Here is a 43846-nt window from a genome sequence, read left to right as displayed (position 1 = left end):
GCCTGGGCCTGGCCGAGGCCTGGGGCCTGCCGCTGAGTGCGCTGGGCTTTGCCTTTGTGGCAGGCAGTGCGGTATTGCTGATTGGCCGCAGGCGCGGTGGCAATGCCGAGTCTTATGTGCTGGCCGGCATTGCCTTGTTATTCCTGTTTCAGGCCTTGCTGTCCTTGCTGCAATACCTGGCCTCACCGGACGCACTGGCACAGATCGTGTTCTGGCTGTTTGGCAGTCTGTACAAAAGCGGCTGGCATGCAGTGGGCCTGATGTGGCTTACCCTGCTGCTGGGCTGTGGCTTGCTGGCGCGCGACGCCTGGCGCTTTACCGCGCTGGGCCTGTCGGATGAGCGTGCCGCCAGCCTGGGCATTGCCGTGGCCCGTCTGCGCTGGCGGGCGCTAGCTTTGGTGTCCCTGCTTACCGGCGTGGCCGTGGCCTTTGTCGGCACCATCGGTTTTGTCGGGCTGATTGCCCCGCACATGGCGCGCATGCTGCTGGGCGAGGACCACCGGCTGTTGATTCCCGGTGCTGCGCTGTCTGGTGCCTTGTTGCTGTCGCTGGCCTCAGTACTGGGCAAATGGCTGTCGCCAGGCGGGCTCATTCCCATCGGCATTGTGACGGCGCTGATCGGCCTGCCCTTCTTCCTGCTGCTGATCTTGCGCAGCAAAGGCGGGCAATAAGATGCTGCAACTCGAACGTCTATCGGTAAGGCTGGCCGGCAGAACCGTGCTGCACGGGCTGGACCTTGCCAGCGGGCCGCAAGGCAGCATTACCTGCCTGCTGGGGCCCAATGGCTGTGGCAAATCCACTCTGCTGCGCACTTTGGCCGGGCAACTGGCCTATAGCGGCAGCATCCGGCATGCCCATCAACCCGACTGGCAGCACCGTCACGGTACAGTGCCGGCCAGCGTGGCCTGGCTGCCGCAGGACTGTGGCAGCAACAGCCGCCTGAGCGCAGTGGAAGTGGTGTTGCTGGGCAAGGTGCAAACCCTGGGCTGGCGAGTGCCGGAAAGCTTGCAGCAACAAGCACGTCAGCAACTGGCACAGCTGGGTTTGTCTGGAGTGGAACAACAGCCGCTGGGCCAGTTGAGCGGCGGACAACGCCAGATGGTGTTTCTGGCACAGGCCCTGATGCGCGAACCTGCCATCCTGCTGCTGGACGAACCCATCAGCGCGCTGGACTTGCAACACCAGCAACAGGTGCTGGCGCTGATCGAGCAGCAAACCCGCCAGCGCAACATGCTGACCATCATGGTGCTGCACGACCTGAATGCCGCACTGCGTTACAGCCAGCATTGCTGGCTGCTGCAACAGGGACGCGTGCTGGCTGCTGGCTGCAGTGCCGAGGTGCTGCACCCAGCCCTGTTAAGCCAGCTGTATGCCACGCCCATTTCCAGCATCACGGCCGATGATGGCTTTGCGCTGTTTTACCACGGCCGGCAGGCACTGCCGGCCTGAAAACCGTGGCATTTCCGCTCAGGCAGCAAAAGCACGGCACTGCTTGATGCAGGCAGCGCAGGACTCCATGCAGGCGCGGCACGGCGCGTGCATGCTGTGCTGTTTGCAGGCTTTTTCACATACGGTACAGGCCTCCAGCGCCACCTTGGCCATAGCCGGCAACAAGGCCGAATCCTGCGCGGCCAGGCTTTGCAAGGCAGTACAGGTCGCCAGCATCTGGTTGACAGCCTTGGAACAATCAGCCATCGAATCATCACCATTGCCCAGCAAGACCAGGCAATGAGCGAGGCAGCGCTGGCCATCCAGCACGCACTGGCTGGCCGCCTCCCCTAATGCCGCCGCTTTACTGACTGGCGGCTTGCCTGCAGGCATGGTTTCGGCACGCGCAGCTGCACTCATGGCAGCCAGGGTCAGAGCAGCTACCGCGCCCATGGCTTCACGACGTTCCATACATTCTCCTTTACGGGTCAGGGACATGAAGCCGTCATGCTACGCCAATTCAGCCGTGACGCACACAGAGTAAGTGGCGCAGCCCCTTTGGCAGATCAATCACATGACTGTTGTCGAGCGGTCACCCGGTTGTCACATTTCAATAAACACTCCCTGTCCTCATAGCGTCTGACCCCGCGAGATTCACTTTCACAGCGCGCCCGCTTGCTGGCCATTTGGGTGCAGCCATGCCTTGCATCGGTGCATTGCCCCCCCGGCTGCATGCCACCTGCCCGCCGCCATGAAGTTGCAATTCGCACCAAAGCCTTATCTGGCGCGCTTCTTCAAACCTGGCACGATCATTGCAAGATGCAAGCCATACCACTGGTCAGACCAGTCTGACCGGACAGACCACCAGAGAGCACAACATGAACGTCCCACAACAAATTGCCCAGGCCTTGCAAAGAAAGCTGCAGGATGGCCACTACCGCGCCGGGGAAAACCTGCCGGGCCAGCGTGAACTGGCCGAAGCCATGGGGGTGAGCCGCGCCTCGCTGCGCGAGGCCATTTCCATGCTGGAAGCGCTGGGACTGGTGAAGTCGCAGCCGGGCAAGGGCGTGCTGGTGACCACCGGTCAGGTGCGCCAGCACAAGGACATCCCGGCCGGGCCGTTTGCGGCCAGCCCGCAAGCTACTTTCGAGTTCCGCATGGTGCTGGAACCGGCGGCAGCTGCACTCGCCGCACGCCATATCACACCGGTGGGCAAGGCCTTGCTGTGGCAGATCCAGTCCACGCTGGAGGACGCGTTGAAAAACCAGGATCTGGTGGCCGCCGCAGAAGCCGACCTGGAGTTTCATCTGCAAGTGGCCCGCCTGTCCGGCAATGCCCTGTTTCACCAGGTAGCCCGTTCGCTGTCGGCCCCCATCGGCCACAGCCTGCGGCTGCCCTTTGCCGACCACCTGCATATCTGGGAAACGGCCCACGAGCATCAGGTGGTCACCGACGCCATTACCCAGGGCAAGCCGGAAGAAGCCCGTCTGGGAATGCTCAACCATTTGCGCAATGCCGCCGCCAGAGTGGGACTGCAGATGGACTCGCTCTAAGCCAAGCCAACATCCTGTTCATTCCCTGGAGAAACCGTCATGCATCGTCGCACCTTCACCCTCGGCCTGCTGGCCGCCAGCCTGCTGGGTAGCCTGTGGGCCTTGCCGGCCAAAGCCGAACGTCTGGCAAGTATCAAACAGGCAGGCATCATCAAGATTGCCATTCCGGCGGACTTTCCGCCGTTTGGTTCCACCGGCCCGGACATGAAGCCGCAAGGCTACGACATCGACACGGCAGAACTGATTGGCCGCGAGCTGAAAGTGAAAGTGGAGCTGGTGCCGGTCAGCAGTGCCAACCGCATTGCCTACCTCACCACGGGCAAGGCGGATTTGTTGATTTCCAGCCTGGGCAAGAACCCGGAGCGGGAAAAGGTCATCAATTTCTCCGTCGCCTATGCGCCTTTTTTCAATGGCGTGTTCGGCACTAAGGATCTGACGCTGGACAAGCCCGAAGGGCTGGCTGGCAAGACAGTGGGCGTGACCCGCGGCTCTATCGAGGACCTGGAACTGAGCAAGGTGATTCCGGCCAGCGCCAACCTCAAGCGCTTTGAAGACAACAACGCCACCATTGCCGCCTATCTGGCCGGCCAGGTGCAAGTAGTGGCCACCGGCAATGTGGTGGCGGCCACCATCAATGCGCAAAGCAAGCGCCCGCGCCGGCTGGAGCAGAAATTCCTGATCAAGAACTCACCGTGTTTTGTGGGGGTGAACAAGGACGATCCGCAACTGCTGGAACAGGTGAACCAGATCATCAACAAGGCCAAGAAGGATGGCGAGCTGAACCGCATCTCGCTCAAATGGCTGAAAACACCGCTGGCCAGCGCACTGCTGTAAATCCAGCCTCTGGCAGCAGGCCGCGCCGCAGCGTGTGGCAGGCAGGCTGCCCCTTCCTGCCCACCCGGGAGAATGGTGATGAGTTATCAGTTTGACTTTCTGGCCGTGGCCAGAGAGGCGCCGGAACTGGCCGCAGGCCTGGCCCGCACCGTGGAGCTGACCGCAGTGGCCTGTATTGCCGGCTTGCTGATCGGCATTGTTGGCGCGGTATGCCGTGCCTGGCAGTTACGCCCGTTCAACACCCTGTTTGCCGTGTATGTGGAAATGTTCCGCAACACGCCGTTTCTGGTGCAGCTGTTTTTCCTGTTCTTCGGCCTGCCCACCCTCGGCATCGAAATTGCACCGGACAGTGCGGCCATGCTGGCCATGGTGATCAACCTGGGGGCTTATGCGGTGGAAATCATCCGCTCCGGCATCGAGGCCACGCCCAAGGGGCAGATCGAAGCCGCCCAGGCGCTGGCCCTCAAGCGCTGGCAGATTTTCCTGCACGTGGTGCTGCGCCCGGCGCTGTTGCGGGTGTGGCCGGCCATGACCAGCCAGGTGGTGATCGTGATGCTGGGCTCGGCAGTCTGCGCGCAGATTTCCACCGAAGAGTTGAGCTATGCCGCCAGCCTGGTCCAGTCGCGCAATTTCCGCGCCTTTGAAACCTATTTTGTCACTGCCGGGCTGTATCTGGCGCTGGCGCTGCTGCTGCGCCAGACCCTGCTGCGCGGTGGCGGACGACTGTTGAAACGGGGAAGACCATGAACGATTTCACCCTGGGCGACATCCTGCTGGCCCTGCTCCATGGCCTGCAGTGGACGGCCATACTGTCGCTGACGGCTTTCGTGCTGGGCAGCATGGGCGGGCTGATCATTCTGGCATTACGCCTGGCGCATCGTCCGGCACTGGTGTGGCTGGCCAAAACCTTTATCGAGGTATTCCAGGGCACGCCCTTGTTGATGCAGCTGTTCATCGTGTTTTTCGGCCTGTCGCTGGGCGGGGTGGAAATTCCGCCCTGGCTGGCTGCGGCACTGGGGCTCACCCTGTACACCAGCGCGTATCTGGCCGAAATCTGGCGCGGCTGCGTCAACGCCATTCCCAAAGCCCAATGGGAAGGGTCGGCCGCGCTGGCGCTCAACCGCTATCAGCAAATGCGCCATGTCATCCTGCCGCAAGCCCTGCGCATGGCCATTGCCCCCACCGTGGGCTTTCTGGTGCAGGTGGTGAAGGGAACTTCCGTCGCCTCCATCATCGGCTTTATCGAACTCACCAAAACCGGCGGCATGCTGGCCAATGCCACCTTTGAACCCTTCCTGATTTACGGACTGGTGGCCGCAGGCTACTTCCTGCTGTGCTACCCGCTTTCGCTGTATTCGCGTCACCTGGAAAGGACACTCCATGTCGCTCGTTAACATTACCGGCCTGCACAAGCATTACGGCCCCAACCATGTACTGAAAGGCGTGGACCTGACGGTAAGGCAAGGCGATGTGGTCACCCTCATCGGCCGCAGCGGCTCGGGCAAGAGCACCTTGCTGCGCACCATCAACGGCCTGGAAAGCTTTGATGAGGGCAGCATCACCCTGGCCGGCCAGACCATTGGCAGCCGTGATGCCAGAGCCTTGCAGCAATTGCGTCTGCAAGTGGGCATGGTGTTCCAGCAGTTCAATCTGTTTCCGCATCTCACCGTGGGCGAAAACATCATGATGTCGCCGCGCGTGGTCAAGGGCGAGTCGCCCCATGTCCTGCGCGAAGAGGCCCATGCCCTGCTGACCAAGGTGGGCCTGGCCGACAAGTTTGACGCCTGGCCGGACCAGCTCTCCGGCGGCCAGCAACAGCGCGTGGCCATTGCCCGGGCACTGGCGATGAAACCGCAAATCCTGCTGTGCGACGAAATCACCTCGGCACTGGACCCGGAACTGGTCAACGAAGTGCTGGCCGTGGTGCGGCAACTGGCGCAGGAAGGCATGACGCTGATCATGGTCACCCATGAAATGCGCTTTGCCCGCGATGTCAGCAACCACGTGGTGTTCATGCATCAGGGCAAGATTCACGAAGCAGGCCACCCGGCCGATTTGTTCTCCCGGCCGCAAACCCCGGAGCTGCAAAACTTCGTCAGCGCCGTGATGTGACACCAGCCCCCTCAAGCCAAGGAAACGCCATGAACCACCCTGTTTTGACTGCCCCCGTCGCCGTGCTGCCGGACTGGGCCAGTCAGGCCATCAATCTGGCTGACCCGCGCATCGGCGCGCGCGGCCTGTATTCCAGCGATGAATTCTTTGCGCCGCTGGCGCGCATGCTCAACCCGGAAGCCGCCATTTTCGTACCCGGCAAATACGACGAAAACGGCAAATGGATGGATGGCTGGGAAACCCGCCGCAAGCGCCATCACGGACACGACTGGAGCATCATCCGCCTGGGCAGGCCGGGGCGGATTGCCGGTTTTGATATCGACACCAGCCACTTCACCGGCAACTACGCCCCGGCCATCTCGATAGAAGCCACCCACTGTGCCGACGACAGCCTGCCAGCACTGGAGCAGGCCGTGTGGCAGGAAATCCTCCCGTCCGTCGCACTGGGCGGCAACCAGCACCACCTGCTGCAAATCAGCAGCGACACGGCATGGAGCCACTTGCGCCTGCGCATTTACCCGGATGGCGGCATTGCCCGCCTGCGGGTGTATGGCCAGCCGGATACCGCATCCGCGCTGCAAGCGGTGGCAGAGCCGATTGACCTGGTGGCCATGGAAAACGGCGGCCGACCGATTGCCTGGAACGATGCCCACTTCGGCCATCCGTCCAACCTGCTGTTACCGGGACGCGGCAGCAATATGGGCGAAGGCTGGGAAACCCGGCGGCGGCGCGAACCGGGCCACGACTGGTGCATTCTGGCACTGGGCGTACCTGGCGTGATCGAACGCATTGTGGTGGACACCGCCCACTTCAAGGGCAATTTTGCCGATCGCTGCTCCTTGCAGGCTGCTAACGCTCTTAGCAGCATGCCGGCCGCGCTGATTGCCGAAAGCCAGTTCTGGCCGGTGCTGCTGCCGGAAACCCCGCTCACCATGGATGCCATCCACCATTTTGCCGATACCGTGGCCCAGCTGGGGCCGGTCAGCCATGTGCGGCTCAACATCCACCCCGATGGCGGCATTTCGCGCTTGCGCCTGTTCGGTCAGGTGGCCAGATGAAGTCCGGCCCCCTGCTCCGTGCCGAAGCCCTGACGGCAAAGGCCTTCCGGCCCTTTGGTGAGGTGATGGAAGCCGGCCCTGAAGCACGGCAGTTTGCCATCAATGGCGGCAATACCATGCGTTTTCACGACCTGGCGCAGCTGGATGCCGGGCCGGATGGCCGCCTGATGGTCAGCATCTTTCGTGGCCAGCCACGTAGCCTGCCGTTCGAGCTGCGCATGATGGAGCGCCACCCGCATGGCAGCCAGGCTTTCATGCCGTTGTCCGGGCTGCCGTATCTGGTGGTGGTGGCCCCTCCCGGCGCCGCCCCCACTGCCGACACGCTGAGGGTCTTTCTTGCCGGTCCGCAACAAGGAGTCAATTATGCGGCGGGGGTGTGGCATCACCCCTTGCTGGCGCTGCACCAGCCCTGCGACTTTCTGGTACTGGACCGGGACGGCAGCACCCCCAACTGCGATGAAGTGCAACTGCCATACCCGGTACTGATCAACGCCTGACAGCCCGTCAGGCTGGTTTTTCTTGATGATGCAGCCCAGGCGGGCTGCATCTGACACGCCTCCCAACGCAACAGTGCTGTAAACGCCCTCCCCGCCCGACTTGCCATGCGGCGCCAAAGAGGGAACGGGTTCGCCCGCGAGCAGGCGCAGCACCAGCGCAACAAATCCGTCATTTGACGCAATTTCATATTTCGATAAAAATGGAAATATGGAAATACTGAACGCCGCCGAAATCCTTGCCGCCCTCGGGCACGAGTCCCGTCTTGCCATCTTCCGCCTGCTGGTGCAAGCCGGCCCGGATGGCATCAACGCCTCTGCCATCGGCGAGCAACTGGGCATCCCCAATGCCACGCTGTCCTTTCATCTGTCGCACCTGAGCCGTGTTGGCCTGATCAAGGGCGAGCGCGAGAGCCGCTTCATCCACTATTCCGCCGCATATGAAACCATGGATGAGCTGATTGCCTTCCTGGCCCACAACTGCTGCCAGGGCAAGGCATGCCTGCCAAAGACCAGCGCGTGCGACAGCGTCGCCAAGCGACGCAACAAGAAAACCGAACCCCAGGAATAATAACCATGAGCCAAGCAAAAACCGTCCTTGTGCTGTGCACCGGCAACTCCTGCCGCTCCCAGATGGGCGAAGCCATCCTTAACCACGAGCTGGCTGGCCTGGTACGCGGTATTTCCGCCGGAACCAGCCCGCAAGCCAGGGTTGCCGATGGAGCCATCGAAGCCCTGCGGCTGGCGGGCCTGCCGACGGATGGCCTGTTCCCGAAAACCGTCGAAGACGTAATGGACCAGGACATCGACCTGGTGGTGAGCGTGTGCGACAACGCCAGGGAAACCTGCCCGGTCTTCCCGCGCCCGGTCAAGCGCATACACGTGGGTTTTCATGACCCGCACGGCGAGCCGCTGGAAAGTTTCCTGGCGGTGCGTGATGACATCCGTGCCCGTCTGGTGCCTGCGGTACGCGCAGCACTGGGTTTGTAAGGAGCCGCCATGTCTGTCGTGCAATGTGAAGTCAATGCCAAATCCGCCGCCGGCGCGCCCATGAGCGTGTTCGAGCGTTACCTCACGCTGTGGGTGTTCCTGTGCATCATCGCCGGCATTGCCGCCGGTCAGCTGGCACCGCACGTGTTTCAGGCTGTCGGGCGGATGCAGATCGCGCAGGTGAACCTGCCGGTCGGCCTGCTGATCTGGGTGATGATCATCCCGATGCTGGTCAAGGTCGATTTCGGCGCCTTGCATGAAGTGAAGCAGCACCTTCGCGGCATAGGCGTCACGCTGTTCGTGAACTGGCTGGTCAAGCCGTTTTCCATGGCTTTTCTCGGCTGGCTGTTCGTGCGCCATCTGTTCGCCCCCATGCTGCCGGCCGCGCAGCTGGATAGCTATATCGCCGGGCTGATTCTGCTGGCAGCCGCGCCCTGTACCGCCATGGTGTTTGTCTGGAGCCGCCTGTCCAGTGGCGACCCGCTGTTCACGCTATCGCAGGTAGCGCTGAACGACAGCATCATGGTGTTTGCCTTCGCCCCCATCGTGGCCTTCCTGCTGGGCATTTCGTCCATCACCGTACCCTGGGATACGCTGCTGACCTCGGTGCTGCTCTACATCGTCATTCCGGTTCTGCTGGCGCAGGCGCTGCGCAAGGTCTTGCTGGCCAGGGGACAGGCCGCCTTCGATGCCGCCATGGCCAGAATCGGCCCGTGGTCCATCACGGCGCTGCTGGCCACCCTGGTGCTGCTGTTTGCCTTCCAGGGTGCCGCCATCATCAAGCAACCGCTGGTGATTGCCTTGCTCGCCGTGCCCATCCTGATCCAGGTGTTCTTCAATTCGGCACTGGCCTACTGGCTGAACAAGGTGGTGGGCGAGAAGCACAACGTTGCCTGCCCGTCGGCACTGATTGGCGCATCCAACTTCTTCGAACTGGCCGTAGCGGCAGCCATCAGCCTGTTCGGGTTTGAATCCGGCGCAGCGCTGGCAACAGTCGTCGGCGTACTCATTGAAGTGCCGGTGATGCTGCTGGTGGTAAAAGTGGTCAATGCATCACGGGGCTGGTACGAGGCCTAGCACCTGCACGGACAAAATCATGAAAAGCAGGTATTTGACCCGGCCATGTGTCGCCTGCCGGTGTGTGCGGTGCTGTTGCGGACCGGGCCAGACACTGTAGGACTTACCGCCCATCTGCCTGGCGCGTAGTGTCTGACAACAGCCCGGACAACACAGAGCGCAGCCAGCGATTGCCGGGGTCGTGGTGAAAACGTTCGTGCCAATGCTGCTTCACCGCATAATCCGGCAAGGCAAACGGCACCGGAAACGCCCGAAACCGCCCGCGCCCTTCCAGCACTTGCGCCAAGCGCTCAGGTATGGTCACCAGCATGTCAGTCTGCTCGATGACAAAGGCAATGCCCAGATAATTGGGCACACGCAGGGCAATGCGGTGACGAATGCCCAGCCGGGCGATTTCCTGCGCCAGAATGAGGTGGCCGGTGCCGGATGAGGTCACTACCGCATGCTCCTCGGCCTCGAACTGGGCCAGCGTCAGCCCATCGCGAATACGGGGGTGATCGGCACTGGCCAGCCAGAACCTGGTGCCGCTGTGGCCCAGCCTGCGTGCCGTGCTACCGCCGGGCAAACCCACCCCGCACACCCGGCCAAGCTGCTGGCACTACGCTGCACTGCGTCCGCTGCTGTTGCAGGCTGGCGAACTGACCCCGATCGAAAAAGCCGAACGCCGCGTGCTGGTGCTGGCCAACCCGGGTCACGGTCTGGAAAAAATGCAGGCCAGCGCCGCCATCTATCTGGGCATGCAGCTATTGCTACCCGGCGAGATTGCCCCCTCGCACCGCCACACTCCCAACGCCGTGCGCATGATCGTGGAAGGAGAAGGCGCTTATACCACGGTGGGCGGCGAGAAGTGTCCGATGCAACGCGGCGATTTGATCCTCACCCCCACCGGGTTGTGGCACGAACACGGTCATGACGGCAACGAACCCGTGGTATGGCTGGACGTGCTGGACTTGCCACTGGTGCACTATCTGGAAGCCTCTTACGTGGAAGAAGGCCAGCCGCAAACCGTTACCGCCAACGACAGTGAGCGCGGTTATCGCAGCGGCGGGGTGGTACCCAGCCGGATGCTTGCCCGCAATGACCGGCGCTATGGGTGATGGCAGCAAGTTGCGTACGCGCGTAGCGCTCCACCTGCCGCTGTCGTTTTTCTTCCCACTCGGAGGTCAGACGGGCTTCGGCCGCACGATGGCACTCGACAGCCGTGCGCTAGTCTTTGGCGCGTAGCGAAAACGTGACTTCTTTGTTGCCGGGTTAGCCAAGCATTTGCAACAGCGCTTGCGCAACTCCTTCGGAGCTAGCCGGATTCTGCCCTGTGACAAGGTTACCGTCTTCCACAATAAACGGTGCCCAGTCAGGACCCTTCTGGTAGATGGCTTGCAGCTGTTTGAATTCATCCTCAATAAGGAAAGGCACAACAGCAGTCAGCTCAACCGCATCTTCTTCGCTATTGGTAAAACCCGTTACCTTGCGGCCAGCTACCAGCGGCTTGCCATCGCGGGCTTTGACGTGTCGCAATACGCCAGGGGCATGGCAAACAAAACCAATCGGCTTGCCAGCACGGTCAAACGATTCGATCAGTGCAATGGACTGTGCTGATTCCGCCAGGTCCCATAAGGGGCCATGGCCGCCGGGGTAAAACACCGCATCGAAATCCTCCTGCTTGACCTCAGCCAGACGCACGGTGCTGGCCAGTTCCTGCCGGGCCTCTGCGTCGGCCTTGAAACGGTGAGTCAGTTCGGTCTGGAATTCTGGCAGGTCACTCTTGGGGTCCAGCGGTGGCTGGCCACCTTGCGGTGATGCCAGCACCAGTTCCGCGCCCGCATCCCTGAATACATAGTAAGGCGCTGCAAACTCTTCCAGCCAGAAGCCGGTTTTCTTGCCGGTGTTGCCCAGTTGGTCGTGCGAGGTCAGTACCATTAATACTTTCATGATCGAATATCCTTTACGGTGTGGCCCGTGTTGAGCCAGATTTCAGTATCAGACTGTTTGCAAAAATGCTTTTACTGCTACGAGGCCATCCTGATGCGGGGCGCGCAGCCGCAGATTCGAAGCACCATCCTCGCTTTGCACCACCACAGCCTTGGCGTGGCTAAAACGTTTGAAACCATGAATGCCGTGATAGGCCCCCATGCCAGAGGCACCTACCCCACCAAAGGGCAGGCTGTCGATGGCCGCATGGGTCATCACGTCATTGATCACCACGGCACCTGAGGTGGTGTGTTGGCTAAAGGCCTGCTGCTTGTTCTGGTCATTGCCAAAGTAATACGCAGCAAGCGGCCGCGGATGTGCATTGATGTACTGCAAAGCGGCATCAAAGCCGGGAATGCTCATCACCGGCAGCAAGGGGCCAAAAATCTCTTCTTGCATGATGGCCATGTCGTCAGTGGCATCCAGCACCAGATGCGGAGCCATCTTGCGGATATGCGGATCGACATCCACCTCTCCTGGCGCGGCCAGGCTAATGACCGTTGCACCTTTCGCCCGTGCGTCGTCCAGCAAACCTTGCAGACGTGAAAAATGCTGTGGGCTGATGATGGACGTGTAGTCCGGATTGTCCTGAAAACTGCGGTAGCTGCTTGCGACAAAGCGCTGCGCAGCGTTCACCAGTCCGGGCAAATTCGCTGGCGTAATCAGCAAGTAATCTGGCGACAAGCAGATTTGGCCGGCATTGAAAGCCTTGATGGTGAGCGTGCGGGCAATGGCAGTCTCCAGATCCGCATCCTCATCTATCACTACCGGGGATTTGCCACCCAGCTCCAGTGTGACTGGCACCAGATTCTCAGCCGCAGCCCGCATCACGTGCTTGCCGACAGCCGTGCTGCCGGTGAACACCAGGTGATCGAACGGCAAGGCACTGAATGCCCGGCCAATGTCCGCATCGCCCTGCACCACCACCAGTTCGTGCGGAGCAAAGTATTGACCTACCAGTTCGGCCAGCAGGTCCGAGGTACGCGGTGTCAGCTCCGATGGTTTGAGCATGGCGGTATTACCGGCAGCAAATACGCCAGCCAGCGGTCCGAATGCCAGGTTGATGGGGAAATTCCAGGGACTGATCACACCCACCACACCCAGGGCTTGTTGCTCGATCCGGGCCTGCATGCCAGGGCCGCCAGTTTCCACCACTTGCGGACGCATCCACTCACCAACATGCTCGGCAGCATGTTGCAAGCCCTTGATGGTGGTGACCATGTCGACCAGGAGTGTCTGATACTGGCTGCGATGGGCAAAGTCGGCGCTGATGGCATCCGCCAGTGCCTGATGGTTTTCCTGGATCAACCGTACGCTACGCTGCAGACGGTCACGTCTCAGTTCCAGGCTGGCCGGGCCCGCGGCCAGTTGTGCATTTTTCATTCCTTGCAGGATGCTGAGCAAGTCTTGCTGTATTTGAGTGTCCATGTGTGGTTTCTCTTTGTTGGAGCAGATGAAGCAGCCAGGTCAAAGCACGTGTAATGCAACGTCGATGTTGCCTCGCACTGCATTCGAGTATGGGCAGGTGGCGTGTGCAGCGGCGACCAGCGCCTCAGCCTGCTCCCGCTCAATGGCAGGCAGCTCGATACTCAGGCTGATGGCCAGGCCATAGCCACCTTCGATACGCGGGCCGATTCCCACCTGGGCAGTAACGCGGGCATTGTCCGGCACCTTGGGATGCGCTCCCTTGCTCAGTGCAGATACTGTTTTCATGGCGCTCAGAAAGCAGGCGGCATAGCCGGCTGCAAACAATTGTTCCGGATTATTGCCAACATCCTTGCCGCCCAGCTCACGCGGCAGACCCAACCAGACATTCAGCGAGCCGTCCGCAGTGCGGGCATAGCCATCGCGGCCGCCGGTTGCAGTGGCTTCGGTTTGATACAGAACATTACTCAACATGGTTATCCCCTTGATTGGTGTGCATTTCTGCGATGGAGAAATCATAGGGGAGACTGGTATCTGGCCGCCAACAAGGGTATTTTTGCAGGGGTATAATTTTTTTTATGGGTTAATCATGTCGCTTGTCCGGCTCAGAACCTTTATCGAGGTGTACCGCCAGCACTCGATCAGTGGTGCCGCCAGAAGCCTTAACCTGACCCAGCCGGCGGTGTCGCAACATATAGCCGGTCTGGAAGTTGCCATCGGACGGCCCTTGTTCGAAAGGCAAAGCCAGGGCGTGCTACCGACTGCTGCGGCAGATGAGCTGGCTGCAGATATCGGCGACAAACTGGATGCGGCGGAGGCAGCGCTGTCCACGGCGCGCGCACGTTCGGCCGATATTGCCGGCAATCTGCATATCATCGGCCATGCCGACTTTCTGGCGGAAAAATTGGTTCCTGCCCTGGTCCCCTTACTTAAAGAGGATATCCGCGTGCGGCTGCATGCAGGTGATGGTCCGCTGGTCACGCAGATGTTGCTGGAGGAACACTACGACCTGGGCTTCTCTGCTCATCCGGTAAGCGATGCGCGCCTGAAAGGAGAACTGGTCCTGAGTGACCGGATTATGCTGGTTGCCGCCCCTGAAGTCGCCCGACGCCTGAGAGCTGCCCAGGATCTGGGAACGGCGCTGCAAGCCGAACCCTTGCTGGCCTACAATCTGGAGCGCTCCCTGATTGACCACTGGCTGGAAAAAAACCGCATTCATGCGCCAGGGCTTATCCCGGCACTGACCGGGCAGGATCTACGCGGCTTGCGCAGCCTGCTCAGCCAGGGGTTTGGCTGGACACTGCTGCCGCACTATTTGTGCAAATCACATTTGCAAAGTGGCGAGCTGGAGGAAATACCCCCTCCGCTTGGCCACACCGAAATCCGCTACTACCTGATCTGGCTGCCAAGTAAATTACGCAAGCCACGCGTGGCACATGCGCGACAAACACTGCTATGGCAACTGGCTGAAAAAACAGGAAAGACAGAATAGGCGGATGCCGGGGATGGCCTGGTGTCGCAGCATCCGCTACCGCATGTCCCAACACTTGCACTCAAGGGGAGTCCAGTCCGGCATTGCTGCCAGCTTCCGGAAACATGGACAAGACAATTCCCGGTACCGAATTGAGCGACCTGCCACACGACACATTCCATGCACTGTTCGTCAAGCAGAGTACTGTTCAAGTACATCCATAGCGACATTCTGTGCATGAATATCGGAAAACCTGCTCAACAAGTGGTCTATGCAAGCCTTGATGCGGGGGGAGATCAACGCACGATGGGGATATTGCATTACAAGCTGACAAGGCCCCGGGTCGTGCTTGCCCAGTAACAGGACCTTCAGCTGTCCACGTTCAAGATAAGGCCATGCCTGCTGTACCGCTACTTGCGTAATGCCCATATGCCGAACAGCTGCTTCAGTCATCAGCTCAGGCGATGACATGGTCAAGCTGCTGTGAGCAATATCCAGCGTGTGAATTTCGTCATCCCGCTCCCGGAACATCCAGGGGCAAACCTTGCCCGCAGAAAAGCGCCTTGTAATCAAGCGGTGACTGGCAAGTTCTGCCAATGTTTGCGGTACACCGGCCTGAGCAAGATAAGCCGGTGATGCCACCAGAACCATCTGCAGATGACAGATAGGTCTGGCAATCAAGCTTGCATCCTCAGTATGGCTGCCACGTATCACGATATCGTAGCCCCCCCTCAGCCACATCCACGACCCGGTCGTCAAAATCAATGTCGATTGCCAGTTGCGGATGGCTGGCAAGCAAGTCAGACAAGGCTGGCAACAGATGCTCGCGGCCAAAGTCGGCACTACTTGAAATACGAACCTTTCCGCTGATTGCATTCTTTCCCTGCCCAAGGGCATCCGCTGCACAATCCAGTGAATCCAAGGCCAGGCGTGCCTGCTGCAAAAAGGCAGCCCCCTCTTTGGTCAGGCTCAACTTGCGTGTGGTACGGTTAAGCAGACGTACGCCCAATGCCTGCTCAAGCCCCGCCACATTCTTGCTGACTGTGGCATTGGTGACACCCAATTGTCGGGCAGCAGCCGTAAAGCTACCGGCGTCCACGGTATTGACAAAAGACAGTACCGAACGCGTACGCTGCGATAAATCCATAGCGGTTTCATCGGTCAGATCTGTGTTCTGTAATGCTGAATGAGCCAGAAAATGACAGACATGCAGTGCAGATAGTGGTGTTATCCATTGATTGATGGAGTCCAGCCACCACCCAATGCTTTGAATGCTGCAACTGCTGCACGTGCCGCTTCTGTGCGCGCCTGGGCCTCAGCATCGGAAGCACTGAGCAGGCTCTCATCTGCATGCAGTACCTCAATCAGGCTGACCAGCCCATTTTGATAGGCCGCAAAAGATGCAGACCGGGCACGGCCAAGGGAATCCACTCCACGCTTCAGAACAGCAGACTGCTCTTCCCGCTTAGCCAGTGCCGAGTAGGCGTTTTCCACATCTTCTGCGGCATGGAGCGCGGCCAGTCGATAGGCTGCCAGCATCTCGGCTTCCTGTCCCCTGGCTTGGTCGATCTGGGCATTGATCCGACCAAAGTCGAACAAGCGCCAGCGAAGCCCAAGCATACCTGCGGCCTGACTGGCACCACTGGTAAACACATTACCGGAAGACACCGCCGTAGCACTGCCAACAAGGCCGGTCATGGAGAGCTTGGGATAGTACTCGGCAATGGCAACGCCAATACGCGCACTCGCAGCAGCCAAGCGACGCTCCGCCACGATAAGGTCCGGCCTGCGTCGCAGCAATTCACCTGGAGTTTCCGAAGTTGTGATGCGAGGGGCAACCGGAATACCACTCATTTCTGTCAGCTCGGAGCGATGGGTACCGGGTGGTGAAGCCAGCATTACATCAAGTGCATTCATCGCAGCGTCCAGCCCGGTTTCAAGAACAGGTACGGAAGACTTTACTTGAGCCAGTACCCCTTCTGCTTGATCCACCTGCAGTTCTGGAGCCAATCCTTTGCTGTAAAGAAGCTGAATCTTGCCAAGCAGTTCTTCCTGTTTCTGCACCTGCCGCCGCGCGATATCCAGGCGGGTTTGCAATCCACGGATGCTGATGTAGATGTCGGCAGTCTGAGCGGCAACTGCCAAGCGAGCAGCGGCAGCACCTGCTTCTGAGGCTTGGTACTCAGCCACTGCTGCTTCCCGGCTGCGTCGCAATCCACCAAACAAGTCAAGCTCCCAGCTTGCACCCAGATTAGCCTCGTAATCATTGCCATAGCGGTTAAAGCCGGGTTGTGCATTCAAGACCTGTCCTAGAGGCGTTTCCACTGACTGGTAAGCCCTGCCGGCTTGTCCGCTGATGTTTCCAGAAGGCATCAGCGCAGCATTGGCGGCCCCCAGTCCCGCCCGTGCTTGCACAACGCGGGCGGATGCCTGTGCAAGATCAAGATTTTGCGCCAATGCCAGCGAGACATATCGACTCAGTTGTTGATCCTCGAACGCAGTCCACCATGATGTCAGGTCAGTATTGGCAGCAGCCTGCTGCTGTGCGGCCGAGCCTGCGCCAATGTAGTGGTCAGGAAGCGATATTTTGGGCCGGACATAATCAGGACCAACTGCACAACCAGCAAGCAGACTGGCTGCCATGAACAAGGCAAGAGGATGCTTAATCAACACGGGCGACTCCAAATCAGGGTGAACTATAGTGACCATAATACATAATAGTCACTTATTGTCAATTTTAGGGCTGCTGTGTAAGCTATGCCTCATGAAAAATACACAAGCCTCCACCGCGGCCTCCCGAGGCCCGGCTGATCACGAAGTACGCAATCAAATCGTGGCCGCCGCCACCGAGCACTTCAGTCTCTATGGGTACGAAAAGACAACCGTATCCGACCTTGCCAAGGCCATCGGCTTCTCAAAGGCTTATATCTACAAGTTTTTCGAGTCCAAACAAGCCATTGGAGAGATGATCTGCGCCAACTGCCTGCTTGAAATCGAAAATGATGTCCGGGCAGCAGTAGACGAAGTCGAAGGCGCACCGGAGAAGCTGCGCCGGATGTTCAAGACCATCGTAAAATCAAGCCTCGGGCTGTTTTTCCAGGACCGGAAGCTTTATGAAATAGCCGCCTCTGCTGCAGGTGAACGCTGGAGCGCCACCGTTGCATACGAACAGCGCATTCAAGGCTTGCTGCAAGATATCCTGCAACAAGGTCGACTCAATGGCGACTTTGAACGCAAAACCCCTCTGGATGAAACGGCCAAAGCAATTTATCTGGTCCTGCATCCCTATCTGCACCCGCTTATCTTGCAGTACAACTTCGACAACACCGAAGAAGCACCTGCACACCTGTCGAGTCTGGTACTGCGCAGCCTGGCACCGTAGCTGCTCAACACGACAGTGACTATTGACTAAATTGGTCACAAGAATAATACTGAAAGTCCCGATTATTTCGTCAAAGGGACTTTCATGCCCCGGCATCGCCTCACCATCTCAACTCTCATCTGCGCATTGCCGTTTGCCCTGGTCGCTTGCGGCGAAGAAGCACAGACAGACCCTCGCACCAATACACCATTGGTACGCACAACGCTTGTTCAGGAAAGCGTCCCTGACGCACGCACCTTCACCGGAACCATCGCCGCCCGGATACAGAGCGATCTTGGATTCCGAGTTGCGGGTAAGGTATCGGAACGACTTGTCGACACCGGCCAACTCGTCAGGCGTGGCCAGGTGCTGATGCGGATTGACCCTATCGATCTGCGACTTGCCGCCAACGCACAGCAAGAAACGGTATCGGCAGCACGGGCACGGGCACAGCAGACTGCACAGGATGAAATCCGCTATCGCGAGTTACGTGGAACAGGTGCCATTTCAGCTTCAGCCTACGACCAGATCAAAGCAGCAGCCGATGCTGCAAAAGCACAGCTCAGCGCCGCAGAAGCACAGGCAGACGTAGCCAAGAATGCCAGCCGTTATGCCGAACTGATCGCTGACGGAGATGGCGTGGTGATGGAAACGCTGGCAGAGCCGGGCCAGGTGGTTAATGCAGGACAACCCGTAGTGCGCATCGCACACGCAGGTCGCAGGGAAGCGCTGATTCAGTTGCCGGAAACCATACGTCCCGCCGTTGGCTCTGTCGCACAAGCCACGCTGTTCGGCAAGGATGATGTCAATGTACCGGCAAAACTGCGCCAGCTCTCTGAGACGGCAGACCGCGTAACACGCACCTTCGAGGCACGTTATGTGCTGGATGGGGAGCTGGCCAACGCCCCCCTGGGAGCGACGGTGACCATCCGGATCCCGGAAGGCCGGACGACTGGCAATGCAGGCCTGCACGTCCCCATCAGCGCACTGTTTGATGCGGGCAAAGGGCCGGGCGTATGGGTTGTTGATGGTCATCCGGCCAAGGTGTCGTGGCGTCCGGTCACCATTCTCAAGCTTGATGACGACGGAGCCCGCGTAACGGGAAGCATCAATCGCGGCAATCGCATTGTGGCGCTCGGTGCACACCTGCTCCACGAAGGAGAGAAGGTCAAGGTGGCAAGTACCGCCACTGGCACTACAGCAGAAGGAGTGAAGCCATGAGCGACAGTCGATTCAATTTGTCGGCTCTGGCAGTACGTGAGCGTGCCATTACGCTGTTCCTGATCATCCTGATCTCACTGGCAGGGCTGGTCTCGTTTCTTAAACTGGGCAGAGCAGAAGACCCGGCCTTTACCGTCAAGGTGATGACGATTGTCACCGCCTGGCCAGGCGCTACGGCACAAGAGATGCAAGACCAGGTGGCGGAAAAAATCGAAAAACGCCTGCAGGAACTTCGCTGGTATGACCGGACTGAAACCTACACACGCCCCGGACTGGCATTCACAACGCTGACCTTGCTGGACAGCACGCCTCCTTCAGAAGTCAAAGAGGAGTTTTACCAGGCACGTAAAAAAGTTGGAGATGAAGTTCAGAACCTTCCTTCCGGCGTCATGGGCCCCTTTCTGAATGATGAGTATTCGGATGTTACCTTCGCCTTGTTTGCCCTCAAGGCTAAAGGCGAGCCGCAACGCGTACTGGCCAGGGATGCAGAAACGCTGCGTCAGCGCCTGCTGCATGTGGCCGGGGTCAAAAAGGTCAATATCATTGGAGAACAGGCAGAACGGATCTATATCGAGCTCTCCCACGATCGCCTGGCTACCCTGGGAATCAGCCCACAGGATGTATTCGCTGCACTTAACAACCAGAATGCGCTGACACCTGCCGGTTCCGTCGAAACCAAGGGACCTGAAATATTCATCCGCCTGGATGGTGCCTTCAACCAGTTACAGAAAATTCGTGACACCCCGATAGTTGCACAGGGCCGTTCGCTGAAACTGTCTGACATTGCCACCGTAAAACACGGTTATGAAGATCCGGCAACATTCATGATCCGTAACGGCGGAGAGCCGGCCTTGCTATTGGGCGTCGTGATGCGCGACGGCTGGAATGGCCTGGATCTGGGCAAAGCGCTCGATAGCGAAGTCAATGCCATCAATGCGGAACAACCGCTGGGAATGAGCTTGTCCAAGGTTACCGACCAGGCAGTAAACATCCACAGCGCAGTCGGCGAATTCATGATCAAGTTCCTGGTCGCCCTGCTGGTGGTGATGCTGGTCAGCTTCATGAGCATGGGCTGGCGTGTCGGCCTGGTGGTGGCAGCGGCAGTGCCACTGACACTGGCGGTCGTCTTTGTCGTAATGGCTGCTACCGGTAAAAACTTTGACCGCATCACCCTTGGCTCACTGATTCTGGCACTTGGCCTGCTGGTGGACGACGCCATCATTGCCATTGAAATGATGGTAGTCAAAATGGAAGAAGGCTATGGCCGCATTGCGGCTTCCGCCTATGCCTGGAGTCACACGGCCGCTCCGATGTTGTCCGGCACCCTGGTCACTGCGGTAGGCTTCATGCCTAACGGTTTCGCCCGATCATCTGCGGGTGAATACACCAGCAATATGTTCTGGATTGTAGGCATCGCCCTCATCGCCTCGTGGGTGGTTGCCGTGGTATTCACCCCCTATCTGGGTGTCAAATTGCTGCCTGACTTCAAAAAGGTTGAGGGTGGACATGCTGCCATTTACGACACACCACGCTATAACCGCTTCCGCACGTTTCTGGGACGCGTCATCGGCCGAAAATGGATAGTCGCTGGCGGAGTGATTGGCTTGTTTGTGGTTTCCATACTTGGCATGGCATTGGTGAAGAAGCAATTCTTTCCTGTTTCTGACCGGCCGGAGGTGCTGATTGAAGTACAAATGCCTTATGGCACAGCCATATCACAAACCAGCTCCGCCACTGCCAAGGTTGAAGCATGGCTCTCCAGACAAAAGGAAGCCAGAATCGTCACCTCCTATATTGGCCAAGGTGCTCCCCGCTTCTATCTGGCCATGGGGCCTGAACTCCCGGATCCTTCATTTGCCAAGATCGTGGTGCGTACCGATAACCAGCTTGAACGTGATGAACTGAAGCAAAAGTTACGCAAAGCCATTGCCGCAGGTCTGGCCCCCGAAGCGCGCTTGCGTGTCACCCAGCTGATTTTTGGGCCCTACTCACCATTCCCGGTTGCTTACCGCGTTTCCGGACCTGATCCGGACAAATTGCGCGGGATTGCAGACCAGCTACGTCAGGTACTGGAATCCAGCCCGATGATGCGCACGGTCAACACCGATTGGGGAGTACGCGTCCCGACCCTGCATTTCACCTTGCAACAAGACCGGTTGCAAGCACTGGGACTTAGCTCCAGCGCAGTGGCCCAACAACTACAGTTTTTCCTTCAGGGGGTGCCTGTCACTGCGGTACGCGAAGATATCCGCACGGTTCAGGTAGTGGCACGTTCTGCAGGCAATACGCGTCTGGACCCGGCCAGAATCAACGCCTTCACATTGGTTGGCATGCACGGTGAACGCATTCCGCTATCACAAGTAGGCAAGATTGAAATGCGCATGGAGGAGCCGATTCTGCGCAGACGCGACCGCGTGCCCACCATCACGGTGCGGGGAGACATTGCCGATGGCTTGCAGCCGCCCGATGTATCAGCAGCCATCACCAGACAGCTGCAGCCGATGATTGCCACGTTGCCAAGTGGCTATCACATCGAGGAAGCCGGATCGGTAGAAGAATCAGGCAAGGCTACCGCAGCCATGATGCCCTTGTTCCCCATCATGCTGGCGGCGACGCTTTTCATCATCATCCTCCAGGTGCGCTCGCTATCCGCCATGGTGATGGTGTTCCTGACCAGTCCACTGGGCTTGATTGGCGTGGTCCCGACGCTCTTGCTGTTCCGGCAGCCTTTCGGGATTAACGCACTGGTCGGATTGATTGCTCTTTCAGGCATCCTGATGCGCAACACATTGATCTTGATAGGACAGATCCGGGAAAACGAGCACGCAGGGCTAGACCCGTTCAGGTCTGTAGTGGAAGCAACCGTACAGCGTGCGCGTCCGGTCATCCTGACCGCCCTGGCAGCCATTCTGGCGTTCATTCCGTTGACGCACTCTGTGTTCTGGGGAACCCTGGCCTATACACTGATTGGCGGAACATTCGCAGGAACCATCCTGACGCTTGTATTCCTGCCAGCCATGTATTCCATCTGGTTCAAAATCAAACCGGTTGCACAAGTCAGCTGAGACAAGCAGCCAATACAAAAGAAGCTGCACCGGAGGGTGCAGCTTCTTTGGTTTCCTGCAGGTGGCGTAGCACTCCCCTGGCACTACCCTGCTGTCTTGTCAGCCAGAGATACAAGCTGACCAGTCACGCCATTTCATCCTGAAGAACATTGCAGGTACATCCAGAGACACCGGCCTGCATACCGGCTTGTTCATTCTCTTATTTCAGGTTGGCAGAAATGCTCGGGGGTAACGACCCCGGGTATGTGCTTCTGTCCCCACTGAGCCAACGATTGCAATACGCCAGCCAAATCTGCCCCTTTGGGGGTGATGAAGTACTCCGCACGTGGCGGTTTGTCTTGATAGAACTCTTTTTTGACCAGGCCGGCTGCTTCCAGACGTTTCAACCTGTCAGCCAGAATGTTGGTCGGGATGGCCTCAGGCGAAGACTGGAATTCTCCATAGCGATGCTTGCCAGCATGGAACAAATCACGCACGACAAGTAGCGTCCATTTGTCACCAACGATATCGAGCACATTGGCGATCGGGCAGGTGGAACGATACCCCTCAGGGCAGGCGGGGGTCGGGTTTTCATTTTTCATGTACAAAATTCTAGACAAGTCACTTGCATTTTACAAGTTTAGGTCTTAGCATTAACTTGCACTTTGCAAGTTACTGGACATTCCTGTTCCGTCAAGGCCCATAGGGCAAGCCGATTGTGCTGTGTCATCGATTCCGGGGAGTACTTGGTCTCTGGGATCCGGCTTTCATCGATGCCTTGGCCGCGCAGGAATATCAGGTCATTTTGCGTGATACCAATGTGACCGTTCAGGAAATTGCTCCGCCCTGGGTAGATACCGACCTGATCAAGAAAGGCGCAGATCCGCGCGCCATGCCGTTGAAGCCTTTATCGCCGAAACCATGCAAGGGTTGGCAACAGAAATACCTGAAGTGGTGGTCGAAACGGTTCGGGCCATTCGCGCCAATCCGGGACCGAATGAACATGCCCTGGTTGATGCTTTCAATGCCGATTTGGTAGCCAACCCACCTGCATTCTGAAATTCAAACAGGAGATAGCACCATGACGAATACCAAAGTTGTTCTTGTAACCGGCGTGTCATCCGGTATCGGACAAGCTACCGCGCTGAAATTTGCCGAGCAGGGATGCCTGGTATTCGGCACGGTGCGAAATTTGACACAGGCGCAACCCATAGCAGGGGTTGCGCTGCTGGAAATGGATGTGCGTGATGGAGATGCAATCCAACGGACCATCCAGACCATCATCAATCAGGCCGGGCGAATCGACGTATTGGTCAACAGCGCAGGAGTCACCTTGCTTGGTGCAATGGAAGAGACATCCATGGCTGAAGCGCGGGCCTTGTTCGACACCAACTTTTTCGGCCTGTTACGCGTAATCAAGGCGGTACTTCCCTATATGCGCGCACAGCGCTCCGGCCGCATCGTGAACATCAGTTCGGTGTTGGGCTTTCTACCGGCACCTTATATGGCACTTTATGCTGCATCCAAACATGCAGTTGAAGGATTATCCGAGACGCTTGATCACGAAGTCCGCCAATTCGGCATTCGTGTGTCCTTGGTGGAACCGGCATTCACCAAGACCAATCTCGATCTCAATGCACCACAAACCTGCACTCAAATACCAGCTTATGACCTGGAACGTGTTGTCGTCTCCATCGCCATTCAGGCCAATGTCCAGCAAGCACCGAATCCTGACGGCGTTGCCGCAACCATTGTCGAGGCGGCACTGGGACGGTGGAAGATGCGCCACACACCCAAAGGCAAAGCCTCGTTACTGGCGAGACTGCGACGCTTCATGCCTGCGGGACCAGTCAGCCAAGGGATAAGAAAGACCTTCGGATTAGCCTGAGGCAATCTGCGCCAGCCTTGGTGCTTTTGTCATCGTGTCGCCTGGATGGCCGCGAGCCTTCTTCCTGAATGTACCCACAGGTGTTGTGGCCATCTGGCGTGGCAGCACAATAACACAATAAAACCAGCGCACGCCCAAGCCAAGACATCAGCCAGTTTTGTATCGGTTTGCTTAGTCAGGATTAAAACTTTCCATCAGCGAATCACAGTCTCATATCTGCACCAACAGGAGATTAAAATGAGCAAACAAGAAATTGTACTGTGCCACCCGGTACGAACCGCTATTGGTTCATTTGGTGGATCCTTGAAGTCCATCTCCGCCATGATGCTTGGTGGTGTAGTGATTCGCGAGACGCTAAGACGCTCCGGACTTGATCCTGAAAAAATAGATGGCGTGGTAATGGGTAATGTTATCCAAGCCGGAAACCGCATGAACCCTGCACGCCAGGCCGCCATCGCTGGCGGCTTGCCCGACGCGGTACCGGCCTTTACCGTCAACCGTGTCTGCGGGTCTGGTGTTCAAGCAATCGTATCTGCCGCTCAAGAAATCAGCTTTGCTTACTCCAAGGCGATAATTGCAGGGGGCATGGAAAACATGGATATGGCACCCTACTTGCTACCCACTGGCCGATGGGGAGCGCGCATGGGCAATGTACAGGCTCTTGACAGTATGCTGCATGACGGTCTGGTTGATGCATTTTCTCAAAAACACTCCGGATGGCATACAGAAGATCTGGTGGATAAATATAATATCAGCCGTGAGGATCAGGATCGCTGGGCTCTACGATCACAACTTAATTTCTCTGCCGCGCAGCACACTGGGGTATTCGATGCTGAAATAGCTGCAGTTGAGATAGAAACAAAACAAGGCATCCATCAGTTCAAACGGGACGAAGCCAATCGTCCAGACACCACGCTGGAAATATTACAAAACCTGAAGCCGGCATTCCGTACCCCCGGAACCATTACCGCAGGAAATGCGCCAGGCTTGAATAGCGGTGCCGCAGCACTGATTGTGGCTGAAAGAAGTTTTGCTGAAAAAAACAACTTGCAAGCATTCGCACGCTTAGTATCATTTGGCATTGCTGCGGTTGAACCGGGCATGTTTGGAATTGGCCCCGTACCCGCAGTCAAACAAGCCCTGCAGCGTGCCAACTGGACACTGGATCAACTTGACCGAATTGAGATTAATGAAGCTTTTGCAGCGGTACCGCTCGCGGTAATGCGCGAATTGGGAATCGATGAAAACATTGTCAATGTCGAAGGTGGCGCCATTGCGCATGGACATCCAATTGGTGCGACTGGTGCGATCTTAACGACGCGTCTGATTCACTCCCTCCAGCGAGCGGGACTGAAGCGAGGCCTGGTAACACTTTGCATAGGCGGGGGGCAAGGCATTGCCTTGGCAATTGAGTTGCTATAACTCTTGCATTGTTTGACCAGACTTGAAGTAATTCACACGGTGTGATTGATAGGAAAAGCGGGGAAAGCCCATAGGACTCTCCCCGCTTTGTTGATTCAATGCCATCACCGAAAAAATAACTGGATCACGTACAGGACGCAATCGGAATAATACCAATGCAGTCCTCGCCACGTTCATCTCACAAACGTCATATGCTGGCTTAAATAACGGTATTCGAATCATCCTGTCAGCCATTACCTGGAACATGATTTGAATACACAGCGCAATCAGGTAGGGCGATGTGCTTCGTAGAGCCACTTCACCATTGCGGGATCCCGGTGATCAAAAAATGCACTGCTTGCGGTATCGAGCGTAGCAATTCTGGCCATGTCTTCGGCACGCAATTCGAAGTCCGTGATGGTAAAGTTTTCCAGCATCCGTTCCGGACGGATGGATTTTGGAATGGCAACCACGCCGCGTTGCAGCAGCCAGCGTAGAACGACCTGAGCCACAGAACGACCATGCTGTTGCGCGATATCTTGCAATACTTCATTACCAAAAAGATTATTACGCCCCTCCGCAAATGGCCCCCACGATTCGATCTGGATGCCCTGCTCCTGCAAAAACCGTGCACTAGCTGTCTGCTGACAGAATGGGTGTGTTTCGATCTGGTTTACCGCTGGCACAACCTTGTTACGCATCACCAAATCCATGACACGATCCGGATGGAAATTACTGACGCCAATGGCACGAATACGTCCATCCCGGTACAGCTGTTCCATGGCTTTCCATGAGCCATGGATATCGCCATATGGTTGATGGATCAGATACAGGTCCAGATAGTCAAGCTGCAACCTTGCCATGGAACGTTCAAAAGCCTGTAGCGTTCGTTCGTAGCCTGTATCGTGCAACCAAAGCTTGGTCGTGATGAACAGTTGCTCACGCGGAATGCCACTGGATGCAATCGCACGTCCAACTGCCTCTTCGTTGCCATAGGAAGCTGCGGTATCGATCAGTCGGTAACCAGTCTGCAAGGCTGCAGAGACACAGGCTTCGCACTCAGCCTGGTCACTCATCTGAAATACACCGAATCCTTGCAATGGCATCTGGATGCCGTTGTTCAGTGTCGTTGTTTGCATATCATTCTTCCTTGTCAAGATGTCATACGCGCAATACCGATAAAATCAGGCCTCTTGCTCCGTGACCTTGTAATTTGTGTTCCGCTGATATGACTGGGTCACTGGATGAAAGCGGATGTAACGCAGGGATACAAACAAAGCGATAATCAGGAATAGCGCTGACATATAAAGAACAAACCCGGTATGCAAAGCCATACCCGCCGCATCATAGGCAGTGGCATGTCCACCGGAATAAACCACAACCAGAATGGCTAGCCCCAAGGTTGCGCCAATCTGGTGAGCCACATTGAGAATACCGGAAGCAGCACCTGCATTTTCTGGCGCGACCCCGGCCACTCCGGCAACAGTCAGTGGTGCCAGCACCCAACCTTGTCCGAATCCCACCAGCAACATGGGTAATAGCACACCACCAACATAAGACAGGTGCACAGCACCAAGACCCTGCAACAAAACTCCAGTGGCACAAACCGAGAGCCCTGTCAGCAAAATACGACGATGGCCAAAACGTTTTACTGCGACAGGCACAGTAAGCGAAGTAAGCATTTGGGGAATGGTTACCGGGATAAATGCCAATCCGGCCAACATCGGAGTGAAACCAAGTGCACCTTGCAAGTACTGTGCAGTAAAGAACCAGAAGCCAACCATCCCACTCAGAAACAGCAGACGCGCAAGGTAGGCAGCATTACGCTTTGCATCATCCAGCAGCGTCAGCGGCAATAACGGTTGCCTGGCCTTTGACTCAATCCGGATGAATGTCATCAATAGCACTAGTCCGATAGTGATGCTGCCCCAGGTCAATGGCGATGCCCAGCCGGACTCAGCTGCTTCAACAATGCCAAATACCAGTGCACACATACCGAGCGTGGAGGTCAGCGCACCGGCAATATCAAAGCGGCCTGTTTGCCGTGGGGTTTCGTTTATATGCCGTAAACTTCCGACAATAAGCGCAATACCAATTGGAAGGTTGATGAAAAATCCTGCGCGCCAGGAAATGAGGTCTGCCAGCAATCCGCCCAATACCATGCCAACAGTAGCACCGATTCCTGCAGCGGCTGCATACAGCGAAAGTGCCCGAGTGCGTGCGCGACCTTCTTCAAAGTGCGTGGAAATCAAGGCAAGTGTTGATGGTGCCAAAACAGCAGCCCCCAAGCCCTGGACCGCCCGAAAGGTGATCATCCAGGCGGGACTGCTTGCCGAGCCAATTGCAAGGGAGGCCAAAGTAAAAATGGCAAGGCCCGTGATGAACATGCGACGTCGGCCCAGGATGTCGCCAGTCCGTGCTCCCAGCATCAGGAAACCACCAAACGCCAGGGTATAAGCATTCTGGATCCAGGACAGACCGGCTGGGGTAAAACCAAGTGCAGCCTGGATGCGTGGCAGCCCTGTCAACACGATGGACGTATCAACCACCAGCATCAGGTAACTCACCATGATGATGCTTAGCACCATGCCGTGGTTCACTGGCTTATTTTGAGGGTTCATGCTTTGCTCACACCCAGGCTCTGCCCAGTCTCCAGGCCTGGAGTAAGTGCAAGCTTGGTAATCAGCGTGGAAAGGCTGTTCAGCGATACGTCATGCCCTTTGAATGGCTCGCCTTTCCTGGTCAACTGGTAATTGAACGATTGGTCACGTGTGAACCAACCTGGACGCAGCACGGTGTAGTCAAGCCCAGAGGCCTCTACGAGGGCTGCCGAATCTCGGTATGGGTCTAAAACGCTGCGGTATTTTTCCCCCGGCACTTCGCCATGAATACCCATCGAGCTAATGAAAATAAGACGACGCACGCCAGCAGACTTCATTGCAGTGATAATGCTCTGCGCCTGAGCCGCCATATCACCTGCCAGATTGGCATAAACCACATCCTGACCATGCATTGCTGCCTGGAGTGCAACTTGATCAAGGACATCGCCTTCAATCATGGACACACGTTCCGGATCTGGATTGGCAAGCCGGTTTTTTCGACGCAAATAAAGGGTTAACCGTACGTCTTGGTGAGCAAGAAGAAATGGAATGGTATGCCTGGCCAACTGACCATTGGCACCGAGAATCAAAATGTGTGTCATCAAAATATTACCTGTCACTTTACCCTTGACTACTCTTTTCCTGACAGCAGCATATAGCCGGAAACAAGAACATTACGTAATGGCAAGCCGTCTTGTAACAAACGACTTGCCTTTCACTTGACCAAGTAATGCAAAGCTATTCTTAATCCGGTGTCGCCAATGCTCCGGTTTTCATTGCTGCGATTACACCGCCATCAATCAGCAGGTCACTGCCGGTAACGAATGCGGCATCCGGTCCCAGCAAGAAGGACGCAGCAATGGCAATTTCATCTGGCGGTGCCATGCGCTTGGCAGGGGATGCTTCAATCATGGCGCGGTACATACCTCCGATTTCCGAGTTCAGCTCATGCAGTGCCAGCGGTGTAACAACAATGCCAGGACTGATGGAGTTGACACGTGCACCACGCGCACCCCAGCTGATTGCAGAGGCTTGCACACGGAGGTGGTTGGCGCGCTTGGCGATCATGTAAGCCACCACCGTATTCGGGATAGCCTCTGCTTGCAGGAAAGGCAGGGACAAGAGTTCTTCGGTCGGCGTATGCAGCAGCGCCTGGTCTTGCTCGGGCGGCAGCGCTGGCATCATGTGACCGGCCATGCTGGAGATGATCAGACCAGACCCTTTGGGTGCAATGACCTTCCCGAATTCATCGAACACTACCGCTGCGCCATACAGGTCGACCTTCAACACATCTTCAACGGGTGCCATGTTTGGTGACAGGCCTGCCGTATTGACAACCTGCATCACATCGCCAAGTGCCGCTGCAGCCGCCGCCAGTTCCTGGACAGATTCACGCGAGGTAACATCAACCCGTTTCGTCTCAACCCGGTAACCGGCATCACGCATCGATTGCGCAGCCTGATTGAGGGTTGTCTCGTTGTAATCAGCCAGTAGCACGGTACGGCCAAAACCTTGACGACGTGCGATGGCAACACCGATCCCACCCGCACCAATAATGACGATGACTTCATTCCTCATTGTTTTCTCCTTGATTGATGTGATTTAGAGGGCCAGTTGCAGAATCTCTGCCACAACGTCTCTCGTGTAGATGTCCGCAATACCAAACCACTGCGCATTGCCAAGCACCACATCAGTGATGGCCGGCAGATCGACCCTGGTGATCCCGAGCTGTGACAGCCGTGTGGGGGTGCCGATGCGGTCAAACCAGCCCTCCAGTGCGGCAATGCCTTGCAGGCCGCCATCAAGATCAAACACCTGCTTGGCAAATCGCTGGAACTGGGCCGGGTTGCGCTCGTGATACCACTTCATCCAGGCCGGCATGATGACTGACAGACCAGCGCCGTGCGGCACATTGAACAGTGCAGACAAGGCGTGCTCGATCATGTGATTGGGGTAGCTGAAACCGGCAGTCCCGGCGTAGATCAGGCCATTGAGCGCCTGCGTGGCCGCCCAGGCAAATTCGGCGCGGGCCGGATAGTTGTCCGGCTGCTCCAGCAAGACCTGGGTATTCTCGATCACGGTCTTGACGATGGCCTCCACCATGCGCGAGTGCAGCTTCGGTTGCACCGTGGCGGTGAAATAACCTTCAATGCAGTGGGCAATGATGTCGGCCGCTGAATACACCAGATAGTCGCGCGACACCGTCTGCATCAGCGCCGGGTTGACAATGGACACACGCGGGAAGGTATGCACCGACTGGATGGCAAATTTCTCCTTGGTGGCCTCGTTGGTCACCACTGCGCCACTGTTCATCTCGCTGCCGGTGGCCGCCAGCGTGAGGATGGAAAACACCGGCAATGCGGAATCGATGGCCGCCTTGCCGATGAACAGATCCCACACATCACCAGCGTAAGCCACCCCGGCGGCAATGGCTTTGCTGCTGTCCAGCACCGAACCGCCACCCACGCTGAGTACGGCCCCCACCTGATGCCCGCGCGCCAGCGCAATACCGTCACGCACCTTGCTGAGCAGCGGATTGCTGACAATGCCGCCGAATTCGACAAATTCGATACCTTGCGCCGCCAGGCTCTGGCTCACCGTCTGAAACAGGCCGTCACGCTTGATGCGCTCGCTGCCATAGCACAGCAGCACCTTGCTGATGCCATGCTCAGCCAGGTGCTGGCCGATCTGCTGCTCTTTGTCAGTACCGAAGTCAATCTTGGTGGGATTGAAAAAAGTAAAGTTGTTCATGTCTGTACCCTGCACTCTTGCTAGTCAGTGTCATTGATGAACGTAACTTTAATTTGCGGACAGACATTCAACTAGAGCATTATCATTTGAATGATATACAACTTTTTGATGTTAATTAAGCCAGGTTAAAACATGTCAATTAACGAGCTGCGCTCCATCACCACCTTTGTCCGTACGGCAGAACTGGGCAGTCTGAGCAAGGCCGCAGAGGCTCAACAGATCTCACCACAGGCTGCCAGCAAGGCCCTGGGGCAGCTGGAACAGTACCTTGGCGTGCGCTTGTTCCACCGTACTACCCGCAGCATGTCGCTGACCGAAGAGGGACAACGCTTTCTGGAAGCGGTACAACCTTCGCTGATCGGTTTTCAGCAAGCCCTCACCACCGTGCGCCAAAGCAAGGACGAACTCTCCGGGCCGCTGCGCATCGTCGGACCGCGTACGACCCTGCATGCGGTGATAGGCCCGGTGATGGACGAATACTGTCGGCTCTATCCGGAAGTGCAAATGGATGTGCAGCTGGATGACCGCATAGGAAACTGGGTGGAAGACCGCATCGACGTCGGCTTCCGGCTGGGCAATTCACCACAGGAAGGGCTGGTGGCGCGCCGCCTGTTTCCCATGCAGCTGATTATCTGCGCGGCACCCAGTTATATACGCAAATACGGCATGCCACAGAGCCTGTACGAACTTGGCGCCCATCGTTGCAGCGCCTTTCGACGGGCCAGTGATGGACGCGTGGTGCCCTGGCGTGTGCGGGTAGGCGACAGCATGCAGGATCAACCGGTCAATCCAGTCTTCTGTACCAATGACGAGACGATTGAATTGCGTGCCGTACTGGCAGGTGAAGTGATTGCCCAACTTGCTGCGCCCACCGCAGCGCACCTCATCCGCAGTGGCCAGCTCGTGCCGATCCTGCTGGAAAACATGGCCGATCATTACAGCCTGTTTGTCTATTACGGCAGCCGGGCGGCACAACCTGCGCGGGTAAGACGCTTCATTGATCTGGCAGTAGACAGACTGACTGACTCTCCTGACTTCTTGCTGAGCCAAGAAGAACTCTCTCTGGCCTGTCACCGTTCTTGAGACCGAACCAAGAGCTGATCATCTTCCTCGTCACGCTTGGCAAGACGTCCATAAAGGCAAGGCCATGCTGCATGGCTGACGGACCAAATACACCACGCACAATTATGTCACTTAGCGATATTTGTCACTCAGCGACACAGTATTGGTCTGAACTTCAGGCCGCCAATGTGCCTTTCCTTTAATCGACAGGAGTCTACTGATATCCCCAACACCCTACCTCCCACTTTATTCATGGATCGATGGCCAGAAGCTGGCTGGCGACAACCGGACTCACAGCGAAGTGATCAACCCTCTGAACGGCAAGGTACTGGGAGCCATGCCACATGCCACGGCTGAGGACTTGCAAAAGGCATTGAGTCCGACTCAGCGCGGCTTTAAAACCTGGCGCAATGTACCGGCATGGGAACGTGCAGCTGTAATCGAACGAGCTGTTGCGTGGCTGAGAGAGCGTCGTGAGCAGCTTGAATCCATGTTGACGCTGGGCGTTGGCAAACCAGGTGCCGAAGCGCGGATGGAAGTAGATTTGACGCTTGACTCCATGACATGGTGCGCCGAAGAAGCCAAGCGCATTTATGGCCGTACCCTGCAGCCACGTATTCCCTATGGCAGAGCCGTGGTATCCCATGAACCAATCGGCCCAGTGGCTGCATTCGCTCCATGGAACGTCCCTGCACTACTGACCGGCCGCAAAATCTCAGCCACTCTCGCTGCCGGTTGCTCCATGGTAATCAAGCCCTCGGAAGAAACACCGGCCACTTGTCTGCTTATTGCCGAAGCCTTCGCTGAAGCTGGTTTGCCTGCTGGTGTTCTTAATGTAGTGCTGGGCGATCCTGACTTGATTTCTCGCACACTCGTGGCTTCCAGAATTATCCGCAAGGTTTCATTCGCAGCTCCGGAGCCGGTTGGTCGAAAGTTGGCAAAACTGGCGGCAGAAAACATCACGCCCATCACCATGGAGCTGGATGGCCACGCACCGGTCATTGTTTGTGACGACGCAAACATAGAAGCGGCAGTTGCCGCATCGGCACCGAACACGTTCTTTAACGCAGGTGCCAGCTGCATTGCACCGACTCGCTTCTATGTTCAGGATGCTCGAGCAATTCGTGACCGCATTTGCACAAGGAGCCAAGGCGATCAGACTGGGGGATGGTTTCGATCCAGAAACAAAGATGGGACCTCTGGCCAATGCCCGCCGCCTGGCAGCAATGGAACACTTGATCGCCGATGCACTGGCACGCGGGGGCAAACTGGAAACCGGTGGATATCGCATCGAAGGTGAGGGATTTTTCTGGGCTCCGACTGTACTGACCAACGTACCAGAAGATGCAGAGATCATGAACCGGGAGCCATTTGGCCCGGTCGCCACCATCTCCCGCTTTGAAAAACTGGAAAATGCAATCGACAAGGCCAATCGCCTTCCCTTCGGTCTTGGCGCATACGCATTCCCCCGCTCGCAGGCTCGGGCAAATTTGCTGGCGGATTGCATCGAGAGCGGAATGGTCGGTATCAACACATATTATTTTGGTATGCCTGAGGGGCCGTTTGGCAGTGTCAAGCAAAGTGGCTATGGTAGTGAAAATGGTATCGAAGGCATCAGTGCCTATCTGCTGACAAAATTCGTCCACATGGTTTGAACCATGTCATAACAAGCAAGCTGGCTGGCTGGCTGGCTGGCTGGCTGGCTGGCTGGCTACAATCTGCCTGTTGCCACCGACATGCGCCATACTTTCACGTATGGCGCATGTCCATCTGGACTGTCCCGTCTGCTATGCAGCCCAATCAATCAGCTAGCTGATGATGTAACCAGAACTTGAAGGAGTTGACCTTGGGTTTAAGGCAGTCAAAGAAGGACAAGACCCGGTTGAAGTTATTGGAAGCGGCATTGCTACTATTCGGCCAGCAAGGCTTCGAGGTCACCAACATCAATCAAATTGCCGCAACCGTCGAAATATCACCTCGTACGCTGTTACGGTACTTTCCCACCAAAGAAGACATCGTCCTGAGCTGGCTGGAGGAAAGCATGTCGGGCTTTCTTGCAGGGCTGGTGCACAGAGCAGAACAAGAGCCGATCATGGATGCGCTGATTTCCAGTGCACGTGAGTTACTTGCACTGTATGCATCCCGCAAGGATTTTTATCTCTCATTGGAACGGGTGATTGAATCATCCCCACAAATCAGTGCGCGAAAACATGCAATGACTGCGCAACTGGCCGATGAGGTTGCAGACATCATTGCAAAGAAAGTCTCGACTGAGAGCCCGCAGCTGTCACTTGAAAGACACCTCTACCCCAATGTACTTTTTGCAATCATCCGAGTTGTCGTCACCCAGTGGGTTCGACATGACGGCAAAGCAGATTTGCAAATACTGTTCAGTGATGCACTGCTCCTTGTGCAATTCCAGCACTCAAACTGACCCTCGATTGTGCCTGGGCAGTGTGTACTCCTGTTAACTCCGCACCACGGTATGACTGCAATCTGGCACACGCCATACGCTGCGCCCTGCTCTGCACCGCGAGGTAGCTCTTGTCCGATAAACCGCTATCGTCGAAGTGATCCTTATTGTTGTACGCGCATTGAAACCCGATAGCCATTCAGTGCGTGGCCATTTTTGCGTTGTATTGCCACACCAGCCTGGCAATACAGAAAACATAGCCGCCCGGATACCTGATTAGTTTGTTGCCAAACGTGCCAAATAAGCCTCATGTGCCGCAGCAAGCTCTCCATCGCTCAAAATGAAGTCAGGACTGTCGAATAACCTTGCAATCGCGAGATCGAGAAAAGCCCTGACCCTTACTGGCAATGCATTGCGGCTGCCATAGTACACGTGGAGTGAAATTGGTGAACTGACATACGAAAGGAAAAGCGGAATCAGCGAGCCGGAACGGATATGAGGCGCGACAGAGAGATTGGCCAATTGCCCAATCACTTGCCCGGAAAGAACGGCTTGAACTTCCAACTCCGTGTCGTTGCTACAAAAAGCAGGAGTGAAGTGTCGTTGTTCCACTTTACCATCTACGGTCAAGTACCAAGGCGATACCTTACCGGTCACCGGATGACGGAAAACACTACAACGATGAAGGCTTAACTCTTCTATTGTTGTCGGCATACCGTTGCGAACCAGATAGTTGGGTGAAGCGCAAACGATTAACTGAACCGGGAAGAGTCGACGACTGATGACGCCTTCCTGCGCAGACACCCCAATACGAAAACCGACGTCCACCCTGTCCAGCACCCAATCGCCAAGTCCATCATCAAGCTGCACATCCGGCCTTACCCCAGGGTTGATCCGGCAGAACTCATCCAGCAGCGGCATCAGGATACCGGCAAAAGATGACTTGGGACCGACAATACGTAATGGTCCGGCAATTCCCTCCTTGCCTGCTCTTGCAGTATTGACAGCCCGTTCAAGCGTAGCCAGTGCAGGCTGAGCATCTTCCAGGAACTGTTGCCCCTCCTCCGTCAAGGCCAGGCTGCGCGTGGTGCGATGCAACAGCCTCACACCCAGGTGCTTTTCCAGCATCGAGATAGCCTGTGTCGCCGCCTGTGCGGATACGCCCTGCGCCAGCGCAGCCTTACGGATGCTCCCTAACTCCACCGCCTTGGCAAACATGGAAATGGAGCGTAATTCATTGATCGGCATAGGACACTTTTCGCATGGACTATGCAATCAATTATCAATAAAAAATTGCTTCTCATGCAATTTTTTATCGGCTATTTGATTGATACTCAATTTTCTATAGTGAGCACATGCACACTAACAGGAATCGAGATCATGCAAAAAGAAGTCGTTGTCGTTGTAGGTGCCGGCTTGATTGGCCAGGCCATTGCGCGGCGGATTGGTGTAAACAAACAGATCCTGCTTGCCTCGCTGAGTCTTCAAGATGCTGAACAAGCTGCCATTCAGTTCCGTAATGCAGGATTCATTGCGTCTGCCGCCTGTGTGGATGTGGGTTCACGTCAATCGGTGCAGGCACTGGTTGAACAGGCAGAACAGCTTGGGCCGATTACCGGATTGATACATGCGGCCGGCGTCTCCCCTTCCCAGGCAGGGGTAGAAACGATTTTGCGTGTCGATCTTTATGGCACCGCACTTGTATTGGAACTGTTTGGCAATGTCATCGCGCATGGAGGCTCGGGAGTTGTCATTGCCTCACAATCTGGGCATCGTTTGCCAGCCCTGCCCGACCAGCAGGATCGGGCACTTGCCATGACCCCGGTAGAAGAACTACTGCAACTTGATTTCCTGCAGCCGTCCAAGGTGGTGGACACCCTGCATGCCTACCAACTATCCAAGCGCGGAAATTCACTCCGTGTAATGGCCGAAGCAGTACGCTGGGGGCAGCGAGGGGCGCGGGTCAATACCATCAGTCCCGGCATCATCATCACCCCGCTGGCAAATGATGAACTCAATGGTCCTCGCGGTGCAGGGTACCGTCGCATGATTGAAGGTAGCCCGGTTGGTCGTGCAGGCACTCCGGATGAGGTAGGACATGTTGCAGCCCTGCTGATGGGGCCAGATGGAACCTTCATCAGCGGCAGTGACATCCTGATGGACGGCGGTGTCACTTCGGCTTTCCGTTTTGGTGACATCAAACAACCCGTCATCCAGTCCTGAATTGCTGAAGAAAGAACCCACATGGAAAAACGTCTGCTTGGCCGCTCTGGCCTGAGCGTTTCAGCAATAGGCTATGGTTGCATGGGCCTGAGTTTTGGTTATGGCCCTGCCATTGATCGTCGGGATGGCATCAAATTGATTCGTACCGCTTTCGAGCAAGGTGTGACGCTATTCGATACCGCCGAAGCTTATGGTGCACAGAATGAAGAAATGGTGGGTGAAGCACTGGCGCCAGTACGTGATCAAGTTGTCATTGCAACCAAATTCGGCTTTCGGAATGGCAACGTTAATGACGGCCTTGATAGTCACCCGCAAAGTATTCGCAATGCAGTGGAAAAGTCACTGGGCTATTTGCGCACAGACTACATCGACCTGCTATATCAGCATCGTGTAGATCCCAATATCCCTATGGAAGATGTTGCGGGAACCGTGAAAGATCTCATCGCGGAAGGTAAAGTGCGGCACTTTGGCTTGTCTGAAGCAGGTGTTGACTCTATTCGTAAAGCGCATGCGGTCTTGCCGGTTACGGCCTTGCAAAGTGAGTATTCACTCTGGTGGAGAGAACCCGAGCAGCAACTGCTACCTGTTCTGGATGAACTGGGCATCGGTTTCATACCTTTCAGTCCACTCGGGAAAGGGTTCCTGACCGGAGCCATCAACGCCAGCACCGAATTCACTACGGATGACTTCCGCAATGTAGTGCCCCGTTTTTCGGTTGAGATGCGGCAAGCGAATCAGGGACTGGTCCTGGCGTTACAAGAAATTGCCGCGGCAAAAGGTGTGACCACGGCGCAAATTGCTTTGGCCTGGTTAATGGCACAGAAACCTTGGTTGGTGCCCATTCCGGGAACAACAAAGACCAGTCGTCTCATGGAAAACCTTGCAGCAGCTGAAATAAGGCTTTCTGCCATAGAACAGCAGCACATAGCCGACATTTTAGCAGGTATCCCGGTAGCAGGAGATCGTTATCCTCCTTCACGTGCAGCACTGATCAATCGTTAATTATTCACAAATCAGGTAACACACAAAAGATGGCACGGAAGTTGATTACTCTGAATCGTCTTCCGTGCCATTATTTAAACACGATGAAGTTGATGATAATACTCATCGCTGACTGGCTCTAACCATTCATTCTTACTCTCACTACCTGGTACCTCGACAGAAATATGACTGAACCAGCTGTCAGCCCTTGCACCATGCCAGTGTTTTTTACCTGCCGGAATATAGACAACAGAACCTTCCTTCAGGCTTACTGCCTGCTCACCTTCCTGTTGATACCAGCCCTCACCTGCAGTACAAATCAGTATTTGCCCACCACCACTTTGCGCATGATGAATATGCCAATTATTACGACAGCCCGGTTCAAATGTAACATTAGCCATGAACAAGGGAGCAACACCTGGTTTCAACAGCCAATTCAAATATGACTTCCCGACAAAATATTCAGCATAGGCTTCATTTGAGTCACCCGTACCAAAAATATTGATATTTTCAAATATTTCTTTACTTGCATATTTCATTATTTTATACCCAAATATCTTAGCAAACTCGCCAGGTAAAACACTTTTTCATTCACTCCATATTTCCTTGGCACTCCTGAATGCACCCCAGGCCTTAGGCCAACCTATGTAGAAAGCCAAATGTGTAAGTATCTCCACAATTTCATCTTTGGCAATACCATTATTCTTGGCAGTCTGCATATGAAAACTGAGTGGACCATCAAGGATTCCACTGGAAACCAATGCCGTCACGGTAATAAGACTTCTATCACGCTGAGATAGCTCGACATCACGAGACCACACCTGTCCAAACAAAATATCATCGTTAATCTCTGCAAACTTGGGTGCGAAGTCTCCAAGCTGATCCCGCCCGGCAGTGACTTTTGGATTAGTCATGCTGTTATCTTTCATGGTTTATCTGATTACATGGCTACTTTCCAGAACAAGTTTGAGAAAGTATGCGCACTAGTTGATGATTGACTTGCAAGTAGAACAATTCACATCTGATCAGCATGACGTCTTTCACCGACAATCAGATTACTTGCCATCAGTGCAGCGGCAGCCGGGAAGAGTGACTGGCACAAGCAGCTCAACGCATTGAGTTGAATTCCCGTCATCCCGGAATCAATGCTTCCTGCCACGTGCATTAAATTTAATCTTCGGCAAGCTTTGGCACTAGATGGCAGAATAGGGAAACACTTATTCACAGGTGCATTAATGCAAACACAGGATTTGAATGATCTGGTTGCACTGCTGACAGTGGCACGTGAACGCAGCTTCACCAAAGCGGCACTGTTGCTGGGCACCTCTCAGTCATCACTGAGCAGAACAGTCAGTGCACTGGAAGCAAGGCTTGGCATGTTGTTACTGACGAGAACGACTCGCAGCGTAGCGCCGACCGAAGCTGGCCAGAAACTGCTGAATGCCATAGCACCCAGGATTGAAGAAATAGAAGCTGAACTGGAGTCAGTAAAAGCGTTGAGAGAACGCCCTGTAGGAAAGGTGCGGATCACCGCGACCGACTATGCGGCCAATCAATACGTCTGGCCAAAGTTGCAACCATTGTTGAGACAATACCCGGAGTTAAGTGTCGAGATCATCAATGATTACGGATTTGCCAACATCGTCGAGCGTCGCTTCGACATCGGGATTCGATTGGGGGATGAAGTCGAAAAAGACATGATCGCGGTTCGTATCGCGCCTGATGAGACAATGTCAATCGTGGCCTCACCGGTATATCTGCAGGACAACCCCATTCCCGTTACCCCGCAAGACCTGACAGCACACAACTGTATCAACCTCAGACTACCGACCAAGGACTCCCTCATGTCATGGGAGCTACGCAAGGGTGACAACTGGTTAAACGTAAAAGTCAGAGGACAATTAGTCTTCAATAACGCATATCAAATGCTTGATGCAGCACTGGCCGGGTTCGGGCTGGCATACCTTCCGCTGGCACTGGCCCAGCCACTGGTCGAGGCGGGTCGGCTTATATGGGTATTGCAAGACTGGTTTCCGACATTCACAGGTCACCATGCTTATTATGTAAGCAGAAAACAGTCATCACTAGCCGTGCGCCTGGTTATTGCAGCGCTCAAGCGATGAAGGGCATGCGGCTGCCAAAAGTAAGCTCTTGGCTGTGGACTGGGTAAGAAAATATGGGCCATTGCCCATGGAGGGCGGGACAGACCACGTCCCCTTGCTCATCTCGCCGCGTTGCTGCTTGGCTAATTCCAGTGGCCGCAGTTTTTCCTGACGGCAGATGTCTTTCCAGCGCGGTGGCAGGGTTTGCACCGCTTCGAAGTAGGCCTCAAGGTCGGTTTGCTTGAGCAGACCGATGGGCTTGTCGCCGATGATATCCACCAGCAGCGGCATGACCGCCGTCACCTTGCGCAGCATCGCCACCTTGTCCAGCTTCTGGTAGTAGGCCAGATAGCTTTGGGTCACCTCGGACAGCATCGGGGTTTCCAGCCGCTGCGCCATCACCGGTGTCGGCACTTCCTTGCCGTCATAGCGGCTGTCAGCCAGCCCGCCACCCTCAGCAAAGGACAACCATGACCCCGGACATCGACCGCCGCATCAGCCGCGCCCTGGCCGGTATCCGCCAGGCTTTCCGTGGCGTGCTGGGCCTCACCAGCAATGGCGCGGCCAGCCAGCTGGCCCAGGTGGAAGGCCTGTCCGGTGAAGCTTTGCCCGACCTGGAGCTGTTCCAGCAGTTCGGTTTCAGCAGCAATCCGCCGCCCGGCACCGCCGTCGTGGTGCTGCCGCTGGGCGGCAAAACCAGCCACGGCATCATCATCGCAACAGAAAACGGCCAGTTTCGTGTGCAAGGCCTGGCCCCCGGCGAAACCGCCGTGTTTAACGCCTTTGGCGATACTTTTGTGTTTAAAGACGGCCAAATAGCAGGCACCACCAAAACCTTTACCCTCACCGCGACGGAAGGCATGCGCTTTGACAGCCCGCAGGCCGAATTTACCGGCCAGGTGATGGTGCGCCAACAGCTAAGCGGCCAAGGCGGCATGGCCATCAAAGGGGGTGATGGCGCAGTGTTCAGTGGGGATGTGCGGCAGGAGGGAGGCAGCTACCAGACGGATGGCGATGTGGTGGCGGGTGGAGATGTCATGGCTGGCGAGGTCAGCTTGCGCAAGCATAGCCACAGAGAGTAAATTGGCGGCAAATAATTCCAAATGGATACGCAATGATGCGTGCTTTACTGTCCATCGCCATATCGTGGCTGCTACTGATAGTCGCTACCTGTATCTGTATTCAGATTGCCATCAACATATCTAACGTAGCCATTTCAAAAATCATGGAGGAGCATGCTGCACAAGCTTGGCCTGAAACCGATGCACATATTATTGCCTCACGGCTGGATCAGGAACGTATCAGACGTATCATATGGCGTCCAATATATACCTATCAGTACACCGTAAACGGCAAGCAATACACTAGCGACAGGCAATCAATAGGCTCCGGCAGAGGATATGAAAATATTCAGGATGCCAACATGAACATTATAAAACACCCGATCGGCTCGATACTGCGCATAAAGTACAACCCGAAAACCCCTCATCAAAGCACTATCACTATTTATACAGACCATGGATTGATCGACTACATAGCCATACTGGTGAGCTTTCTGATTCTCCTGCTTCCCGGATATGTCTACTATTTTCTGTTCAAGAAAGACAGGCTGGTCATTTAAACCAAAAACAGTTAATACCAATCCATCGCCATGCCATCAGTTCACAACCTGCATGACACTACTTGCCTCACCTCAACAAAAAACCAACACCACTTTTGAGTAATATTTTTTGCTTATTCATATTGAAATAAATGGCACAAAATGACTATTGCAAAATATGCACGCATTACCTCATGGCTCATACAAATAATAATCACGCCACCCTGTTTGTGCCTATCACTCATCATGTTCAATAAGCTCATATCAGAATGGCAGGAAGTTCAGGCAACCGACACATGGAAAGTCACCGATGCCATCATCACTGAAGCGCGGTTAAATGACAGCCATGGTGGAAGGCATCGCGTTCTTGAACCGGTATACACTTACCAATATCAGGTCGATGGCAAGCAATACGTCAGCAACCGGCAGGCGATCGGCGGAGAAGTGACCTTCCAGTTTACTCAGGATGCCCACCGAAGCATGGCCAAACATCCTGTTTGTTCAACTCTGCAAATACACTACAACCCGGCATCGCCCCAGGATAGTGCCATCACCATCATCCATAACAATTTTCGCCGCTACTTTATGGGCATTTTTACTGCACTGGTTGCACTGCTGTTCCCGGTCTATGTCTACTATCTCTTGTTCAGAAAAAAGAAGCGCCCCTCAAACCAGAACACAGCCGGAAGTGGCTCCCTGCCGGTTAATTGACTTCCACGGCGTACAACACCGCCCACTGAACCTCCTCAGCTAATCCCATCCCACACCATGCCCCGACAATCGGGGCATGGACGCTTTACTCGACCCCCACACCGCCAGCTATACCGGCAACCGCACCAGTACGCTGGCCAATGCCGTTTACCTGCGCCTGGCCACACCGCTGGGCAGCTGGTGGGCAGACCCCTCGCTCGGCTCACGCCTGCATGAATTGCGACGCGCCAAAGACCTCAGCCGTATCGACACGCTGGCGCGGCAGTATGCCGAGCAGGCGCTCTCTCCCTTGTTGCAGGACGGTCGTGCCAGCCGCATTACCGTAGCCAGCCAGCGGCCCCGGCCCGGCTGGCTGCTGCTGCTGATTGCCGTCACCGCCGCCAGCGGTGCGCTACAAACCTTCCGTTATCCAGTGCGGGTGGGCGGCTGATGGCTTATCCCTTGCTCTCCATGGCGCAGATTCGCGCCGACATGCTGCGCGACATCCGCAACCTGCTGCCGGAGGCGGATGTCGGCCCGGATTCCGACTATTTCATCCGCGCCACCTCTGTGGCCAGCGCAGTGGAAGGCTTGTACCAGCACCAGGCGTGGATGGTGCGGCAGATTTTCCCCGACACCGCCGACCATGATTATCTGCTGCTGCATGCCCGCTTGCGTGGTCTGTCCCCCAAGCCGGCGGTGGCGGCCAGCGGCCGCATGCTATTGCATGGCAATCCCGGCAGCCCCGTCGCCGCCGGGGTGCAGGGCAAATGGGGCAACCAGCTGTATATCAGCCGCGAGGCTGGCCGGATTGGGGACGATGGCACGCTGACACTGGCCGCCGCTGCCATGCAGGCCGGGCTGGCAGGCAATGCGCCTGACGATGCCCGGCTGGAGCTGCTGGCTCCGCCGCCTGGCGTGCAATCGACTGCTGTGCTGACTGAGATGCACGGCGGCGTGGAAGAAGAAAGCGATGCCGAGCTGCTGGCCCGGCTGCTGGATCTGATCCGCCGCCCACCGGCTGGTGGCAATGTGCACGACTACCGCCGCTGGGCGCTGGAGGTGCCGGGCGTGTCGGCAGCTTATGTCTACCCGCTACGGCGTGGGCTGGGCACGGTGGACATCATCATCACCTCGGCCGGTGGCCTGCCATCGGTGGAGACGCTGGCCGCCGCGCAAGCGCATATCGACGCGCTGCGCCCGGTCACCGCCAAACACAGCCAGGTGGCCGCACCCACGGTGCGACTGGTGGATGTGGAGCTGCAGCTGGCAGTGTCCGGCCTGACGCTGGAGCAAGCCCGACTACAGCTGACACCACAGCTGCAAACCCGTTTCGACCAGTTGGCCCCCGGCCAGCTGCTGATCCGCAGCCAGCTGGAAACGCTGGCCTCCAGCCTGCCTGGCGTGGTGGACCGGCGCATCGTGCTACCGGCCGCCAATGTGCAGCCGCTAGTGAATGAACAGCGGGTGGAATGGCTGCGCCTGGGCCGTCTCGACATCAAGTCCATGCCATGAGCCATGCCACGCTATTGGCACTGCTGCTGCCACCACAGTCCTACGCCCGCAACGCCCAGCCCTTGCAGGTCGAACTGCAAGCCGAAGGCCAGGCGCTGGACGTGGCCGAGCGCGATGGCTTGCAAGCTGCCGCCGCCATCTCCCCCTTCTTTGCCGAATACACCGTGCCGGACTGGGAGCGGGTATGCGCACTCACTCCACCGCCCGGCGCGGGCTATCAGCAGCGCTTGCAGGCGGTGCTGGCCAGGCTGGCCGCTACTGGCGGCTTGAGCATTCCTTACTTCCAGCGGCTGGCCAGCAGCCTGGGTTACCGCATCGACATTGTCGAGCCGCAGCCTTTCCGCGCTGGCATCAACCGCGCCGACGACATGTTGCAGGTGGCCGACATCATCTGGGTGTGGCAGGTGGTGGTGCATGCCGCCCAGGTGCAGGCCTGGCGTTTTCGCGCAGGCCAGGCCGGTGCGGGCGAGGCGCTCACCAGCTTTGGCGACCCGGTAATCGAAACCGTGTTTCGCGAACTGAAACCGGCCCACAGCTTTGTCTACTTCGCCTATCAGGAGGGCTGAATGCAGAAAATCAACACC

General features: G+C 56.4%; 50 protein-coding genes and 1 pseudogene (1 of these 51 only partly in view). 33 read left to right on the top strand and 18 right to left on the bottom strand.

Annotated features, from left to right (window positions below; genetic code table 11):
• Together JHD62_RS01835 and JHD62_RS01830 are read left to right on the top strand one after the other, a co-directional pair.
• Positions 1–671, top strand: a 671-nt coding sequence (locus tag JHD62_RS01835) for an iron ABC transporter permease (protein ID WP_199101532.1), incomplete at its 5' end; no start/stop codon positions are given.
• A 1-nt stretch (position 672) separates the two neighbouring features.
• Positions 673–1449, top strand: coding sequence for an ABC transporter ATP-binding protein (locus tag JHD62_RS01830; protein ID WP_199101531.1), 777 nt, complete (start codon positions 673–675; stop codon positions 1447–1449).
• An 18-nt stretch (positions 1450–1467) separates the two neighbouring features.
• Here the strand turns inward: JHD62_RS01830 and JHD62_RS01825 are convergent, their stop codons facing one another.
• Complete coding sequence (locus JHD62_RS01825) at positions 1468–1899, bottom strand: four-helix bundle copper-binding protein (RefSeq protein ID WP_199101530.1); 432 nt, start codon at positions 1897–1899, stop codon at positions 1468–1470.
• Positions 1900–2306: 407 nt separating this feature from the next.
• Between JHD62_RS01825 and JHD62_RS01820 the strand changes: the two genes are divergently transcribed.
• The 10 genes from JHD62_RS01820 to arsB all read left to right on the top strand — a co-directional run bounded on the left by JHD62_RS01820 (position 2307) and on the right by arsB (position 9546).
• Positions 2307–2981, top strand: coding sequence for a FadR/GntR family transcriptional regulator (locus tag JHD62_RS01820; RefSeq protein WP_199101529.1), 675 nt, complete (start codon positions 2307–2309; stop codon positions 2979–2981).
• Positions 2982–3020: 39 nt separating this feature from the next.
• A complete protein-coding gene (locus JHD62_RS01815) occupies positions 3021–3815 on the top strand; it encodes a transporter substrate-binding domain-containing protein (RefSeq protein ID WP_199101528.1) in 795 nt (264 codons plus the stop codon).
• A gap of 78 nt (positions 3816–3893) precedes the next feature.
• Positions 3894–4562, top strand: coding sequence for an amino acid ABC transporter permease (locus JHD62_RS01810; RefSeq protein WP_199101527.1), 669 nt, complete (start codon positions 3894–3896; stop codon positions 4560–4562).
• Entirely contained in the window at positions 4559–5209 is a 651-nt protein-coding gene (locus JHD62_RS01805) for an amino acid ABC transporter permease (protein WP_199101526.1), read from the top strand. The genes JHD62_RS01810 and JHD62_RS01805 overlap by 4 nt, the downstream gene beginning before the upstream one ends.
• Positions 5196–5927: an amino acid ABC transporter ATP-binding protein gene (locus JHD62_RS01800; RefSeq protein WP_199101525.1), complete on the top strand. Its 732-nt coding sequence runs from the start codon at positions 5196–5198 to the stop codon at positions 5925–5927. Before JHD62_RS01805 ends, JHD62_RS01800 begins: the two co-directional genes overlap by 14 nt.
• A gap of 29 nt (positions 5928–5956) precedes the next feature.
• Positions 5957–6985 (top strand): allantoicase, encoded by a 1029-nt coding sequence (gene alc, locus JHD62_RS01795; protein ID WP_199101524.1) that lies wholly within the window; start codon positions 5957–5959, stop codon positions 6983–6985.
• Positions 6982–7482, top strand: coding sequence for an ureidoglycolate lyase (locus tag JHD62_RS01790; protein WP_199101523.1), 501 nt, complete (start codon positions 6982–6984; stop codon positions 7480–7482). The genes alc and JHD62_RS01790 overlap by 4 nt, the downstream gene beginning before the upstream one ends.
• A gap of 208 nt (positions 7483–7690) precedes the next feature.
• Positions 7691–8050 (top strand): helix-turn-helix transcriptional regulator, encoded by a 360-nt coding sequence (locus JHD62_RS01785; RefSeq protein WP_199101522.1) that lies wholly within the window; start codon positions 7691–7693, stop codon positions 8048–8050.
• Positions 8051–8055: 5 nt separating this feature from the next.
• Entirely contained in the window at positions 8056–8469 is a 414-nt protein-coding gene (locus tag JHD62_RS01780) for an arsenate reductase ArsC (protein WP_131360580.1), read from the top strand.
• A gap of 9 nt (positions 8470–8478) precedes the next feature.
• Positions 8479–9546, top strand: coding sequence for an ACR3 family arsenite efflux transporter (arsB, locus tag JHD62_RS01775; protein WP_199101521.1), 1068 nt, complete (start codon positions 8479–8481; stop codon positions 9544–9546).
• A gap of 103 nt (positions 9547–9649) precedes the next feature.
• On the opposite strand, the gene JHD62_RS01770 is transcribed toward arsB, so the two are convergent.
• A complete protein-coding gene (locus tag JHD62_RS01770; RefSeq protein ID WP_370541011.1) occupies positions 9650–10117 on the bottom strand; it encodes a LysR substrate-binding domain-containing protein in 468 nt (155 codons plus the stop codon).
• Here JHD62_RS01770 and JHD62_RS01765 point away from each other — a divergent pair.
• On the top strand, positions 10068–10643 hold the full coding sequence (locus tag JHD62_RS01765; protein ID WP_370541010.1) for a cupin domain-containing protein: 576 nt from the start codon (positions 10068–10070) through the stop codon (positions 10641–10643). The genes JHD62_RS01770 and JHD62_RS01765 overlap by 50 nt on opposite strands.
• Positions 10644–10797: 154 nt before the next feature.
• Here the strand turns inward: JHD62_RS01765 and JHD62_RS01760 are convergent, their stop codons facing one another.
• The 3 genes from JHD62_RS01760 to JHD62_RS01750 are packed head-to-tail and all read right to left on the bottom strand — an operon-like array spanning position 10798 to position 13413.
• Positions 10798–11475: a type 1 glutamine amidotransferase domain-containing protein gene (locus JHD62_RS01760; protein ID WP_233160512.1), complete on the bottom strand. Its 678-nt coding sequence runs from the start codon at positions 11473–11475 to the stop codon at positions 10798–10800.
• Between the two features lie 48 nt (positions 11476–11523).
• Entirely contained in the window at positions 11524–12942 is a 1419-nt protein-coding gene (locus JHD62_RS01755) for a coniferyl aldehyde dehydrogenase (RefSeq protein WP_199101520.1), read from the bottom strand.
• Between the two features lie 39 nt (positions 12943–12981).
• Complete coding sequence (locus JHD62_RS01750) at positions 12982–13413, bottom strand: organic hydroperoxide resistance protein (RefSeq protein ID WP_199101519.1); 432 nt, start codon at positions 13411–13413, stop codon at positions 12982–12984.
• Here JHD62_RS01750 and JHD62_RS01745 point away from each other — a divergent pair.
• Positions 13412–14431 (top strand): LysR family transcriptional regulator, encoded by a 1020-nt coding sequence (locus tag JHD62_RS01745; RefSeq protein ID WP_199101518.1) that lies wholly within the window; start codon positions 13412–13414, stop codon positions 14429–14431. The genes JHD62_RS01750 and JHD62_RS01745 overlap by 2 nt on opposite strands.
• Before the next feature lie 171 nt (positions 14432–14602).
• Here the strand turns inward: JHD62_RS01745 and JHD62_RS22470 are convergent, their stop codons facing one another.
• The 3 genes from JHD62_RS22470 to JHD62_RS01735 all read right to left on the bottom strand — a co-directional run bounded on the left by JHD62_RS22470 (position 14603) and on the right by JHD62_RS01735 (position 17083).
• Positions 14603–15091, bottom strand: a complete 489-nt coding sequence (locus JHD62_RS22470; RefSeq protein WP_233160510.1) for a LysR substrate-binding domain-containing protein — start codon at positions 15089–15091, stop codon at positions 14603–14605.
• A 10-nt stretch (positions 15092–15101) separates the two neighbouring features.
• Positions 15102–15557 carry a LysR family transcriptional regulator gene (locus JHD62_RS22465; protein WP_233160508.1) on the bottom strand — a complete coding sequence of 152 codons (456 nt, stop codon included), beginning with the start codon at positions 15555–15557 and terminating at the stop codon, positions 15102–15104.
• A gap of 80 nt (positions 15558–15637) precedes the next feature.
• Positions 15638–17083: an efflux transporter outer membrane subunit gene (locus tag JHD62_RS01735; protein ID WP_370541009.1), complete on the bottom strand. Its 1446-nt coding sequence runs from the start codon at positions 17081–17083 to the stop codon at positions 15638–15640.
• A 91-nt stretch (positions 17084–17174) separates the two neighbouring features.
• On the opposite strand from JHD62_RS01735, the gene JHD62_RS01730 reads away from it, so the two are divergent.
• The 3 genes from JHD62_RS01730 to JHD62_RS01720 all read left to right on the top strand — a co-directional run bounded on the left by JHD62_RS01730 (position 17175) and on the right by JHD62_RS01720 (position 22057).
• A complete protein-coding gene (locus JHD62_RS01730) occupies positions 17175–17792 on the top strand; it encodes a TetR/AcrR family transcriptional regulator (RefSeq protein ID WP_199101517.1) in 618 nt (205 codons plus the stop codon).
• An 84-nt stretch (positions 17793–17876) separates the two neighbouring features.
• Positions 17877–18992, top strand: coding sequence for an efflux RND transporter periplasmic adaptor subunit (locus JHD62_RS01725; RefSeq protein ID WP_199101516.1), 1116 nt, complete (start codon positions 17877–17879; stop codon positions 18990–18992).
• Positions 18989–22057 (top strand): efflux RND transporter permease subunit, encoded by a 3069-nt coding sequence (locus JHD62_RS01720; protein WP_199101515.1) that lies wholly within the window; start codon positions 18989–18991, stop codon positions 22055–22057. The genes JHD62_RS01725 and JHD62_RS01720 overlap by 4 nt, the downstream gene beginning before the upstream one ends.
• A 191-nt stretch (positions 22058–22248) precedes the next feature.
• Here JHD62_RS01720 and JHD62_RS01715 read toward each other — a convergent pair whose 3' ends face one another.
• Entirely contained in the window at positions 22249–22638 is a 390-nt protein-coding gene (locus JHD62_RS01715; protein WP_199101514.1) for a helix-turn-helix domain-containing protein, read from the bottom strand.
• Between the two features lie 116 nt (positions 22639–22754).
• Between JHD62_RS01715 and JHD62_RS01710 the strand changes: the two genes are divergently transcribed.
• From JHD62_RS01710 to JHD62_RS01700, 3 genes are all read left to right on the top strand, one after another.
• The gene (locus tag JHD62_RS01710) at positions 22755–23075 is read left to right on the top strand and encodes a hypothetical protein (protein WP_199101513.1); all 321 of its coding nucleotides are present in this window, start codon (positions 22755–22757) and stop codon (positions 23073–23075) included.
• 42 nt (positions 23076–23117) lie between these two features.
• Positions 23118–23924, top strand: coding sequence for an oxidoreductase (locus JHD62_RS01705; protein WP_199101512.1), 807 nt, complete (start codon positions 23118–23120; stop codon positions 23922–23924).
• Between the two features lie 237 nt (positions 23925–24161).
• The gene (locus tag JHD62_RS01700; RefSeq protein ID WP_199101511.1) at positions 24162–25346 is read left to right on the top strand and encodes a thiolase family protein; all 1185 of its coding nucleotides are present in this window, start codon (positions 24162–24164) and stop codon (positions 25344–25346) included.
• Positions 25347–25612: 266 nt separating this feature from the next.
• Here JHD62_RS01700 and JHD62_RS01690 read toward each other — a convergent pair whose 3' ends face one another.
• From JHD62_RS01690 to JHD62_RS01670, 5 genes are all read right to left on the bottom strand, one after another.
• Positions 25613–26464, bottom strand: a complete 852-nt coding sequence (locus tag JHD62_RS01690; RefSeq protein ID WP_199101510.1) for an aldo/keto reductase — start codon at positions 26462–26464, stop codon at positions 25613–25615.
• A gap of 45 nt (positions 26465–26509) precedes the next feature.
• Positions 26510–27946 carry an MFS transporter gene (locus JHD62_RS01685; protein ID WP_199101509.1) on the bottom strand — a complete coding sequence of 479 codons (1437 nt, stop codon included), beginning with the start codon at positions 27944–27946 and terminating at the stop codon, positions 26510–26512.
• The gene (locus JHD62_RS01680) at positions 27943–28527 is read right to left on the bottom strand and encodes an NAD(P)H-binding protein (protein WP_199101508.1); all 585 of its coding nucleotides are present in this window, start codon (positions 28525–28527) and stop codon (positions 27943–27945) included. Before JHD62_RS01680 ends, JHD62_RS01685 begins: the two co-directional genes overlap by 4 nt.
• 142 nt (positions 28528–28669) lie before the next feature.
• Complete coding sequence (locus JHD62_RS01675) at positions 28670–29503, bottom strand: SDR family oxidoreductase (protein WP_199101507.1); 834 nt, start codon at positions 29501–29503, stop codon at positions 28670–28672.
• 24 nt (positions 29504–29527) lie between these two features.
• Complete coding sequence (locus JHD62_RS01670) at positions 29528–30676, bottom strand: iron-containing alcohol dehydrogenase (RefSeq protein WP_199101506.1); 1149 nt, start codon at positions 30674–30676, stop codon at positions 29528–29530.
• 132 nt (positions 30677–30808) lie between these two features.
• Here JHD62_RS01670 and JHD62_RS01665 point away from each other — a divergent pair, with 132 nt between their 5' ends.
• The 3 genes and pseudogenes from JHD62_RS01665 to JHD62_RS01650 all read left to right on the top strand — a co-directional run bounded on the left by JHD62_RS01665 (position 30809) and on the right by JHD62_RS01650 (position 34172).
• Complete coding sequence (locus JHD62_RS01665) at positions 30809–31759, top strand: LysR family transcriptional regulator (protein ID WP_199101505.1); 951 nt, start codon at positions 30809–30811, stop codon at positions 31757–31759.
• A gap of 316 nt (positions 31760–32075) precedes the next feature.
• Positions 32076–33393, top strand: a pseudogene (locus JHD62_RS23035) (NAD-dependent succinate-semialdehyde dehydrogenase).
• A 176-nt stretch (positions 33394–33569) separates the two neighbouring features.
• On the top strand, positions 33570–34172 hold the full coding sequence (locus JHD62_RS01650; protein ID WP_199101503.1) for a TetR/AcrR family transcriptional regulator: 603 nt from the start codon (positions 33570–33572) through the stop codon (positions 34170–34172).
• A 255-nt stretch (positions 34173–34427) separates the two neighbouring features.
• Here the strand turns inward: JHD62_RS01650 and JHD62_RS01645 are convergent, their stop codons facing one another.
• Positions 34428–35399: a LysR family transcriptional regulator gene (locus JHD62_RS01645; protein WP_199101502.1), complete on the bottom strand. Its 972-nt coding sequence runs from the start codon at positions 35397–35399 to the stop codon at positions 34428–34430.
• A gap of 21 nt (positions 35400–35420) precedes the next feature.
• Here JHD62_RS01645 and JHD62_RS01640 point away from each other — a divergent pair, with 21 nt between their 5' ends.
• Both JHD62_RS01640 and JHD62_RS01635 read left to right on the top strand, forming a co-directional pair.
• Complete coding sequence (locus JHD62_RS01640) at positions 35421–36374, top strand: SDR family oxidoreductase (RefSeq protein ID WP_199101501.1); 954 nt, start codon at positions 35421–35423, stop codon at positions 36372–36374.
• Positions 36375–36395: 21 nt separating this feature from the next.
• Positions 36396–37376 (top strand): aldo/keto reductase, encoded by a 981-nt coding sequence (locus JHD62_RS01635; RefSeq protein ID WP_199101500.1) that lies wholly within the window; start codon positions 36396–36398, stop codon positions 37374–37376.
• 74 nt (positions 37377–37450) lie between these two features.
• Here the strand turns inward: JHD62_RS01635 and JHD62_RS01630 are convergent, their stop codons facing one another.
• Positions 37451–37894 carry a cupin domain-containing protein gene (locus tag JHD62_RS01630; RefSeq protein ID WP_199101499.1) on the bottom strand — a complete coding sequence of 148 codons (444 nt, stop codon included), beginning with the start codon at positions 37892–37894 and terminating at the stop codon, positions 37451–37453.
• Positions 37895–37942: 48 nt separating this feature from the next.
• Positions 37943–38284, bottom strand: a complete 342-nt coding sequence (locus JHD62_RS01625) for a carboxymuconolactone decarboxylase family protein (protein ID WP_233160499.1) — start codon at positions 38282–38284, stop codon at positions 37943–37945.
• 306 nt (positions 38285–38590) lie between these two features.
• Here JHD62_RS01625 and JHD62_RS01620 point away from each other — a divergent pair, with 306 nt between their 5' ends.
• Complete coding sequence (locus JHD62_RS01620) at positions 38591–39478, top strand: LysR family transcriptional regulator (protein WP_199101498.1); 888 nt, start codon at positions 38591–38593, stop codon at positions 39476–39478.
• Here JHD62_RS01620 and JHD62_RS01615 read toward each other — a convergent pair.
• Positions 39440–39925 (bottom strand): hypothetical protein, encoded by a 486-nt coding sequence (locus tag JHD62_RS01615; protein WP_199101497.1) that lies wholly within the window; start codon positions 39923–39925, stop codon positions 39440–39442. The two genes, JHD62_RS01620 and JHD62_RS01615, sit on opposite strands and share 39 nt — an antisense overlap.
• Before the next feature lie 2 nt (positions 39926–39927).
• Between JHD62_RS01615 and JHD62_RS01610 the strand changes: the two genes are divergently transcribed.
• The 7 genes from JHD62_RS01610 to JHD62_RS01580 all read left to right on the top strand — a co-directional run.
• The gene (locus tag JHD62_RS01610; protein WP_199101496.1) at positions 39928–40539 is read left to right on the top strand and encodes a phage baseplate assembly protein V; all 612 of its coding nucleotides are present in this window, start codon (positions 39928–39930) and stop codon (positions 40537–40539) included.
• Between the two features lie 32 nt (positions 40540–40571).
• On the top strand, positions 40572–41078 hold the full coding sequence (locus tag JHD62_RS01605; RefSeq protein ID WP_199101495.1) for a DUF3592 domain-containing protein: 507 nt from the start codon (positions 40572–40574) through the stop codon (positions 41076–41078).
• A gap of 141 nt (positions 41079–41219) precedes the next feature.
• Positions 41220–41768 (top strand): DUF3592 domain-containing protein, encoded by a 549-nt coding sequence (locus tag JHD62_RS01600; RefSeq protein ID WP_199101494.1) that lies wholly within the window; start codon positions 41220–41222, stop codon positions 41766–41768.
• A gap of 76 nt (positions 41769–41844) precedes the next feature.
• Positions 41845–42198, top strand: a complete 354-nt coding sequence (locus JHD62_RS01595) for a phage GP46 family protein (RefSeq protein ID WP_199101493.1) — start codon at positions 41845–41847, stop codon at positions 42196–42198.
• The gene (locus tag JHD62_RS01590; RefSeq protein ID WP_233160495.1) at positions 42198–43262 is read left to right on the top strand and encodes a baseplate J/gp47 family protein; all 1065 of its coding nucleotides are present in this window, start codon (positions 42198–42200) and stop codon (positions 43260–43262) included. Before JHD62_RS01595 ends, JHD62_RS01590 begins: the two co-directional genes overlap by 1 nt.
• Entirely contained in the window at positions 43259–43828 is a 570-nt protein-coding gene (locus JHD62_RS01585) for a YmfQ family protein (RefSeq protein ID WP_199101492.1), read from the top strand. The genes JHD62_RS01590 and JHD62_RS01585 overlap by 4 nt, the downstream gene beginning before the upstream one ends.
• On the top strand, positions 43829–43846 hold the start of the coding sequence (locus JHD62_RS01580; protein WP_199101491.1) for a hypothetical protein. It continues 375 nt past the right edge of the window; 18 of the gene's 393 nt are visible here — the first part of the coding sequence; it begins with the start codon at positions 43829–43831; its stop codon lies off the right edge, out of view.

Source organism: Aquitalea sp. ASV11, assembly GCF_016429185.1.
GTDB lineage: Bacteria > Pseudomonadota > Gammaproteobacteria > Burkholderiales > Chromobacteriaceae > Aquitalea > Aquitalea pelogenes.
Note: the sequence above shows the minus strand (reverse complement) of the source record. Positions and strands in the feature narration are given on the sequence as shown.

Excerpts from the sequence above, each read along its gene's own strand:
- JHD62_RS01830 (WP_199101531.1), top strand. The coding sequence starts at position 673 with ATGCTGCAACTCGAACGTCTATCGGTAAGGCTGGCCGGCAGAACCGTG.
- JHD62_RS01825 (WP_199101530.1), bottom strand. The coding sequence starts at position 1,899 with ATGGAACGTCGTGAAGCCATGGGCGCGGTAGCTGCTCTGACCCTGGCT.
- JHD62_RS01820 (WP_199101529.1), top strand. The coding sequence starts at position 2,307 with ATGAACGTCCCACAACAAATTGCCCAGGCCTTGCAAAGAAAGCTGCAG.
- JHD62_RS01815 (WP_199101528.1), top strand. The coding sequence starts at position 3,021 with ATGCATCGTCGCACCTTCACCCTCGGCCTGCTGGCCGCCAGCCTGCTG.
- JHD62_RS01810 (WP_199101527.1), top strand. The coding sequence starts at position 3,894 with ATGAGTTATCAGTTTGACTTTCTGGCCGTGGCCAGAGAGGCGCCGGAA.
- JHD62_RS01805 (WP_199101526.1), top strand. The coding sequence starts at position 4,559 with ATGAACGATTTCACCCTGGGCGACATCCTGCTGGCCCTGCTCCATGGC.
- JHD62_RS01800 (WP_199101525.1), top strand. The coding sequence starts at position 5,196 with ATGTCGCTCGTTAACATTACCGGCCTGCACAAGCATTACGGCCCCAAC.
- alc (WP_199101524.1), top strand. The coding sequence starts at position 5,957 with ATGAACCACCCTGTTTTGACTGCCCCCGTCGCCGTGCTGCCGGACTGG.
- JHD62_RS01790 (WP_199101523.1), top strand. The coding sequence starts at position 6,982 with ATGAAGTCCGGCCCCCTGCTCCGTGCCGAAGCCCTGACGGCAAAGGCC.
- JHD62_RS01785 (WP_199101522.1), top strand. The coding sequence starts at position 7,691 with ATGGAAATACTGAACGCCGCCGAAATCCTTGCCGCCCTCGGGCACGAG.
- JHD62_RS01780 (WP_131360580.1), top strand. The coding sequence starts at position 8,056 with ATGAGCCAAGCAAAAACCGTCCTTGTGCTGTGCACCGGCAACTCCTGC.
- arsB (WP_199101521.1), top strand. The coding sequence starts at position 8,479 with ATGTCTGTCGTGCAATGTGAAGTCAATGCCAAATCCGCCGCCGGCGCG.
- JHD62_RS01760 (WP_233160512.1), bottom strand. The coding sequence starts at position 11,475 with ATGAAAGTATTAATGGTACTGACCTCGCACGACCAACTGGGCAACACC.
- JHD62_RS01755 (WP_199101520.1), bottom strand. The coding sequence starts at position 12,942 with ATGGACACTCAAATACAGCAAGACTTGCTCAGCATCCTGCAAGGAATG.
- JHD62_RS01745 (WP_199101518.1), top strand. The coding sequence starts at position 13,412 with ATGGTTATCCCCTTGATTGGTGTGCATTTCTGCGATGGAGAAATCATA.
- JHD62_RS01750 (WP_199101519.1), bottom strand. The coding sequence starts at position 13,413 with ATGTTGAGTAATGTTCTGTATCAAACCGAAGCCACTGCAACCGGCGGC.
- JHD62_RS22465 (WP_233160508.1), bottom strand. The coding sequence starts at position 15,557 with ATGGATTTATCGCAGCGTACGCGTTCGGTACTGTCTTTTGTCAATACC.
- JHD62_RS01730 (WP_199101517.1), top strand. The coding sequence starts at position 17,175 with ATGAAAAATACACAAGCCTCCACCGCGGCCTCCCGAGGCCCGGCTGAT.
- JHD62_RS01725 (WP_199101516.1), top strand. The coding sequence starts at position 17,877 with ATGCCCCGGCATCGCCTCACCATCTCAACTCTCATCTGCGCATTGCCG.
- JHD62_RS01720 (WP_199101515.1), top strand. The coding sequence starts at position 18,989 with ATGAGCGACAGTCGATTCAATTTGTCGGCTCTGGCAGTACGTGAGCGT.
- JHD62_RS01715 (WP_199101514.1), bottom strand. The coding sequence starts at position 22,638 with ATGAAAAATGAAAACCCGACCCCCGCCTGCCCTGAGGGGTATCGTTCC.
- JHD62_RS01705 (WP_199101512.1), top strand. The coding sequence starts at position 23,118 with ATGACGAATACCAAAGTTGTTCTTGTAACCGGCGTGTCATCCGGTATC.
- JHD62_RS01700 (WP_199101511.1), top strand. The coding sequence starts at position 24,162 with ATGAGCAAACAAGAAATTGTACTGTGCCACCCGGTACGAACCGCTATT.
- JHD62_RS01690 (WP_199101510.1), bottom strand. The coding sequence starts at position 26,464 with ATGCAAACAACGACACTGAACAACGGCATCCAGATGCCATTGCAAGGA.
- JHD62_RS01685 (WP_199101509.1), bottom strand. The coding sequence starts at position 27,946 with ATGAACCCTCAAAATAAGCCAGTGAACCACGGCATGGTGCTAAGCATC.
- JHD62_RS01680 (WP_199101508.1), bottom strand. The coding sequence starts at position 28,527 with ATGACACACATTTTGATTCTCGGTGCCAATGGTCAGTTGGCCAGGCAT.
- JHD62_RS01675 (WP_199101507.1), bottom strand. The coding sequence starts at position 29,503 with ATGAGGAATGAAGTCATCGTCATTATTGGTGCGGGTGGGATCGGTGTT.
- JHD62_RS01670 (WP_199101506.1), bottom strand. The coding sequence starts at position 30,676 with ATGAACAACTTTACTTTTTTCAATCCCACCAAGATTGACTTCGGTACT.
- JHD62_RS01665 (WP_199101505.1), top strand. The coding sequence starts at position 30,809 with ATGTCAATTAACGAGCTGCGCTCCATCACCACCTTTGTCCGTACGGCA.
- JHD62_RS01645 (WP_199101502.1), bottom strand. The coding sequence starts at position 35,399 with ATGCCGATCAATGAATTACGCTCCATTTCCATGTTTGCCAAGGCGGTG.
- JHD62_RS01640 (WP_199101501.1), top strand. The coding sequence starts at position 35,421 with ATGCAATCAATTATCAATAAAAAATTGCTTCTCATGCAATTTTTTATC.
- JHD62_RS01635 (WP_199101500.1), top strand. The coding sequence starts at position 36,396 with ATGGAAAAACGTCTGCTTGGCCGCTCTGGCCTGAGCGTTTCAGCAATA.
- JHD62_RS01630 (WP_199101499.1), bottom strand. The coding sequence starts at position 37,894 with ATGAAATATGCAAGTAAAGAAATATTTGAAAATATCAATATTTTTGGT.
- JHD62_RS01625 (WP_233160499.1), bottom strand. The coding sequence starts at position 38,284 with ATGAAAGATAACAGCATGACTAATCCAAAAGTCACTGCCGGGCGGGAT.
- JHD62_RS01620 (WP_199101498.1), top strand. The coding sequence starts at position 38,591 with ATGCAAACACAGGATTTGAATGATCTGGTTGCACTGCTGACAGTGGCA.
- JHD62_RS01610 (WP_199101496.1), top strand. The coding sequence starts at position 39,928 with ATGACCCCGGACATCGACCGCCGCATCAGCCGCGCCCTGGCCGGTATC.
- JHD62_RS01605 (WP_199101495.1), top strand. The coding sequence starts at position 40,572 with ATGATGCGTGCTTTACTGTCCATCGCCATATCGTGGCTGCTACTGATA.
- JHD62_RS01600 (WP_199101494.1), top strand. The coding sequence starts at position 41,220 with ATGACTATTGCAAAATATGCACGCATTACCTCATGGCTCATACAAATA.
- JHD62_RS01595 (WP_199101493.1), top strand. The coding sequence starts at position 41,845 with ATGGACGCTTTACTCGACCCCCACACCGCCAGCTATACCGGCAACCGC.
- JHD62_RS01590 (WP_233160495.1), top strand. The coding sequence starts at position 42,198 with ATGGCTTATCCCTTGCTCTCCATGGCGCAGATTCGCGCCGACATGCTG.
- JHD62_RS01585 (WP_199101492.1), top strand. The coding sequence starts at position 43,259 with ATGAGCCATGCCACGCTATTGGCACTGCTGCTGCCACCACAGTCCTAC.